The sequence below is a fragment of the Bacteroides sp. 1001302B_160321_D4 genome, from assembly GCF_015667765.1.
Taxonomy (GTDB): Bacteria; Bacteroidota; Bacteroidia; order Bacteroidales; family Bacteroidaceae; genus Bacteroides; species Bacteroides xylanisolvens.
On record NZ_JADPLO010000059.1, the window covers coordinates 1 to 45,136 of the forward strand.

General features: G+C 42.4%; 33 protein-coding genes and 1 pseudogene. 11 read left to right on the plus strand and 23 right to left on the minus strand.

Features of this window, described 5'->3' with window-relative positions; translation table 11 throughout:
* Positions 1-183 precede the first annotated feature (183 nt).
* Entirely contained in the window at positions 184-1,476 is a 1,293-nt protein-coding gene (gene metK, locus KFO40_RS19690) for a methionine adenosyltransferase (protein ID WP_022198915.1), read from the minus strand.
* Between the two features lie 230 nt (positions 1,477-1,706).
* On the opposite strand from metK, the gene KFO40_RS19695 reads away from it, so the two are divergent.
* Positions 1,707-1,895, plus strand: a complete 189-nt coding sequence (locus KFO40_RS19695; protein ID WP_008023736.1) for a hypothetical protein — start codon at positions 1,707-1,709, stop codon at positions 1,893-1,895.
* Here the strand turns inward: KFO40_RS19695 and folK are convergent.
* The 17 genes from folK to KFO40_RS19780 form a co-directional block, all read right to left on the minus strand.
* Positions 1,870-2,355, minus strand: coding sequence for a 2-amino-4-hydroxy-6-hydroxymethyldihydropteridine diphosphokinase (gene folK / locus KFO40_RS19700; protein ID WP_134985714.1), 486 nt, complete (start codon positions 2,353-2,355; stop codon positions 1,870-1,872). The two genes, KFO40_RS19695 and folK, sit on opposite strands and share 26 nt — an antisense overlap.
* Positions 2,355-3,413, minus strand: a complete 1,059-nt coding sequence (queA, locus tag KFO40_RS19705) for a tRNA preQ1(34) S-adenosylmethionine ribosyltransferase-isomerase QueA (RefSeq protein WP_004298889.1) — start codon at positions 3,411-3,413, stop codon at positions 2,355-2,357. The genes folK and queA overlap by 1 nt, the downstream gene beginning before the upstream one ends.
* Before the next feature lie 17 nt (positions 3,414-3,430).
* Positions 3,431-4,153 carry a tRNA pseudouridine(55) synthase TruB gene (gene truB / locus KFO40_RS19710; RefSeq protein WP_004307793.1) on the minus strand — a complete coding sequence of 241 codons (723 nt, stop codon included), beginning with the start codon at positions 4,151-4,153 and terminating at the stop codon, positions 3,431-3,433.
* Positions 4,153-5,007 carry an undecaprenyl-diphosphate phosphatase gene (locus tag KFO40_RS19715; protein WP_004322592.1) on the minus strand — a complete coding sequence of 285 codons (855 nt, stop codon included), beginning with the start codon at positions 5,005-5,007 and terminating at the stop codon, positions 4,153-4,155. The genes truB and KFO40_RS19715 overlap by 1 nt, the downstream gene beginning before the upstream one ends.
* A gap of 2 nt (positions 5,008-5,009) precedes the next feature.
* Positions 5,010-5,252, minus strand: coding sequence for a DUF3098 domain-containing protein (locus KFO40_RS19720; RefSeq protein ID WP_009001366.1), 243 nt, complete (start codon positions 5,250-5,252; stop codon positions 5,010-5,012).
* Positions 5,253-5,365: 113 nt separating this feature from the next.
* Complete coding sequence (locus KFO40_RS19725) at positions 5,366-6,247, minus strand: cell division protein FtsX (protein WP_022198918.1); 882 nt, start codon at positions 6,245-6,247, stop codon at positions 5,366-5,368.
* Positions 6,248-6,250: 3 nt separating this feature from the next.
* A complete protein-coding gene (locus KFO40_RS19730) occupies positions 6,251-7,150 on the minus strand; it encodes a methyltransferase domain-containing protein (protein ID WP_049701497.1) in 900 nt (299 codons plus the stop codon).
* Between the two features lie 194 nt (positions 7,151-7,344).
* The gene (locus KFO40_RS19735) at positions 7,345-10,164 is read right to left on the minus strand and encodes a TonB-dependent receptor plug domain-containing protein (RefSeq protein ID WP_198154744.1); all 2,820 of its coding nucleotides are present in this window, start codon (positions 10,162-10,164) and stop codon (positions 7,345-7,347) included.
* A gap of 454 nt (positions 10,165-10,618) precedes the next feature.
* A complete protein-coding gene (locus KFO40_RS19740) occupies positions 10,619-11,068 on the minus strand; it encodes a hypothetical protein (RefSeq protein WP_049701495.1) in 450 nt (149 codons plus the stop codon).
* 2 nt (positions 11,069-11,070) lie between these two features.
* Positions 11,071-16,203, minus strand: a complete 5,133-nt coding sequence (locus KFO40_RS19745; RefSeq protein WP_211146716.1) for an FG-GAP-like repeat-containing protein — start codon at positions 16,201-16,203, stop codon at positions 11,071-11,073.
* An 11-nt stretch (positions 16,204-16,214) separates the two neighbouring features.
* Positions 16,215-17,237, minus strand: a complete 1,023-nt coding sequence (locus tag KFO40_RS19750) for a hypothetical protein (RefSeq protein WP_211146717.1) — start codon at positions 17,235-17,237, stop codon at positions 16,215-16,217.
* An 8-nt stretch (positions 17,238-17,245) separates the two neighbouring features.
* A complete protein-coding gene (locus tag KFO40_RS19755) occupies positions 17,246-17,935 on the minus strand; it encodes a hypothetical protein (RefSeq protein WP_049701493.1) in 690 nt (229 codons plus the stop codon).
* 104 nt (positions 17,936-18,039) lie between these two features.
* Positions 18,040-18,135 carry a smalltalk protein gene (locus tag KFO40_RS19760; RefSeq protein WP_005681936.1) on the minus strand — a complete coding sequence of 32 codons (96 nt, stop codon included), beginning with the start codon at positions 18,133-18,135 and terminating at the stop codon, positions 18,040-18,042.
* Positions 18,136-18,140: 5 nt separating this feature from the next.
* A complete protein-coding gene (locus KFO40_RS19765; RefSeq protein ID WP_134985718.1) occupies positions 18,141-18,677 on the minus strand; it encodes an N-acetylmuramoyl-L-alanine amidase in 537 nt (178 codons plus the stop codon).
* A 101-nt stretch (positions 18,678-18,778) separates the two neighbouring features.
* Complete coding sequence (locus KFO40_RS19770; RefSeq protein ID WP_120079432.1) at positions 18,779-19,297, minus strand: HU family DNA-binding protein; 519 nt, start codon at positions 19,295-19,297, stop codon at positions 18,779-18,781.
* Positions 19,298-19,501: 204 nt separating this feature from the next.
* Positions 19,502-20,371 carry a DUF4373 domain-containing protein gene (locus KFO40_RS19775; protein ID WP_120079430.1) on the minus strand — a complete coding sequence of 290 codons (870 nt, stop codon included), beginning with the start codon at positions 20,369-20,371 and terminating at the stop codon, positions 19,502-19,504.
* A 21-nt stretch (positions 20,372-20,392) separates the two neighbouring features.
* A complete protein-coding gene (locus KFO40_RS19780; RefSeq protein WP_022198925.1) occupies positions 20,393-20,794 on the minus strand; it encodes a hypothetical protein in 402 nt (133 codons plus the stop codon).
* Between the two features lie 482 nt (positions 20,795-21,276).
* Here KFO40_RS19780 and KFO40_RS19785 point away from each other — a divergent pair, with 482 nt between their 5' ends.
* Complete coding sequence (locus KFO40_RS19785) at positions 21,277-21,990, plus strand: S24 family peptidase (RefSeq protein WP_008775392.1); 714 nt, start codon at positions 21,277-21,279, stop codon at positions 21,988-21,990.
* Positions 21,991-22,064: 74 nt separating this feature from the next.
* On the opposite strand, the gene miaB is transcribed toward KFO40_RS19785, so the two are convergent.
* Positions 22,065-23,438, minus strand: a complete 1,374-nt coding sequence (miaB, locus tag KFO40_RS19790) for a tRNA (N6-isopentenyl adenosine(37)-C2)-methylthiotransferase MiaB (protein ID WP_004302861.1) — start codon at positions 23,436-23,438, stop codon at positions 22,065-22,067.
* 336 nt (positions 23,439-23,774) lie between these two features.
* Between miaB and KFO40_RS19795 the strand changes: the two genes are divergently transcribed.
* Complete coding sequence (locus KFO40_RS19795; RefSeq protein ID WP_004302860.1) at positions 23,775-24,245, plus strand: hypothetical protein; 471 nt, start codon at positions 23,775-23,777, stop codon at positions 24,243-24,245.
* 134 nt (positions 24,246-24,379) lie between these two features.
* The gene (locus KFO40_RS19800) at positions 24,380-25,879 is read left to right on the plus strand and encodes an acetyl-CoA hydrolase/transferase family protein (protein ID WP_022198929.1); all 1,500 of its coding nucleotides are present in this window, start codon (positions 24,380-24,382) and stop codon (positions 25,877-25,879) included.
* A 232-nt stretch (positions 25,880-26,111) separates the two neighbouring features.
* Here KFO40_RS19800 and dacB read toward each other — a convergent pair whose 3' ends face one another.
* The 3 genes from dacB to KFO40_RS19815 all read right to left on the minus strand — a co-directional run bounded on the left by dacB (position 26,112) and on the right by KFO40_RS19815 (position 29,442).
* Complete coding sequence (gene dacB, locus KFO40_RS19805) at positions 26,112-27,518, minus strand: D-alanyl-D-alanine carboxypeptidase/D-alanyl-D-alanine-endopeptidase (RefSeq protein ID WP_211146718.1); 1,407 nt, start codon at positions 27,516-27,518, stop codon at positions 26,112-26,114.
* A gap of 156 nt (positions 27,519-27,674) precedes the next feature.
* Entirely contained in the window at positions 27,675-29,018 is a 1,344-nt protein-coding gene (gene lpdA, locus KFO40_RS19810) for a dihydrolipoyl dehydrogenase (protein WP_211146719.1), read from the minus strand.
* Positions 29,019-29,031: 13 nt separating this feature from the next.
* Positions 29,032-29,442 carry a PH domain-containing protein gene (locus tag KFO40_RS19815; RefSeq protein WP_211146720.1) on the minus strand — a complete coding sequence of 137 codons (411 nt, stop codon included), beginning with the start codon at positions 29,440-29,442 and terminating at the stop codon, positions 29,032-29,034.
* A 106-nt stretch (positions 29,443-29,548) separates the two neighbouring features.
* Between KFO40_RS19815 and nadB the strand changes: the two genes are divergently transcribed.
* The 7 genes from nadB to KFO40_RS19850 all read left to right on the plus strand — a co-directional run bounded on the left by nadB (position 29,549) and on the right by KFO40_RS19850 (position 44,376).
* On the plus strand, positions 29,549-31,120 hold the full coding sequence (gene nadB, locus KFO40_RS19820) for an L-aspartate oxidase (RefSeq protein ID WP_004298834.1): 1,572 nt from the start codon (positions 29,549-29,551) through the stop codon (positions 31,118-31,120).
* A 365-nt stretch (positions 31,121-31,485) separates the two neighbouring features.
* A complete protein-coding gene (locus tag KFO40_RS19825) occupies positions 31,486-32,544 on the plus strand; it encodes a glycoside hydrolase family 130 protein (protein WP_211146721.1) in 1,059 nt (352 codons plus the stop codon).
* Positions 32,544-33,806, plus strand: a complete 1,263-nt coding sequence (locus tag KFO40_RS19830; protein ID WP_211146722.1) for an MFS transporter — start codon at positions 32,544-32,546, stop codon at positions 33,804-33,806. The genes KFO40_RS19825 and KFO40_RS19830 overlap by 1 nt, the downstream gene beginning before the upstream one ends.
* A complete protein-coding gene (locus KFO40_RS19835; RefSeq protein ID WP_211146723.1) occupies positions 33,790-35,523 on the plus strand; it encodes a hypothetical protein in 1,734 nt (577 codons plus the stop codon). The genes KFO40_RS19830 and KFO40_RS19835 overlap by 17 nt, the downstream gene beginning before the upstream one ends.
* Before the next feature lie 17 nt (positions 35,524-35,540).
* The gene (locus KFO40_RS19840) at positions 35,541-38,606 is read left to right on the plus strand and encodes a SusC/RagA family TonB-linked outer membrane protein (RefSeq protein WP_004298825.1); all 3,066 of its coding nucleotides are present in this window, start codon (positions 35,541-35,543) and stop codon (positions 38,604-38,606) included.
* A 24-nt stretch (positions 38,607-38,630) separates the two neighbouring features.
* Entirely contained in the window at positions 38,631-40,184 is a 1,554-nt protein-coding gene (locus KFO40_RS19845) for a RagB/SusD family nutrient uptake outer membrane protein (protein ID WP_211146724.1), read from the plus strand.
* A 238-nt stretch (positions 40,185-40,422) separates the two neighbouring features.
* A complete protein-coding gene (locus KFO40_RS19850; protein WP_211146725.1) occupies positions 40,423-44,376 on the plus strand; it encodes a hybrid sensor histidine kinase/response regulator transcription factor in 3,954 nt (1,317 codons plus the stop codon).
* Between the two features lie 200 nt (positions 44,377-44,576).
* On the opposite strand, the pseudogene KFO40_RS19855 reads toward KFO40_RS19850, so the two are convergent.
* A pseudogene (locus tag KFO40_RS19855) lies at positions 44,577-45,059 on the minus strand (DNA-methyltransferase); the annotation flags it as partial.
* Positions 45,060-45,136: the final 77 nt, after the last annotated feature.

A 45,136-nucleotide genomic window follows, 5' to 3' on the forward strand; every position in this document is an offset into this window, starting at 1 on the left:
GCTTAAAGATACAAAAAAGGCAACTAACTCGCAATGAATTAGTTGCCTTAAATTTTATTATTTTAGGAATATCCCTATTTAAATATAACTTATTAAAAATCAAGAGCTACAACTTCAATTTCCATTAAAGGAAGTTGAAATTGCAGCTCTTTCTTAACAAGTTAAGCCCTGTTTCAGACTGTTTTACAGACCAAAAGCAGCTTTAATTTTATCTACGTAGTCGAGTTTCTCCCATGTAAAGAGTTCCACTTCCACAGTTTTGTCTCCTTCGTAACGAGAGAAGAATTTCTTCGTTATCACTTGCGGTTCACGTCCCATGTGACCGTAAGCGGCTGTTTCCTGATAAATAGGATTACGAAGTTTCAGACGTTCCTCGATAGCTTTCGGACGAAGATCGAACAATTGGTCGATAACACGCGCAATCTCGCCATCAGTCATGTTGACGTGAGAACGGCCGTAAGTATCTACAAAAATATTGATCGGACGAGCCACACCGATAGCATAGCTCACCTGTACAAGCATTTCATCTGCTACACCTGCCGCAACCATATTCTTTGCGATATGGCGTGCTGCATAAGCTGCACTACGGTCTACCTTGCTAGGATCTTTTCCGGAGAAAGCACCACCACCGTGAGCACCTTTACCACCATAAGTATCAACGATAATCTTACGACCTGTCAAACCGGTATCTCCGTGAGGACCACCAATTACGAACTTGCCCGTAGGATTCACATGATAAATGATTTTATCATTAAACAGTGCCAACACTTTATCGTGATGGATAGAAGCAATGACACGAGGCATCAGAATTTCAATCACATCACGGCGGATGATAGACAGCATTTCTTCGTCAGCTTTCAGCTGGGCAGCTTGAGAATCATCTTCCGGTTGGATAAAGTCATCATGTTGCGTAGAAACAACGATTGTATCGATGCGAACAGGAGCTCCGTTGTCATCATATTCGATAGTAACCTGGCTTTTGGCATCGGGGCGGAGATAAGTCATCACCTTTCCTTCACGACGAATGTCCGCCAGCACTTGCAGAATGCGGTGTGCCAGATCAAGAGAAAGCGGCATGTAATTTTCCGTTTCATTGGTAGCATAACCAAACATCATACCCTGGTCGCCTGCGCCCTGTTCCATCGGGTCCTGACGCTCTACACCACGGTTGATATCGGGGCTTTGCTCATGAATAGCAGAAAGCACACCACAAGAGTTACTTTCGAACATGTACTCTCCTTTGGTATAACCGATTTTCTTAATCACTTCACGTGCGATGAGTTGGAGATCAACGTACGCTTTTGTTTTCACTTCACCCGCTAGCACCACTTGTCCGGTAGTCACTAGTGTTTCGCAAGCTACTTTCGAACTGGGGTCGTAAGCCAACAGTTTGTCAAGCACAGCATCCGATATTTGATCGGCTACCTTGTCGGGGTGTCCTTCTGACACCGATTCGGATGTAAATAAGTATCCCATCTTTTTAAATTAAGAATTAAAAATTGAAAATTAAAAAATGAGAGAGAGTAGGAGAGGCGAGTGCTGCAAAGGATAAACCGAAAGGCGTCAATCAGACGTGTTTTAGCATTTTTTTCCGTGGTTGCAAGCTACTCAAATCTGTCCACACTTTCATTTCGGTTGCAAAGATAAAGAGATTTCGGAGATAATGAGTATCTTTGCCACGTATTTAACACATAAATAGATTTATAATGATTCTAAATAAGAAATTAAAAACGCTTTTGGTCTTGGCGCTCTATGTCGGATTCACGATTGCTATTTACGCCATTGTCTGCCATTTCATTGACAAGCCGTTTCAGGAGATCCATTTGCTGTATGCAGTACTAATAGGATGTATCGCCTATTTGCCGGTGTTTATTGCGGAGAAAAAGAAGAAGTAAGCTCTTTCATCGTTTTTCCGAGTACCGGATGAACTAATCCGGGAGCAATTTCCGCTAGTGGTTTCATAACGAAGTCGCGTTCTGTCATCAACGGATGGGGGAGGGTTAACTCTACTCCGGAAGCAGAAATCACAGAAAGCACTAAATCCTCATAAAGTAACAGGTCAATATCAATCAGACGGTCGCTATACATTCTGTTAACGGACTTTTGGGTACGCCCCAATTCTTTTTCAATCATTTGCGTCTCTTGCAATACCTCCAATGGAGATAATTTTGTCTCCACACAAACCGCCGCATTCAGGAAACTGTTATCGGAAGAAAATCCCCAAGGAGCAGTAACGTAAAAAGCAGACAGGGAAACTATTTTCCCTACCTGCTCTTCTATTTTTTGCACGGCATCCCGAAGATTTTGTTCTTTATCCCCAAGATTAGTGCCGAGTCCCAGATAAACTTTTGCCATTATTTGTCCAAAATCAGCATTGCATCTCCATACGTGCCGAAACGGTAACCTTCTTTCAATGCTACATGATAAGCATCCATCACCTGGTCATAACCACCAAAAGCAGCTACAATCATCAGTAAGGTAGAAAGCGGCATGTGGAAATTGGAAATCATTGAATTGGCTACGGTAAATTCATACGGAGGGAAGATAAACTTGTTCGTCCATCCTTCAAATTCCTTGAGATGTCCGTCAGTGCTGACTGCGCTTTCAATAGCACGCATCACTGTCGTACCTACCGCACATACATTTCTACCGTTATCTTTGGCACGATTCACGGTTTTCACCGCCATTTCGTTTACAAACATCTGTTCCGAATCCATCTTATGCTTCGTCAAGTCCTCTACGTCGATGTCGCGGAAGTTACCCAGACCAGCGTGCAAAGTGATATATGCGAAGTCTACACCTTTGATTTCCAGACGTTTCATCAACTCACGGCTGAAGTGTAAGCTAGCAGTCGGAGCAGTCACCGCACCTTCGTTCTTTGCAAAAATAGACTGGAAGCGTTCAGCATCTTCCGGTTCTACGGGACGGTTGATAATGGAGTGGGGGAGTGGAGTTTCACCCAGAGAATACAGTGCCTTTTTGAACTCGTCATGAGGTCCGTCGTAAAGGAAACGGAGCGTACGTCCGCGAGAAGTGGTATTATCAATCACTTCAGCCACCATTGAATCGTCCGGACCGAAATATAGCTTGTTACCGATACGTATCTTACGTGCCGGATCAACCAATACGTCCCACAAACGAAGTTCTTCATTCAACTCACGCAACAAGAATACCTCGATACGAGCACCTGTCTTCTCCTTGTTACCATACAAGCGGGCAGGAAACACTTTCGTATCATTGAATATAAACACATCTTTATCATCAAAGTAGTCCAACACATCTTTGAACATCTTGTGCTCAATCTTACCTGTATTACGATGCAATACCATCAAACGCGACTCATCTCTATATTTCATAGGATGTAGAGCGATCTTATCCTCGGGTAACTTAAATTTGAATTGTGATAATTTCATATCTATTCCTTATTACGTTAATTATTCTCTTCCTCATTTTCTATCTCCTGTCCGTCGATCCACTCTTTAAAGTGTTCGGGGTTCAGGCAGTCTTCCAACCGGACATCACCTACACGGGTGCGGATCAATCCTGTCAGGTGAGCTCCGCTATGGAGTGCTTCGCCGATGTCGCGGGCCAGGGCACGGATATAGGTTCCTTTGCTGCATACGACACGGATTTGAATCATCGGTTCCGGATCATCCAGTCGACATTCCAGCAATTCAATCTCGTCGATAACAAGCTGTTTTGCTTTTAGTTCGACTTCCTCTCCTTTCCGGGCCAGTTCGTAAGCACGCTTACCGTCTACCATACAGGCAGAGAAGGCAGGAGGTACCTGATCGATGGCACCGATAAAGTGCGTCAGTACTTCTTCCACCAGTTCCCTCGTGATATGTTCGGTAGGGTAGGTGGCATCTATTTCATGTTCCAAATCGTATGACGGAGTAGTAGCACCCAAACGCAACGTTGCGACGTACTCCTTCGTATGATATTGAAACTCTTCTATTCGTTTGGTTGCCTTGCCTGTGCATACAATCATCACCCCCGTTGCAAGAGGATCCAACGTTCCGGCATGACCGACTTTTAGTTTTTTCACTCCAATCCGACGGCAAATATGATAGCGGGCGTGCCCTACTACCTTAAATGAAGTCCAGCCAAGAGGTTTATTGAAAAACAGTACTTCTCCTTTTTTAAAATTCATCAGCCAATTTCTAAGTTGTATCCAAGCAACAGCATTACCAAAATGGTTCCGCCAACAATAATTCTGTACCAGCCAAATGCCTTAAAGCCATATTTCGTAACAAAGCTAATAAAGAACTTGATAGCCAGCAAAGCAACGACAAAAGCCACCACATTACCGATAATAAGTGCCGGCATGTTGTTGACAAGAATCTCGGTTCCACCATCCAGGAAGAGTTTCAACACCTTGTAACCGGTTGCCGCAAACATAGTTGGCACGGCAAGAAAGAATGAAAATTCGGCAGCATCCTTACGAGTCAACTTCTGGGCCATACCTCCGACAATGGTAGCCATCGAACGGGATACCCCCGGTATCATAGCAATACACTGAAACAAACCGATATTGAATGCCTTTTTTTCTGTCAGTACGGTATCTTCGCTTCCTTTCGAGAAAATCTTATCGCAGAACAGCATAAATATACCACCGATTACCAGCATCACTGCCACTATCGCTACACTTTCCAGCATCTCGTCTATCTTATCGCTAAACAGGAAACCCAAAATTGCAGCAGGAATAAAAGCCACCAGCAGTTTCCAGTAAAAATCGAATTTATGCAGAAAACACTTCAAAGCGGAAGCGCCTGCAGGAGCCGGTGTATGGTTCAACCGGAAAAAGCGTTTCCAGTAAAGGCAGACAACTGAAAGAATTGCGCCAAACTGAATAATTACAGTAAATGCTTTTACAAATTCTGTACTTTCTACTCCTAATATGTTTTGTGTAATAATCATGTGTCCTGTAGAAGAAACCGGTAGAAACTCTGTCAACCCTTCTACAATAGCAATAATAATCGTCTCAAATGTTGTTAAATCCCCCATCTTTATTCTTCTGTTTTTTGTGTTTTAGGTTTGCGCAATACTGCATAAATCATAGATATAAAGCCAAACAGGCAAACGACCGGCGCTACCTTGATTCTGCGTACACTGAAAATATCGGGTTCAAAAAGCGTTTCGGACGATGTAGGTCCCGTCATCAATAGAAAGCCGATAATAACAATCGCCATCCCTATTGCGAGCAAGATAAAGTTCACTTTATCAAAGGCAAATTTCTGCTTGTCAGACATAGTTTATTTAATTACAAATTACTAAATTCAATCATTCCCTTACTCTATCAGTCGGTTGTTACGGATGCTAATCACACGCAAACACAGGTTTGCCGTCAGTCATTCGCCATCCGCTAAATATAGTACAGGCTGTTTGCTTTCATTCTCAAGTATTTATTCATGGAGAAATAGGCGCATAGCCACGTTATTACAATTCCAAACGCCAATACGCTTGCACAGACTATCAACATGACTTCAGGCGTGATGACCTGAAGCAATTCCTGTTCGTACGTCACGGCCCAATAAGCGGTCCCCATCAATATGGAATCGGCAACGATGGCTGCCAATATCCCGCTCCATACATTCTTTCGAAGGAATGGCCCCCGGATGAATCCCCAACTCGCTCCTACCAACTTCATGGTGTGAATGAGGAAGCGTTTGGAGTAAATAGCCAGTCTTATGGTATTGTTTATCAGGGCAAAAGAGATAAAAGTAAGCACTACCGCCAAGGCAAGCAGTACCAGACTGATATTTCGTATGTTATCATTCACGGCGTCAATTAACTCCTTTCGATAGAGCACATCTTGTATGTTGATGTTCTTTTTAATCATTTTCTCTATCTTCGCAATGCTGTCGGAGTTTGCATAGTCGGAATGGAGTTTGATTTCAATGGAAGCGGTAAAAGGGTTATAGCCCAAGAATTCTTCCGGATCGGTTCCCATTGCTTCCGTCTGTTCTTTCAGTGCTTGTTTTTTAGAGATATATTCGGATTGTTTCACGAAAGGTTCCTGATTCAGCTTCTTCTGAAGTTTCAGTATATCCGCTTCTTTCATGTCGTCACTGATAAGAACGGAGAAACTGATATTCTCGCGGACATATACGGAAAGATTGTGTGCTGTCAATACGAAGAAGACAACCAGTCCCAGCAACAGCAACACTAATGTCGTACTGATACTCGACGTGATGAACTGCATGTCGAAAATCGAACCTGACTTATATTTGTTTTGATTTCCCATGCGTTATCTCTTTTTTCGGAATACATAAATCATTGAACTGCTGCGTTCTTTCCTTCCCAAAGCATTGAACCAGGCCAACGTCCCGGCAAACATCCCTTTCAGGAAACTGCATGAACTGCCACGATGTTTCTCGCTCAACATAGATACGTAAAACGCATCGAACGGCATCGGATGACGTGCCGCCATAATAAAGCCATGACGGGAAGCCAGCTGCTGTATAGTGCCCGGAGTGAAATGCCAGAGATGACGGGGAACGTCATAAGCCGCCCAATATTCACCGTAGCGCTTGGCATCATAAGAAGAGCAGTTGGGTACTGCCACAATCAATACTCCTTTTTCTGTCAGCAATTCGCGAAGCGTTTCCCAGGTCTCATTCAAAGATTCGAGATGCTCCATCACATGCCAGAGAGTGATGACATCAAAGCTAGCAGGAGCAAACTCTTTCAGAGCCGATTCGGGCTTTACCTCCAGTTCGAAATGTGTTTTTGCAAACTCACGTGCCTGCGGGCTTTTCTCCACTGCCTCTACCTTCCATCCCCGGCGAACCATTGTATCGGAAAAGTAACCGGTTCCCGTACCTATATCGAGCAAACGCCCCGTTTTACGATGCGCCTCTTTAGCTACCAAGCGCGCTTTGCGGCCCAGCATATAAGAACGTACGTAATGGTAGATATTATTCATCGCGCCCTTGCGCGTATCAGTGTGAGAAATATAGTCGGGAGTCTCATAATACTTGCCTATCTCTGCTTCCACGGGAACTCCTTGTGTGAATGTAAATCCACAGTCCTCACACGAATACAGTTCAAACTGTTCGCCCGAAGCATAAAAATCCGTACAAGTCATGACGCGTTTCAAGTGCATACCGCCACACACCGGACAAGCATTTATACTGAGTTTCTCCATTAACTATCTAAGCAAAATTAAGTGCTGCCTCGAATGACAAGACAACACTATACCCGAATTTGGTGCAAAGAAACAAATAAAAAGTGATGGATTGGGGTTTCGTTAAGGACTTTTAATAGAAGAGTTGTTCCCGATAGGAGGCAGAAGTAGTTTTGACAGCTCCTATCGGGACAAGTTCTCTTTTTTCAAGAAGATCAAAAAGTCAGATTAACGGAAAAGCCCATGTTTCTGTAGCTAGGCTGACGGAAATTGTCTATGCCCTGCCCCCAGGTTCCCGTGCTTGCCGTAGATTCCGGATCAAACGGAGCTTTATTGTACAACATAAGCAAATTACGTCCCACTAATGCCACCCGAACATCTTGTATCCATTTTACCCACCGGTTAACGGGGATATGATAGGCTATCGACATTTCAGCAAGACGAATATTAGTGGCATCATAGGTATACACTGTTCCCGTACATGCCTGTCCTACCTGCCGAAAGTAGTTCTCTGCCGGAATCTTTTCATCACTAACCCAGACACCGCCATTATCACGGGCTATTGCCGTAGCCTGCGAGACACCAAATCGATCCATAGCAGCTTGCGTCATCGACACACCTACACCACCAAAACGGGCATGAATCACAAAATCGAGTTCAAAGCCTTTCCATAAAAAACTGTTAGCCAAGCCCATCGTATATTTAGGATCAGTATTACCTGCATACACATAGTCGTATGCAGGATTGACAGTCTGTGAGGATTTATCAACAATAACATTCCCCTGTGCATCTCTCTGAAAATCTGTAATATATATATCACCTATAGAGCCACCTTCCTTCAATGGAGTATACCAACCGATACCTTTACCCATTTGGATTTCTTTTAAATTAAAATCGGTACCCGTTATAGGATTTTTCTGAGGTTCTAAAAGCTGCTTTACTTCATTCTTATTGATAGAATAAGTGAAACGTCCATCCCACTTTACCTGCCCGATATTCATATTTGTACTCAAGATAAGCTCGAAACCTTTATTATCAACCTTGGCCCCATTATACATGAAATAAATATCCCCCTGAAAGGGAATAGAAAGATATCCTCCAAACGGTAAATCGGAAGTAGATGTCTTGTACATTGTAAACGCCAAACTGATTTTATCATTAAGAAAACCTGCATTGAGTCCTATTTCGTGAGACTTAGTATGCTCGGGATCCAGCATATTATCCTCCAATCTGGGCTTCAAACCCACCCTTTTTTTATTCAAAAAGATATAATCAGTAAAACTATTACCGGTTTCACTATAGGTATAATTGAGTTTTAGAAACGAAAGGAATCGGTTGGGATTATCAGACAACCATCCTGTTGGGACTACAGATACCCCTACCGAAGGATAGATAACATCTGTTGAATAACTTGAATCATCATCCCAGAATTTCAGCCATTCCATTCGTCCGCCCAAATCAAGAAATAACAGGTTTTTATATCCCAATTGCGCAAGCATAAACAATGATGTAGCCCGGTCGTGATAATTGAAGTCTTGATCTCTATAGTAAGAGCCCCCATGTTTATCCAGCCCTGATAAATTAAACTGATTCACTACTCCCAATGCACCGTCAATGTAAGAGTTATCAAACTTCGTATCACAAATAGAAGAACCTAAAGTGGCATTAATCGAAAAGTCCCCTAGCTTTTTATTGACATTGAACAGGAGATCGGAATAAAACTGGGTATTCTTATCTTCAGACTCATAATACGAGCCCAAAGGATTGGCTTGAAGAGAAGACGCATAAAGTTTTTCGGTGGCAGTTTCTTTATCACGATCGTAATGAATACGCCCCGCCACATTGAGCCAGGAGGTCAAATCATATTTTGCTCCTATCCCACCTAGTAAACGTCTCTTTTTCTGATTGTACAGATTCCGGTTGATTATCCAATAAGGATTTTGCATACCCATCCCCATGTTTCCTAAAGGCCAATATTGCGCATTAGCCCCAAGTTTCGGATCGTAAACTTCAAAATGATTCTTGTAGTTATAATCGGGATTGACGCTAATACGCTCTTGCAACACATCAGGTACCAAATAGACAGGAACCAATGGATTACCATACATACCTTGCGATAACATATTCTGTTCTGCGGTATGAATATATCTCAAAGTAAAGTCGAGTTTCAGTCTATGATTTAATAAAGAAGATGTATTCCGGAATGAGAAATTGTAACGATCTACATCGTTGTTGGGAATGATGCCAGTGCCATTCATTGTGACAGCCGATACTCGGGTTTGATTATATTCATTTCCTATAGAAAGGCTAAGGGAATTATTGATAGTATGTCCGGTACGGAAAAAGTCTGCTGGATTCCATGACTGAGGATGATTCGTCTTTTCTCCCCACCCCGCCACGTAGGTCTGCTGGAATTCAGGCATGACAAGTGGCGAACTGAAAGTGGTACTATTCCCCAACTCTACTCTTAGTTTTCCGGAATGTGCTTTCTTTGTATTAATCATCACCACACCGCTAGCGGAACGACTACCATACAAAGTAGAAGCTGCTGCGGTACTCAAAACAGAAATGCTCTTTATATCATCAGGAGAGAAAGCTGCTATACCATCACCAGTCTGCCAGTTAGAGGTATTTACATTAAAAGATTGCTCTGGCTCCAATCGTGGCAAAGGTACACCATCCAAAGTAAAAAGCACATTGTTGGATTTTAATATGGAACGGTAACCACGCAACACCATCCTTACTGAACCACCCACACCGGAAGCACTGGGATTAATAGCAGCTCCCGCCACTCTTCCTATCAGGGAGTTTACGAAATTGGCGTCTTTCACCTTCATCAGATCGGCCCCATCAATCTGTTGTGGACTGTATGCCAACTTCACCGTATCCTTTGGAGAAGTTTCATGATCCGCATAAATCATAGAAACAGGTAACAAGGCCAATAAAAGAATCGCACCTCCTTTTTTCATCAAAGAAATGTACAAAGATTGTGAGAAGCCACAACTAAGCAAAGTTTTGAGAGTAAATGCTTTCATAGGCATCAAATATTTAGATTTTGGTTACTACAAACTATTCATGTATCAAAGTTTATAGAAAAACTATATACATAATATAAATACAACTATAAGGAGCTTTCTACTAAAAGAGAAATGAGACTTTTTAAGAAAAATCTTAAATTATATTTTAGATAGTTTCTATTTCCCTTTACTAACAAAATTCAAATTACATACTTTCGAATGCATAATTTCGAAGAATATTATACAGCCCTAAAAAACATTCAATTTAGAGAATATAAAATACCCTGATATAAATTGGCTGTTTTTAGTCGACTTATATTAGGGTAAGATACATATCGGACGACAATCCATCAGCGATGTAACTGTACATTCTCTGTAGCCAAGTGTCGTCCGGGGCTTTTTGAATATAAACCATAAAAGAAAGTAGGAAGAAAACAAACCCAGTTCCCTTCCTACTTGATGAATAAAAGTTCTATTTGCTCTTTCTCAGTTTTCTGACGACCTCGTTTATGGGTACTAATCTTTTACTTTGATAAACAATCGCAGCATCATACCCTGTTTTTGCCACTTGATCTTCGTTAAAAATGACCAATTGATCGGTACATAAGGGCAAGTAACCTTTTTGGTTTACAAAATACTTTATCCTATCAAAATATTCTTTTTTTGTGCTTTTGATCGTCCCTGCATTGCCTTTAAAAAATGCAACTCTCTTTCCGTGAAAATCAAATGTGCTTTTTATCGTTTGATAATTAAAATTCAGATATTTACTTTCACAAATATTCAGGGTAACCATAGTATCTTCCCCCATTTTGACAAGACAGTCTAAAATATCTTTTTGCCTGTCTTGTTCGGATTTATCTTGCCCCATTAATGAAATGTTAAAAATCATAGGCAGGAATAGAATTAAAAGTAAATGTTTCATTTTTATTTATTAAAAAAATAACTATAAGTCCACGGTCTAATACCATTTCCCCACAAATACATTTGTGCATTTAAGAGATATGGATGTATTCCTATATTGAACAATCCCGATAAATTCAATGCAACAGAAGTATGTGTAACACAACTGCTCAATTCCAAGCTATAGATAAATTTGCCAGAATTCTCCATCTTATTAAGCCATTGTCCATATTTCATTATTGTACCCTTATTGACATTAAGAGTTTGTCGCCAAAACACTTCTCCTGCACCTGTATGAGTATCCCAATGGTTTGTTCCTTTCATCCAATGCCAACTGCCATTCCCGTCGACATACCTATTGGGACCGACTGAAATAATACCATTAGGGTCAGCATTAGCAGGATTTCCATTGCCCAAACCAGTTCCTGTCATAGTTCCTTCATTTACTAATGCAGAATGCCCTACAGCATCCGAATTTTCAGTAACCAAATCAACCTTTTGAGGATTAAATCCTATCAACGCATCACTCAAATTTGCCAGTGCTCCAAGCCCATATCCGATATTCTCCAGTACAGAATTCCCTTTTTCGCCGAGATATCCAAAATCTCCATTCGTAAAGTCGTAAGAGACTGCACCAAGACTGATTGATATCGGCGTTTGTCCACCGGTATAAGCCCAAGTACCTACCGAGTTGACAAGCGAAGAACCAGCTATAGCCACAGTGTTCGCCATTGGAATTCCTGAAGTCGCTATCGCTCCACCTACATAACCTGACACACCGCCTACAACAGCACCACCAAGCATATAACCCCAAGTTTTACCGGAGCTCCAATCCCATTTTACAGGATTATATTGTCCTTTATTAGCTATAACACCACCCGAATACATACCAATTGCAGCACCAATAATTACAGGAACAAACCAAAGAAACTCTCCATTCCGATCCACATAGCACAGTGGATTATTCATCGCATACATATACCGATTATACGACTGCGTAAAGTCCAACACCTGCACATATGGGTCAGGACTCAAGAATCTTCCCAGCACTGGATCATACAGACGGGCATTCATGTTAATCAATCCAAAGAACGAAAGATGCTCGTGTCCTGTAAAGCCTCGATCCAGCATCAGCTCAGGCTCCGTACCTGGTGCATAAACGGTTTGGGTAGCGGGATTGCGCAATCTTCCCCAAGCATCAAAGCTATTCTCTTCCACTACGTTTCCTTGTGCATCGGCTATTTGTAAAATGCTGCCTAAGTAATCCCGATGAATAAAGAAAACAGATAAGCGATTACCTTCTTTTATTAATACCGCAGGAGCATCATAATATCCGCCGCCAAGATAAAGCTTTTCTTTGACACTGCCAAGAGATTCGTCTATTTCGTAGTTACCACCCAGATAGTAACGAGTCAACTCATTCTGATTGTTCACAGAATACTGCATACGTATGCGCTCATGATTGGCGTTGTACGTCAACATGACTTTCTTCGTATCCAGCATGATAACAGAAGGACGCTGGGCAGCGGTATAAGTGATGTCAATACCTGACTTTACCGGGTCTCCCCCGTTGTAATCCAAACCAGTCACTGCATAGGGGCGATTAGGATTAGTATAATTCAGGCCCAAGTTATTTTCATTACTCTTCCTGCGAATATTGCCCAAATCGTCATAGATGATACTGTTATGTCCTTCAATTCGTAAGCGGTTCAATTCATCATAACCGAAGTTTTCCGACAACCCTCTCGTCTCATCCGTACGATTCTCTAGACTGTTGGTTTCCGTATTGAAGCTGTAGCTATGGTCGAACATGACTGTTTCGTCTGCCCTCATAATGCTGCGTCTTGTAAGTAATCCACAATCATTAAAGGTATAGCTGCGTTGCATACCACCGGCGGTAAGCTTCGTCAATTGGCCCAACTCGTTCTCTTCATCGTGACGATACACCAAGGTCCCGTCCTGCAAGCGGACTTCGGACAAGAAACCGTTCCGGTAAATCAGATGCTCGGTAGCCAATGTTCCGTTTTGAGAAGTATAAACCACATCGGATGGCAGTCCAGTGGTAGTGTAGCCATACGTTTTCTGTAACCACTTGCCGTCTGGCGCTTTTTCACGCTGCATTTCCAGCCTGCCATATCCGTCGTAAACGTTGTACATACCACTGCCATTGCTCGACACTGCCGAGAGCAGCAGGTTCTCTGTATTGTCATAGGTGTAGACCGTTGTCATGTCAGGGGTAGTCTGCCTGGTTATTCTCCCGTAGCAATCGTACTCTTTCACAATCTCACGACTATCAGCATCCGTTTCCTTACATATGTTTCCGGCAGCGTCGTATGCTGTACGCCTGATTCCGGCACTCGGGTCTTTGATAGCAATGCGCCGACCGTACTTATCGTAGTAGAAACGGGTCTGTATTTCTTTCTGATTCGCCTTTACTACTGCTACTATCGGTTGTCCGTCAGGGCGGTAGTAATAGTCAATAATTCCCCCGTTATCCGCAACCTGCGTCATCAGTCCCGCAGCGTCATACTTGCGAATGCGGCGAATACCATTCTCTAGAACAGTGTCCGTCAAAATTCCATAGGCGCAGGAATCTATTTTCCCCGAGGCGTGGCGGGTAGAGGTAAGACGGTTGAACTTGTCGTATACAAAGTGGGTCCAGTGTGAAGGCACGCTATCCTTAGTCGGTAGTGATTCTTTTTCCAACAAGCCAGTCTTGGGGTTATACACCTTATCTATTTTCATTTCCCGTTCATCAAAGCGAATCTGCGATGTACGCACTTCACGCTTGAGAAAGTCATAATACATTTTCGTCACGGGTTTTCCGGTCTCAGTAGCGGTTACAACATACAGTCCGGGGTCCTTTCCCTGGCTCCATGCAATTGATAGCTGTTTCGCACTCCCGTCAGGATAGCTGGTTTCCATAAGACGTCCCCATGCATCATAGATGTAGCGGGTGATGCGTCCTTTAGCGTCAGAACTGCTTTGCAAAAGTCCGGTTGCAGGGTCATACGTATAGTCAATAGATAGTCCCATGGCATTAGTCTTTTTAAGCAGGCGTCCGTTAGGGTAGTACATAAATGTGTATCCTAATGTATCTGTTGACTCATAAGAGCATTGCTTCTGCTTGATTAGCTGCAAACGGTCGTTATACTCGTAACGTTCTTGGGAAGTGATACTTCCATTGATAAAGTTTGTTCTACAAACAGGCCAATAACGGTCGTCGTAATCTACTCTTACTTCCTGGATAACAGTTGAATCATTACGGAAGTTCTTTGTCACGGAATAAAGCGGAAGTCCCAATAGATACAAATCACTATTTTCCACATTCTCATAACCATGCGATTTCGTTTCCTTAAGGACGCCACAGGAAGTGGATACAGCAACCACCTGCCCATACCCATTATGTTCATACCTAGTCACTTTTTCCGTTTCATTGAGAGCATTCTTCACCGTTTCTTTCTGTAATTTCAGAAGGATCGTTTTATCCTGTGCCCTCTCCAACACATATTTACGTACAACTGTATCAGTGGGAGTTTCCTTTTTTATCTCCGCACCTAACAATTCCGGATCAAATACGGAAGTCATCAGACGTTTATTTATAACGTCTTCCGTCTCAATTTTCCGGAAACCACGGAATCCGAGCCCCGTACAGTGGAAAACGGCATGAGTATAGTTGTAGTATTCCCACGAAAGCTGCTCGCCTCCCTTTGTTTTTTTCAGCCATGACGGAACATACAGATGAGGAGTCATTACCGCATGTGGGTAACTAATATACCCAAATGATGGACTCAAAGTACCCTTATAGCGACTTTCGGGAACTTTCATTATATCCATATAATAGTGGTTCGAAGTCACTCCATAACTATCGGTTAGGTCATGTAACATACGCTGTTCTGACTCGTTATGAGAATAATCATATACATGGAGATTCTCATTGTCCACGCAGATAAGCCCGCCCGACCAGTAGTAAGATTGCGCTACATTAGCCATAGCAAACTGCGCCGAAAGATTATCCATTTGCAAAACAGAACGGATATTATAGTTCTGACTTATTTTTCCATTCTCGTTCAAGTGAAGATAGATTTTCCCACGCACGTTACGCAGCAAATCCGGCAAGCCGTCACTATCCACATCCACCAACATGAAGTTCTGCCCAACCGTCTCGTGAAAACAGTAGAACAATTCCTCTGTATGCACTTTAAATCCAGGATTAGCGGAACTGTAGGAAGAGTTGCCGGTTGATAACAGAAACTTCCACTGCTTGCCGTTCTCCACATTCCAGTCAAAGACCACCAAGTCACGCTGGGGTACACTCGGATCAACCATACACTCCTGGCCGGAGTAGGGATGTACATAATGTTTATATCCACTCGCACTAACGCTTTTCAGATTACTCTCACTATCACATGCACCATGGCAAATTCCATCTCCGAAGTGTTTAAACCCATCCTTACAATGCACACGACGTGGCCCCAGAATAATATCCATATTCCCGTCACCGTTCATATCAGCCACCATCAGTTCCCTGTCCTTTATAGTACCGCTTTCAAAATTGAAGTGCATGATATTAATAGCACTAGAGTATGCCAGTTGCCTGAACCCATCACCGGTAAACTCGTAAACATAAAGACCGTTTATGTTGATCAGACAGATATCCGTTTTTCCATCACCATTATAATCCATAGGAATCAGTCGATCGGCATGCAATGCCCGACTATCTGCTTGGTACAGTGCAAAGTCAAAACAGGTTCCATTATAAATCGCTTTACGGCTATTCAAGTCTACCAGCAAGGCACGTGACGGATATTTCTTTCTATTCGAATCATAGCAAGTGGATATAGCCAGCAGCTCTGCCTTTCCATCCCCATTAAAGTCACCGGTAAGTACCTGCCGTTCATGAACATATCCATCCCATTCCGAGTATACATAATCCGAATGACGATTAGGATCGACATTATTTGTATATACAGACACCATCAACCGATCTTCATCATAATTCACTTTTACCGGTTCCTCCAATCCATCCCCATTCACATCTACCGCTTCCAATTGCTTAAAGCCTTTTCCTGCTGTAAATATGACGGGAGAAACGGGAGAAGTCGACAAATCTTTATATACCAGTAAATGCTGGTCTTCTTTATACTCACCTAACACCGGATACGAAATTAAACCGTCACTTTTCGACGCCCGGCTAAACTTTCCACGTGACAAGGCAAGTGACCTGTGAGAATTGGCTCCCTGAACAGAATTCGGAAAATACTTCTGTAAATAAATAGTTGCCCACTAAGAAACTCAATGCTCCTTCCATCTCCGTACTTGAAACGCAGAGGAGTTAATTTGCCGCTTTCTGTCTCGCAATCCAATTGTACCGGCAGATCCACGCCTCTATTTTGATAAGAAAGCAGATAACGCCGCCACAGTGTACTTTTATAAAAAGATTCCACTTTTTCCAGTAAACGACTATATTTAAATGCTTTTCCATCAACATAGCGTGTGATGTCATCAGTCACATTGCGATAGGTAAATACTATGGAATCATTATATACGCTTCCAGCTTCTCCATACAGAATCTTACGAATATAAGGTAAATTATCAACCTGAGTATAGTCATATTTAATAGTTCTACCTTTACGGTTCGTATATGAAGTCATCACGTAGCTGAAAGGAGCTTGCGCAAAGGCTTCAAACAAAGCGATGTTTCCATCTGGATAACGAGCTTGCAATGAACCGTTCGCCAATTTTTTCACTTTCACGAATCCCTGTTCGCTTTGCCAACTATTCGTACCAGTTTTTAACAAGCGGATACCATCCAACATCAACTTATCTTCGTTCAAAGAGAGAGGAGATGATTTTCCATCATAATAGATTGTTCCAGCCACGTGGGTGATACCGGAGAGCCCACTGATATTCCACCCATACCCCAATGCGCTTTCACGTTGTTGGCTATTGTAACAGAACGACAAACGGGGGTGAAAGTCTTCCGGATCAGGATGAATATCGATTGCCACCTGATAGGTAACAGCTCCCGTGGGAGTAAGGGCGTATTGAATAGGTATTTCACCTACTTCGTACCCCGTATTAGCGTAGTCATTACCACCTTCTAATGTTGTTGCGCCCTGCGCTTTTGCAGAAAGGGCCGTCAGTGAGGCGATTATTAAAATAATGAATCTTTGTATCATATTTTTCATATATATTGCTATTTCTTATTAGTTTTAATTCGATTACCCGACTGATCGTATTGGTACCATACCGGGCTATTATCCGGTTCCTCCGGCAGAATTTCCGGTTCATCAGGAATGCCAGGTGATAAATCGGCTATAATAGTTATTCCCAGTTCTCCATTGGGAACAGAACCATTCATGTATTTATATCCTGCAGTAATAATAAAATAGGTGCCGGCAGGTAAATTTTTCAAATGGATATAAGCAAGTCCATGAGAAGCACCTTCAGGGATACCAAGCTTCTCCGGATCAAAATCCGGGGACATAAAGTCTCCCTCTTCAAAAATTTCGACCTCTTCTATGTTTACATCACTGTCTGGCTGAAGTTCAGAAAGGAGTCGATATACAAACAAGGAACTAAATCCCATGCGTGAGTTCCAGTTATGGACAATTACATTTCCCGAAGCCGGAATCTCCATCCGATAAAAAACGGCATTCCCTTGAGTCTTCTGATAATGGCTGCTCCCTTTAGGCATGTAAATGAAGCTATTATACCAAGGTGGCACTTTCCGTGTATCGCGTACATCCGTAAATATCATTTTTCCAATGTCGAATGTCACTGGTATTGCGTCATAATAATAGGTACCATCTTTTTCTACGGTTTGCGCCTGCAGTCCCAATCCCCAAAATACTGCTAATAATATGAATATAATTCGTTTAGTCATTGTGTTTATTGTTATAATTCACTATTGGATAATTCTACAAAGCCCCGCCATGCCAAACTGGCGCGCACAATTTTGCATAGTGGGGATTATTCAGCATTTCTCTTTTACAAATTCATCGCATTAGCGCCTAAAACGCCTGCCAAAGCCGAAGCCACTGCGATAACCACCTTCAGGATCATATCCCATACTGATTTCTTCATTGCCATCATTTACCTCCTTTCTGTTCTTTAATGTGTTGTGTTACTCTGTGTTTCTCCGTACTTCCAGTCTCATCAGTTCTATCGGCAAATTCTCCGAACTCCTTGAATTCCTTTGCCACATCGAAGCACGGGCACTGTTTAATCCACTCTTCCGGTTCTATCTCACCGTTTCCGTTCAAGTCCGGCGAAAGATCCCGGTGTCCGCAGACCCGGCAGCCGGAAAATTTCTCCTGTAGTTGCCCGACGAGTTGCCGGAGCGTAGCCCGCTGTGCCGGGGTCCGGGTATCTGCCGGGCGTCCCCGGCAGTCCAGACCACCTTCATAGCAGATACCTATCGAGTGAGCGTTGAAACCTTTGGCGTGTGCTCCGATGCGTTCCACGGGCCGGGTAAGGTGCACTGTTCCATCCTTGCGGATGTAGTAGTGATAGCCTGTTCCGTTAAATCCGCGACGCCGGTGCAACCGGTCCAAATCTTCCGGAGAAAGTATACAATCCTCCCTCGTAGCGCTGCAATGCACCACAATCAAGTTGATAATCCTCATGTTAGTGGATGATTTCTAGTTTAGTTAAAAGCCAAATGTTTAGTTAAGCCTACGACGTTTGTCGTTTACATTTTGTGTACTCTTCACTGCTGTGACGCCATTTATGCAGCCGGATCGGGCGCTTCTCCGCCTCCTTCATTACCGCCTCCACCGGGCTTGTCGCTTCCACCGGAGTTGCCGCCTTCCGCACTACCCGCATCGGAAACAAGTTTATCATAACGGGCACACTTCGCACCGGTCACCATCGAACGGGTAGCGGTAGTGCGGTCAAGGTTCCTGGTAGTCGCCGGTTGGAAACGGACGGTAAGCGTAGCCTGTGCAGCCGACACTTCGTCAGAGGTTTCCACACCTTTGCCACGAGCCACCATCACCATACGGAAGGTACCAAGACCGTCCACGCTTACGCTTTCCGAAGATTGCAAGTGTTGACCCATCACCGTCACCAGGTTGTCGAGTGTGTTTTTTACGTCACCCGGAGAGAGGGAAGAGTAGGCTGCTATCTCTTTCGAAAGTTGTGCGGAATCTACGTTTCCCGAACGTACAACTCGGGGGTAGAAGAGTTTTTTACCGCTTTTTTTGTCTTCCAGAGTTGACTGGAAGGGTTTGTACAATACTGGCATAATTGTAATAGTTTTTAGTCGTTAATAATTCTAGTCTGTCTGTGTCTTTAAGCTTATCGACAATGCAAATATAAGACCTTATTTCTGTCTGTGCAAGAGATTTTAAAAGTGTGCGTTAATAAATTCGTTAATATGGAAATTTGCGACTATACTACTAATTTACAATATATTACACAATATAACAGCATCATAATCCTCATTAATTCAGTTATTCAGGACACTCAACAAATAATGACCGGGCAGTTTGATCTTTCCGGCACTTGCCCGAATGACACCGAAACCCTTCCAAACCTTACCACCGATTTCTCCGTAATTACTTTTCAGTACGATTGCATACTGTTCGGAGGGAGGAATATGATAAAGGCGAAGGTTATCCAACAGTCCGGAAAGGTTGCGCGGGTGTCCGTCAGCAGGAGCTTGCATCCGGTCAATATCCGACTGTGTCAGTTCGTGTTTCTTCTTCGCCGGTTTTCTGTTAGAAAAATCTCCTCCTTCTTCTCCCTCATCCCCTCCTTTGGGCAAAGGAGGGTTAGGGAGGATGTTTTCTTTCCTTTCTTTTTCTTTTCTTTTTATGAAGGTGCTTTTTGTTGCAGTACCCGGGGATTCTGTTACAGTATCGAGGGTTTGCGTTACAATATCCGGGGTTTCTGCAACAGCATCCGGAAGGGTGGAGTGTACGGTTTCCTCATCCGGCAGCAGACAGTAGTCCGGAGAAATATGACGGCGGCTGCGGCGTTTAGTAATAAAAAGGAACTGCCGCTGAATGTCGGCGGAAGTCAGGATGCCGTAACGTTCGTAGAGAGAGGAATCGAAGAAACCGTACTCCACAAACAGACGAAGCACCCGGCGGACACTATCGTTATCCGTGCTGAAGAGCTGGTCGGAGAGTTCGTCATAGAAGTCATCATCGACATGAATATAATAACCCTCGCCCGAATATAGATAAGACAGGGTATAGAGCAGGATCGTGAAGGCGGAATCGCCTTCACGCTTCATCACACGGCGTACGACACGGTCGTGCATAAAATCGGTATTCAAAGGGAAATAGTCAAGCCCTTGTTTTATTCGTCCCATGATATAAATTGTTTTTATAAATCAGTCTGCCAATTCTAATTTTGATCCTGATTTTGATTCTAATTCCAATTCAAAGACTGATTCGGATTGGAATTCAGAACCTGATTCGGATTCAAATTCCGATTCACGGACTTTCCGCCTTTTCCGTTCAATGCTGGCAGCTACGGTTTCAAGGGCATGCAGAATAAGTTCCCGTCGCAACGTGGGATTTTCCGTAGAGGTTATTACCGGATAATTGCTTTCCCTGTCGCATGCCAGGGAGCGTTTCTCGTTTTTCCGGTGGTTCCGGCTGACAGTTTTACGACATTCCTTACAGTAGTTGCCGGGAAGGCCGGTTTTCTTATTGATATAAAAGGCACTTGCCGGAAGAGAGCGTTTGCAACATCCGCAAACGCACAGTGTTTGTACTTTTGAGCTTTTCATTTTGTTATCCAATTATAAATTATAAATGCTAGTTTTTATCAGTCAGGTCTGTAATCATTCAAATACGGAGTATTCGTATACAATATGTTATCCTTTTGTTATCCTATTGCCAGGTATTAACATCTGGCGTTTCAGATATTAATGGTTAGAGAAATAGCTATTAATACTTGAGAGAATAACTGTTAACAGGCATCAGTAAGCTTTCCGCAGGTGGCGGATGAGAAAATTTCAAGTTTTTTGTGTTTTTCTTGAAGTATTGCATGGCATATCCGTTTTTAATTTATATTTTTGAAACGTTTTCTATTAATCAATGGGACAAAGATAGAATATTTTTCATAAATAAAATAGCAATTTTCAATATTAAATCTCAACTATTTCACAAATCATTGATTATAAACATATAGTAAACATATTTTTGAGGCAGCCATTTTTATAGCTGTCATTTGTAAATCCGAGATTAGTCTTTTAAATAAAAAAACAGAATGGATACAAATTTGGATGTATTAGGTATCATCAAGCGTGCCAAACAGGCATTGAACTTAAAGAGAGACAGCGAACTAGCTGAATACCTGGAAGTTTCGAGAGCAACAGTTACCAATTGGGGAGCACGAAACAGTATTGATTTCCGTCTGCTGCTTGACAAATTCGGAGACAAGGTGGACTATAACTGGCTATTATTGGGAAAAGGAAATCCGAAACATCAGCCGAGATTTTGCCAAAGCGAGCTGGTACAGGGAGAAGTCGAAATTATACACAATCCGAAAACGCCCGAACCAATAGACGACCGTAGCGTGACATTATACGATATTACGGCGGCGGCGAACCTGAAAACATTATTCACCAACAAACAGCAATATGCACTGGGGAAGATATGGATTCCCAATATTTCCGTCTGCGACGGGGCGGTCTACGTCAACGGAGACAGCATGTATCCCATACTGAAATCGGGAGATATTATCGGATACAAGGAAATTAGCAGTTTCGACAACGTGATTTACGGGGAAATATACCTGGTGTCGTTTATGATTGACGGAGACGAGTATCTGGCGGTGAAGTACGTGAATCGTTCGGAAAAAGAAGGGTATCTCAAGCTCGTGAGCTATAATACTCATCATGAGCCGATGGATATTCCATTCGCGTCCATCAATGCGATGGCGATTGTGAAGTTCTCCATCAGGAGACACATGATGATGTAAGTTTTACCACAAAGAATGCAGAAGACACAGAGTTTCAAGGAAGAAAAAAGACCTCCGTGTCCTCTGTGGTGAAATCAGATTTCTTCCCCCTTCAGCGTAGCCGAGCTGGCCTCCGTGACACGCACATTAACGAAATCACCGACACGGTGCGTACCTCTGTCGAACACCACCACACGGTTCTGCTCCGTACGGCCGAACAGCTGGTCGCGCGAACGCTTGGAGACTCCTTCCACAAGCACTTCATACGTTTTACCGATGCAACGCTGGTTGGATTCGGCAGACAGACGGTTCTGCAAAGCGATAATCTCGTTCAGGCGACGGACTTTCACCTCTTCGGGCACATTATCTTCGAGATGCTTGGACGCATACGTTCCCGGACGTTCGGAGTATTTAAACATGAAAGCGGCATCATATCCACATTCTTCCATCAGCGAAAGTGACAAGGCATGATCCTCTTCCGTTTCAGAATGAAAACCGGAGAAAATATCGGTAGTCAGTCCGCAATCGGGGATGATACGTTTGATAGCTGCCACCCGGTCCAGATACCACTCACGGGTATACTTACGGTTCATCAGTTTCAGAATACGCGAACTGCCGCTCTGCACAGGCAGATGGATATGTTTACACACATTCGGAACTTGCGCAATCACTTCCAGCGTTTCATCGCTCATATCTTTCGGATGGGAAGTCGTGAAACGAATACGCACTCCCGGAGCAGCCTCGGCCACTGTTCGGAGCAACATCGGGAAAGTAACCACTTCGCCTGTCGGTCTTTCAAAACGGTAAGAGTTGACGTTCTGCCCCAACAGGGTGACTTCCTTATAGCCTTTCGCCACGAGGTCTGCCACTTCATTCAGGATGCTTTCTACGTCACGGCTGCGCTCGCGTCCACGAGTATAGGGCACGATACAATAGGTGCAGAAGTTATTGCAGCCACGCATGATGGATACAAAACCCGAAATATGATTGCCGCAGATACGCGACGGAATCACATCCCGATAAGTCTCGGTAGTAGAAAGTTCCACATTGATTGCTTTTTCACCGGTTTCTACGGCCGCAATCAGGTCGGGCAACGTCAGGTAAGCATCCGGCCCCACAACGAGGTCTACATGATGATTCGTTATCAGATCATCCTTTACCCGTTCGGCCATACAGCCCAATACACCTACAATCAGATGCTTTTTCTTTTTCTTCAGCGAGTGGAAAAACTCCAGGCGATTCAGAATCTTCTGCTCCGCATTGTCGCGGATGGAACAGGTATTCATAAACACGGCATCGGCTTCCTCCAGCGTTTCGGCTACGGAATAACCCGCCATTTGCATCACCGAGGCAATCACCTCACTGTCGGCTACATTCATCTGGCAGCCATAGGTTTCGATAAACAACTTTTTGTTGTCATCCTTCATTTCAGTTGCGGATTTAAAGTCCGCTCCCGTTAATTCGTTCATACTCAAATCTTAGTTTAAAAATTCGGATGCAAAGATACGGCTTCGCTTTCAATAAGTAGTGAATTGATATCAAAATAACGCAAAAACTTATGATTTGGCAAGCAAATTTGTAATTTATGTTAAGAGAATAAACATTTTTAGGCGATATGCTTGGCATATTTAAATTTATTTTTCACATTTGTGCAATGAAAGAAACATTAGATTTTTTCATAGTTAAGGTTTAGGTTAAAAAAATTAAGGGGAGCTGTGAAGCTGCCCTTTTTTCATAATAAAATGTTAGCCTGAACCAGATAAAATACGTAACTTTGGCAGATAACTAATTAGCAGTGAAACACAATGGAAGATTTTTTGAAATTTCTCTTGATAGCAGGTGTCATTCTTGTGGGAATATTCAAAGAGGTGAATAAGAATAGTAAATCGAAAAAAGCTAAGAATAAACGCCCCGTTTCCCCGATGCCATCCCCCGTTGAAGTAGCTCCGGATGCAGTTCCTATGCCCGAGGCATGGGGTGGCCCCAAGTCGCTGGAAGAATTATTCCAGCCTAAACCCCTGAAACAGACGCCACCGCAACAGTCTCCCAAACAGACGGCGAAACCAGCGGCGCAGCAGAAAAGAAAAAAAGAAGAAATATCCGTTTCCGCATCCCTGGCAAACAGTGCCGCGCAAGATAAACGAAATTCCCAACAAGGTTCTCATTATAACTCTCACACCGAATCAACTGATAACGAACATGATTTCACGATTCACTCCGCAGAAGAAGCCCGCCGCGCTATTATCTGGGGAGAGATACTTCAACGGAAGTATTGAGAGAACCCGTAAACTCATTGAGTTTCGAATCATTATGTGACGAGTCATTGCCAAGCATTGGTACAAGGCCGTACAAACAGAGAATTAATTATCAATAAAAATATCAACTGTATTTAACACGAAATTTACTATTTATGTCACTCAATCGTATTTCGGCAGCGGAAGCTGCAAGCCTAATCAAACATGGCTACAACATCGGCCTAAGCGGATTTACTCCCGCCGGAACGGCCAAGGCTGTAACAGCCGAACTCGCAAAAATTGCTGAAGCAGAACATGCGAAAGGAAACCCGTTTCAAGTAGGAATTTTCACAGGCGCATCGACAGGGGAATCCTGTGACGGCGTACTGTCACGTGCCAAAGCCATCCGCTACCGCGCTCCTTATACTACCAACGCCGACTTCCGCAAAGCTGTGAACAACGGAGAGATTGCCTACAACGACATACACCTCTCACAAATGGCACAGGAAGTGCGCTACGGGTTCATGGGCAAAGTGAACGTAGCCATCATCGAAGCCTGCGAAGTAACTCCGGACGGAAAAATTTATCTGACTGCCGCCGGCGGCATCGCCCCGACCATCTGCCGTCTTGCCGACCAGATCATCGTGGAGTTGAACAGCGCACACAGCAAATCCGGTATGGGTATGCACGACGTATACGAACCGCTCGACCCGCCTTACCGCCGCGAAATACCGATCTATAAACCGAGTGACCGTATCGGACTGCCTTACGTTCAGGTAGACCCGAAAAAGATTATAGGCGTAGTGGAAACCAACTGGCCGGACGAAGCGCGTTCTTTCGCTGCCGCTGATCCGTTGACCGACAAAATCGGCCAGAATGTTGCCGACTTCCTTGCAGCCGACATGAAACGCGGTATTATCCCGTCCAGTTTCTTGCCTTTGCAATCGGGTGTAGGAAATATCGCCAACGCCGTACTCGGTGCATTGGGACGTGATAAAACGATTCCTGCATTCGAAATGTACACAGAGGTAATACAGAACTCCGTAATCGGATTGATTCGCGAAGGACGTATCAAATTCGGTAGCGCCTGTTCACTGACTGTTACAAATGACTGTCTGGAAGGCATCTACAACGATATGGATTTCTTCCGCGACAAACTGGTTCTCCGTCCGTCGGAAATCTCAAACAGCCCGGAAATAGTACGCCGCCTCGGTATCATTTCTATCAATACAGCCATCGAAGTTGACCTGTACGGCAACGTAAACTCTACCCATATCGGCGGAACAAAAATGATGAACGGTATCGGTGGTTCGGGAGACTTTACCCGCAACGCTTACATCTCTATCTTCACTTGTCCGTCTGTGGCCAAAGAAGGGAAGATCAGCGCGATCGTACCGATGGTATCCCACCACGACCACACGGAGCACGATGTCAACATCGTTATCACCGAGCAAGGTGTTGCCGATCTTCGTGGCAAGAGCCCGAAAGAACGCGCACAAGCCATCATCGAAAACTGTGCACATCCTGACTACAAAGAGCTTCTTTGGGATTACCTCAAACTGGCCGGTAACCGGGCACAGACTCCACACGCTATTCAGGCTGCACTTGGTATGCACGCAGAGTTGGCTAAGAGTGGCGATATGAAGAATACTAATTGGGCTGAATACTCAAAGTAAATATAATATAGAGTATAGAATTTACAGTATTCGATTCAAAACAAGTATAATTGTATTCTCTGGTAAACAAAATCCTACGATTTTTGCTTATTAGAGAATACAATTGTCCTTTTGTAGAAGAATCAATAAAGAGCCCTCCATGGAAAATAGTACCTGCCTCTTGACAACATAGAAATCGGATTCAACAACGGAATTCCACTTTGGTTGTACGGGCTAATGTATTCATATCAGCCTATTTCCCAATAATCACCTCACACACCTTATCCTGAAATGCTCTCGCTTTAGCCGCCGAAAGTACATTCTGGTTCATAATGACAAATGCCACTTCATGTCCGTTCTTCATCTTCAGATAGCCTGCAAGCGCATTTATTGCCGTAAACGAGCCTGTTTTGGCATGAACATTCCGAAAAGCAGGAGTACCTTTCATCCGGAATTTCAATGTTCCGTCCACCCCGCCAACGGGAAGAGATTTATATAACATCTGAAACACCTCTGTTTGCGAGTACGCATATTTCAGAAAGTCCACCAGCAGGGCAGGAGAGAGGTAATTATAATTGGACAGTCCGCAACCGTCGGCAATCTTATAGTCTTTCGGGTCATGCCCCAGGCGACGGATCAATTTCATAATCTCGACAATACCATCTTCGGCAGCTACCTGCTTCTTTCCCGTAGCCTGCGCCCCCAAGCGACAAAGAAATGCTTCCGCATTGAGATTATCACTCTCTTTCATCAACTGGTTCAGCACTTTCTGCACGGAAGTATTCCAGCAAGCCATCCGTTCTACAGTCACACTATCGCGAGGCAATTCGGCAAAACCATACGACTGGGGAGTCGTGATTCCTTTCCCACGAAGACGCTCCAGGAAAGTATGCATAAAAAAACGGGGAGAGTCGTAGATGTTTACATCGTCCTTTCTGATCGAAGTGACATTGCCCGAAACGAGGAGATTATTGCCATTCGTCAGCCAGTCTCTCGTGAAAGAGAATCTTCCGGCAGAAGAGGTACGTGTTTTCGTCTGATTCGTCACTGTATAATAGGAGGATACAGGTTGGCAGGAAACACTCGCGGTATCTCCCTGCACCGTAGAAGGAACGACAGAAACCTGTACAGTCCCCTTGCAAAACATCAGTGGAGACAAATAGGGCTGATAGCCCGCAGGGGTATCGTCCCATGCCCATCCACTACCCCAATAAAGAGAGTCTTTCATCGAAACATCGCCGTACACCTGTCCGTTAATCACCGAAAAAGGGAAAGTGATTACCTCTTCTATCAATGAATCCATCGACTGGCTGTTAAATTCAGGATCGAATCCGCCTACCACATACAGGTTGCCTTGCAAAGTATCATGTTCTATCACGCCATCGTGCCATACTTCCGTGCGGAAAGGTTCGGCAGCTTCGGGGCGGGAGAGTGCGGTAATAGCCGTCAGCAGCTTCATGGTAGAGGCAGGACGGGAAAGTTTCTCCGCACGATAGTTATAAAGTGATTTCTTAGCCGTCAGATCGTAGACGGATATGCCGACCTCGGATGCTTCGGGGAGCATCTTCTTGATAAGCGAATCTATCCGGGAGAAATTTTGTTGTCCCCAAAGTGGCAACAAACAAACTGAAAGGGTGACCAACAAAAGACTTTTTTTCATACAATACAGTTTATGACATCAACAAATGTACAATGACACATCACCATACAAACTATTGCCAATAAGGCCGGAGTGATTATATATTTTCTCATCATATATTTGATTTTATCAGTAAGATACCCGCATCAATGAACGATCGCAGATATCAGAATCCGTTTATAACACTTCCCGGAAAATCTCTCCTACCGTAGGATGCGGGAAAACAATCTTTTTCCATTGCGCTGCCGTCAATCCGAGTTCAATGGCAGTGCCCGCAAGAGTGATAATCTCCGAAGCCGGATTGCCCAACACATGGGCTCCAATCACCCGTTGCTGTTCATCCAACAATACTTTGCAGACTCCGTTGACGCCCTCATTCTCCGCCACAAAACGGCCGGAGTAAGCCATCGGAAGTTTGATAACCTGATAATTGATTCCTTTCGTTGAGGCCGACTCCTCCGTTTCACCCACTCCAGCAATCTCCGGATTGGTATAGACTACGCCCGGAATAGCCCGATAACTCATGGCATCTTCCTTTCCCAAGATGGAATGTACGGCAACTTCCGCTTCACGAACAGCCGTATGGGCGAGCAAAGAGAATCCTGTCAGGTCACCACAAACATACACGTCCGGCACAGAAGTCTGCATCTTTTCATTAACTCTGATAGCACCACGCTCCGTCTGCTCCAAATTCAGGTTTTCGAGCCCGAAACCTTTCGTCACCGGGCGACGGCCGACACTCATCAACAGCTTCTCTGCAATGACACTGCCGTTTCCCTCCGCGTTCTCATAAGAAACAACAGCCCCTTCTTCCGTTTGCGACAAGCCGACCACTTTCGTACTAAGCAGGAATTTAATACCTCGTTTTGCATATTCCGCACGGAGCAAAGCGGAAAGCTCCTTATCCATTCCACCCAGGATTTCGTCCATCATCTCAACCACCGTCACCTGTACTCCCAAACTATTGAAGAACGACGCAAACTCCATACCGATTACCCCGCCACCAACAATAGCCAAAGAAGCCGGCAATTCTTTACTGTCCAAAGCATCCCTGTGCGTCCAGTAGTTCACCGCGTCCACTCCCGGAATAGGAGGAATAAAGGTTTCCGAACCCGTACATAATATCAGATTCTCTCCTTCGTAAGTCTCTTCCCCGCAGCGAACCGTATTTTTATCAATGATCTGCGCTTCTCCTGATACAATTGTAACATTGCTGGCAGTCAGCTTCGCTTTCACTCCCAGCACCAGTTTACGCACTACCTTACTTTTACGCGCTATTATCTTAGGCAAATCGAAAGAGACTTCCGGGATATTGACTGCATACTTTGATGCATGTTTTGCACTGTCATAAGTCTTTGCCGAATACAACAATGTTTTCGTAGGAATACAGCCTTCGTTCAGACAGACGCCACCCAGACTATTCTTTTCGATAAGCAATACGCTCAAACCACCTTTACCGGCAGCTTCGGCAGCCGTATATCCCGCAGGACCGCCACCGATGATAATCACTTGATATTTCATAGTATATAATCAGTTACTCTTTTATCTTCTTTTCAAACATTCTCTTTTCGAGTAGTTCTGCAAATTCCTGTTCCTTGACAGGCATCACCGAAACAAACTTCCTTTTTCCGTATTCTATCAAGATATAATCCGTCACCGAGAAACTACCGAACTTCATGGAATGGTATTTCCTGACTGTGGTGATTTCGGAAAGCGGAATAACCTTCTTACGAATAAAACGGCCGCGTGAAACCTCCAGGTTACCGTCTGTAGTCAACGTATAAGTAGTATGTATAATCTGTTCGATCACTACAATCAGCATCAGCATAAACAGTACCGCTACCAAGATATATTTGCACCACAATGCGCCAACAGCATTTACAGTAAGCACCACCAACAGGAAATATTGGTACCAGGCGATGCGAGCATGAAAAATTCGATTCATTTTGTCAGATTTTTGCCTGCAAGGTAGCAATTTTATGAATTAGTGACAACGAAAAGTACAACGAAGTAACTTATTTTGTAGCTTTGCGGTGAGAAATAACAAGATTATGGTAAGAAAATTCGATTTCCTCGTTATCGGTTCCGGAATTGCCGGTATGAGTTTTGCGCTGAAAGTGGCGCACAAAGGTAAAGTTGCTCTTATCTGTAAAAGTGGGCTGGAAGAAGCCAATACGTACTTCGCCCAGGGAGGTGTAGCCTCCGTCACCAACCTTCTGGTGGATAATTTCGACAAGCACATTGAAGACACAATGATTGCCGGCGATTGGATCAGTAACCGTGCCGCAGTAGAAAAGGTAGTGCGCGAAGCTCCCGCACAAATTGAAGAACTGATTAAGTGGGGAGTGGATTTTGACAAAAACGAGAAAGGCGAATTTGACTTGCACCGCGAAGGCGGACACTCGGAGTTCCGTATTCTTCACCATAAAGATAATACGGGAGCGGAAATTCAGGACAGCCTGATTAAAGCCGTACAACGCCATCCGAATATCACGGTCATCGAAAACCAGTTTGCCATTGAAATCCTGACACAGCATCACCTGGGAGTGACTGTAACCCGCCAGACACCGGACATCAAATGTTATGGTGCTTATATCCTCGATCCGAAAACGGGAAAAGTAGATACCTATCTTGCTAAAGTGACGCTGATGGCTACCGGTGGAGTAGGGGCTGTTTATAAAACAACCACTAACCCGCTAGTCGCTACCGGAGACGGTATCGCCATGGTGTATCGTGCCAAAGGTACGGTGAAGGATATGGAGTTTGTACAATTTCACCCTACCGCCCTGTATCATCCGGGAGACCGCCCTTCTTTCCTGATAACGGAAGCAATGCGTGGTTACGGAGGCGTACTACGTACAATGGACGGCAAAGAGTTCATGCAGAAATATGATCCCCGTCTTTCACTCGCTCCCCGTGACATCGTGGCACGCGCCATCGACAACGAGATGAAGAACCGTGGAGACGACCATGTATATCTGGACGTCACCCACAAAGATCCCGAAGAAACAAAGAAACACTTCCCCAATATCTACGAAAAATGTCTTAGCCTGGGCATCGACATCACGAAAGATTATATCCCGGTAGCCCCGGCCGCCCATTATCTCTGCGGAGGTATCCTTGTCGACTTGGACGGACAATCTTCTATCGAACGTCTTTATGCCGTAGGAGAATGTTCCTGCACAGGATTGCATGGTGGGAACCGCCTGGCTTCCAACTCACTGATAGAAGCAGTCGTATATGCCGACGCTGCTGCCAAACACAGTCTGCAAGTGGTCGATCAATATTCTTATAATGAAGATATTCCCGAATGGAACGATGAAGGAACCCGTTCGCCGGAAGAAATGGTGCTCATTACGCAAAGTATGAAGGAAGTGAACCAGATTATGAGTACGTATGTAGGTATTGTCCGCAGCGACCTCCGTCTGAAACGTGCCTGGGACAGACTCGATATTATCTACGAAGAGACTGAAAGCCTGTTCAAACGTAGCGTAGCGTCCAGAGAAATCTGCGAATTGCGTAATATGGTGAATGTGGGTTATCTGATTATGCGCCAAGCAATGGAGCGTAAGGAAAGCCGCGGATTACATTATACGATAGATTATCCTCACGTGAAGAAATAGGATTTACAGTATTATTCTTATTAAAAAGAAAAAACAAGAGGCTTCCTCAAATTATATTTTTGAGTTTGGCCTCTTATTTTTTTATCTTTATATGTTTCTTTTGCACTCCTCAAAGAAACTATACTATACACTTATGAGAATATAATACACTTCAACACACTGTCTATTCAACTATAAACCAATCATTTAAACTGTAACAGCATATAAATACGAATATCTCTGCCTCTTCTAAAATCATTCCCCAATATCATCCTCTTAAAAACATGTTCTTGAGCATGTGTACACCTCTTTGAGAATATAGTAAACGCTTTCCTGTCTCTCATCTCATACTTTTGTTCACAGAAATAATCACTAATCGAAATATTATGGATATAGCTAAAAGATGTGAGCAGAACCCCCTACTGGCTCCAAAAGATTTAAAAGCGGGAATCAACGGAATGGAAATTACATGTTTGTTAAATCCCGGAGTTTTCAAATATCAAGGCAAAATTTGGTTACTTTTGCGCGTCGCAGAGAGACCTATACAGAAAGAAGGAATTATCAGTTTTCCTATATATAATGAAAAAGGAAAAATAGAAGTGGTTTCGTTTTTAAAGAATGATCCCGATTTGGATGCTTCAGACCCACGCGTTATCGGTTACAAAGGAAAGAATTATCTGACTACGATGTCTTACTTACGATTGGTTTCAAGTACCGACGGTATTCACTTCAAAGATGAACCGGAATTTCCACCTATTTTCGGAAAAGGAGAGCTGGAAGCATTCGGCATTGAGGATTGTCGTGTTGCAACAACCGAAAATGGCTTTTACCTTACTTTCACAGAAGTATCATCGGTAGCTGTAGGGGTTGGACTGATTCACACCAATGATTGGAAAAACTATACACGGCATGGGATGATATTCCCACCGCATAATAAAGATTGTGCATTGTTTGAACAGAAGATAGGTGACAAGTATTTTGCTCTTCATCGCCCCAGTAGTCCTGAACTTGGTGGCAATTACATATGGTTGGCAGAATCGCCCGACCGCTTGCACTGGGGAAACCACAAATGTGTAGCAACCACTCGTGACGGAATGTGGGATTGCGCACGTATAGGGGCAGGAGCTGCTCCAATAAAGACAGAAGAAGGCTGGCTGGAGATTTATCATGGAGCCGATTTTAATCACCGTTATTGCTTGGGGGCTTTATTACTCGATTTAAATGACCCGTCGAAAGTCATTGCAAGAAGCGAAGAACCGATCATGGAACCTATCGCCGCTTATGAGCAAACAGGTTTCTTCGGAAATGTAGTTTTCACTAATGGGCATTTGGTGGACGGCGATACGATAAACATGTATTATGGAGCAAGCGATGAAGTGATTTGTAAGGCAGAGCTTTCCATTTCAGAGATATTAAACGTATTAAAACAGACACAAAAGAAGTAATGAATAAACTGAAAAAAGAATATCTGTTCTTTAAGCAACAGGAACCTAACATGAGAACACTGTTGGTTACCAATATGCTTTATGCATTGGTACTACCGATAGTAGAAATCTTTGTGGGAGCCTATATCATGAGGAACACGAGCGATCCGGTGATGGTTGCTTTTTATCAGCTGGCAATGTATATAGGCATCATTACTACCTCTCTTGTTAACGGTTATCTGCTAAAGAAATACAGTGTGAAGACGCTTTATTCGATAGGAATCCTGGTAAGTGGCATTTCCATGTTCGGTATGATGACCATCAAGTCACTTGGCTTCATCGAACTTGGTCTGGCCGGCTTTTTAATGGGAGCAGCTTCTGGTTTCTTCTGGACCAACCGATACCTGCTGGCTCTCTATAATACCAACGACAACAGCCGTAACTATTTCTTCGGACTAGAGTCTTTCTTCTTTTCTATTACTTCCATCGGTGTTCCTTTAATTATAGGCGCATTTATCAGCCAGATAGATGGAAAAGAAGTTTTCGGATTCCTCTTCAATATCAATACCTCTTACTGTGTAGTTACGATGGCAGCAGTAGTCATTACCGTTATCGCCTGCATGACACTGTGGAAAGGTAAATTCGAGAACCCTAAAGAAACGAACTTCCTCTATTTCCGCTTCAACATACTTTGGAAAAAGATGCTGTGGCTAGCCGCATTGAAAGGAATGGTTCAAGGTTTTTTAGTAACGGCACCGGCTATATTGGTATTGAAGCTGGTAGGAGATGAAGGAGCGTTAGGACTGATTCAGGGAGTTAGCGGGGCACTGACCGCTGTCCTGGTGTATGTATTAGGACGTATGGCCCGCCCGCAAGACCGTTTGAAAATCTTTGTAGGAGGACTAATCGTATTCTTTGTCGGTACACTATTCAACGGTATTCTCTTCTCTGCTACAGGAGTGATCCTTTTCGTCCTTTGCAAAGTGATATTCCAGCCTTTGTTCGACCTGGCTTACTTCCCCATTATGATGAGAACAATTGATGCAGTTGCAAAGATTGAGAATAGAAACGAATATGCATATATCCTAAGTCATGAGTTCGGCCTTTTCCTTGGAAGAGCTTTCGGCTTACTACTGTTTATCTTCCTTGCTTATTGTGTATCGCAGGATTTTGCATTGAAATATGCGCTGGTGATTGTTGCCGGATTACAATTAGCGGCATATCCTTTAGCTAAGAATATTACTAATCAAACTGATACTATTGAACATGAAAATGACAAGTAAAGGTGTTTTTGTACTTATGACCGTTTGTCTCCTGGCATCTTGCTCGGGCAACGGAAATAACTTTGGTGAAAAGGTAAAGCAGGTTTCCATCCATAGGATAGACTCTATGCCTGATATGCCTGAAACTTATAAAATGCTGGACTGGAAGCAAAAAGCCCAAAAGTATGACCAGTTTATCTTTGACTGGAATAATAAAAGCGAAGTCGGACCATTAATCTGGTTAGATGATGCCCGCAGAAATATAGACCAGACTACATTTGGCTTATATACTGCCATTAAAGATATTCGTCAGGGAAAGAATGCCAATAACGGAGAGTTCCATGAAAGTCTGAACTCATTGGCAGCTATTCTTGGTGCCGGCCTTGTAGGGATTGACAAGACGAATCAAGACGGATATAACTATGTAAAAATGGTGCAGAATTATTTCAATTCTGATAACGGCTGGAATATAGTCATGAACAATACGACTCCGTCAGTAGCCCTTTTAGGAGGAGGCTATGGCCGCGACTGGTGGTATGATGTATTACCCAATGCCTTATATTATGCTATTTGCGATGTTTTCCCCAATGTAGACGGGGCAGAGAAGATACAAAAAAGTATTGCGGAGCAGTTTGTTAAAGCAGATTCTGTATTGAATGGAAATTACGACTATTCTTATTTTGACTATGCACAAATGAAAGGAATGGTTAATAATATTCCATTGCAACAAGACGCCGCCGGTGGGCATGCTTATGTATTGTTGTGTGCTTATCATAAGTTTGGTGATCCACGTTATCTGCAACATAGTAAAAGTGCCATCGAAGCCCTGCTTGCCCAGAAAGAAAGCCGTTTTTACGAGGCTCTTTTACCACTCGGAGTGTATACGGCAGCCTATTTGAATGCAGTAGAGGGGGCTAACTATGATGTAGCCAAACTTCTTGATTGGGTATTTGACGGATGTAAAAGCCCTGCAGGAAGAACCGGTTGGGGAATTATTGTAGGAAAATGGGGTGACTATGATGTAAGCGGTCTGCAAGGAAGTATCACAGACGGCGGAGGATATGCATTCCTCATGAACAGTATCAAACCTGCCTGGCCTTTCATTCCGATGGTGAAATATCAGCCTCAATATGCAAAAGCTATCGGCAAGTGGATGTTGAACAATGCAAGTGCGTGTCGTTTGTTCTATCCGGGGGAAATAGATGAAACACATCAATGGGCTCCTGAATTGAAGGACATTACTTATGATAATGTTTCTTATGAAGGTTTACGAAAAACGGATGACTATGGAAAAGCATCATTAAAAGGGGTTAGTCCGGTTGCAATCGGCGATGGTCCCAAATGGATAAAAGGTAATCCGACGGAGAGCATGTTCAGCGTTTACAGTTCTTCTCCTGTTGGTATTTTAGGGGCCATTGTTTGTCAAACGAATGTGGAGGGTATCCTCCGGCTGGATTGTAATGTCACAGACTTCTATACAGAGAAACCTTATCCGGTCTATCTCTATTATAACCCTCATAAAGAGACCAAAACCATTACTTATCAAGCTACCCAACCATGCGATTTGTTTGATATTGTTGCCAAAGAATATATAGCAAAAAATATAAAGACAAATGGTTCCGTTGAGATCCCGGCCAATGACGCAAGAGTAATTGTGGAACTTCCCGCCGGAACAGAATTAGAACTGAAAGATGGTAAGATTATTGCGAATAAACAAAATATCATTTCATATAATTAAATCTAAGTGTATAAACTATGAGTAAGCATTTATTATTCATTCTTATTCTTGCTGTTTGCACAAATGTCTTTGCACAGCAAACCAAGAGTATTTCGGGTGTGGTATACGACAGTAATACCGGAGAGGCTTTAATTGGAGTTTCTGTTCTTGAAGTGGGAACGACCAATGGTACTATCACTGATTTTGACGGTAAATATACATTAAAAGTATCGTCAAATAAAGTTTCATTCTCGTATGTCGGTTTTAAAACTGAAATTGTAAACGTAACAAATAGCGGAACGTACAATGTAAATCTAGTGTCCGATAATGAATTGGATGAGGTTGTGGTTATTGGTTACGGTACTCAAAGAAAGAGTGACCTTACCGGTGCTTTGGCTTCTATAAGTAGTAAGGATATTAAGAACTATGCAGTATCTAATGCATCCGAACTACTAACAGGTAAGGCAGCCGGCGTATTTGTTGCCGCCAGTTCCGGCCAGCCGGGATCGGATGCAGTGATCCGCGTGAGAGGTTTAGGAACCGTCAATGACAACAATCCATTGTACGTAGTTGATGGACAGTTCATGGATAACATCAGCAGCCTGAATCCATCTGATATTGAACGTATGGAAGTATTAAAAGATGCTTCAGCCTGCGCTATCTATGGTTCGAGAGGTTCTAATGGAGTAATCCTCATTACTACCAAGGGAGGGGTGAAAGGTGAAACGACCGTAACATTGGATGCTTATGTAGGTGTAAAAAACAGTTATAAAGCATTGAACATGATGAACAGCGACCAATATTACAACTTCATCATGAAAGCGTATGAAAACGATGCAAGCTTTCAAAACTCAATGAAGGATAAGTTTACCAATCAGTATCAGAAAGGCTATAATACCAACTGGTGGAATGAAGTAACCCGTACAGCTTTCAACCAGAACTATAATCTAAGCATCCGTAAGGGGACAGATAATTCGAGATCTTCTTTAAGTTTAGGATATGTAGACGATCAGGGTGCGATTATCACTACTGAATTCAAGAGACTTTCACTTAAGGCGAATCTTGAATATGATATCAACAAATTTATCACTGTTGGCGCCAATGTCAATCTGGCAAAGATAAGAAAACGTGACGCAGGAGCAATTCCTTCATTCGACTTTATTCAAAAAGCTGATCCTTTTACCCCTGTTATCAGCCCGTTGGTAGATCCTTCTTCTGAAAATTACGAATATAACAAATATGCGCCTACCGAATGGTCTTACGACCCTAATCCGGTAGCCATGCTCGAACTTCCTAATAGATACAATGACATATTCAATGTATTTGGTAATGTGTTTGCCCAAATCAAATTGTATAAAGGATTGAGCTATCGGGTACAGTATAGCTTCGAAAGATACCATGATACTTTCAAAGACTTCCGTCCTGTCTATTCGTCTACTTTTTCGGAAGATAACTTAGCGAATCAGGAAAGTAAATATAATAAAGAAACTCAATTGAATAATAATAGTGCTGTTACTTCTAATTATCAGGTGGAACAACGCCTTAACTACAACACGACAATAGGCAGACATAAACTGGATGCAATGGTTGCCATGACTTATGAGAAGAACAGCAGCGAAGGCATTAATGCATTTAAGAGAAAGGCTTTAGGTAACGATGAAATCTATCAGATACTTGATGCACAAACAGCCGGAGATAACACCTCGGGAGGTAAAGAAACATCTTCTATGTTGTCATACCTGGGACGTATCAACTATGTATATGATGACAGATACCTTGCTACAGTCAATTTCCGTGCCGACGGTTCTTCAAGATTTGCCAAACGTAACCGTTGGGGCTATTTCCCATCAGTTTCATTAGGTTGGAGGGTGAGCAATGAAGAATTCTTTAAGAACCTGAACATTGAAAATACAATTTCCAATTTAAAACTGCGTGTAGGCTGGGGACAGAATGGTAACCAACGAATTGATAGAGACGCGCCTCTTACGCTGATTGGCACCAATAATGAGAATCAGTGGTACTTTGGAAACGGATACTCACAAGGTTACGTTCCGACTTATGTGGGAAATGCAGATATTAAATGGGAAACCAGCCAGCAAACCAATGTCGGTTTAGATATGTCTTTCTTTAAAAACAGCCTTGATGTTAGCATGGACTTTTATGTAAAGAAAACAAGTGACATGTTGCTCAATATGCCTATTCCTTCTTTTGGCGCCTTCCCTAACAGCCCCTTCTTCAATGCAGGAGACTTGAAGAATACCGGTTTTGAAATAGTAGTCAACTACCGTAACCAGATAGGAAAAGACTTTAATTACAATGTAGGGCTGAACATGTCTACTTATAAGACAGAGGTAACCAAACTTACATCGGAATATTTGAGTGGAAATACTAGCCGTACGTATGTAGGAGGTCCTATCGGACGTTTCTGGGGATACAAACAAATAGGAATATTCCAGAATCAGGAAGAGATAGACAATTATGTGGATAAGAATGGTACCAAGATTCAACCTAATGCACAACCGGGTGATTTCAAGTTTGCCAAATTAGGAGAATCAGGCGAATTGAACGATGATGATGACCGTACTTTTATCGGTGATCCTAATCCGGACCTCATTTATGGTTTCAACTTAGGATTCAGTTATAAGAACTTTGATGTAAGTATGGCATTCCAGGGAACTATTGGAAATGACATCTGGAACGTTGCTAAAGGAAGCCTTGCTTCAGCAGGACGCCAGAATGCATTGGCGGATGCTTACACAAAAGCATGGACAAAAGACGGGGATTTGGATGCTGTATATCCACGCATAACCAACTCTGATTCTAACAATAATATGAGAGGTTCTTCTTTCTATGTGGAGAATGGTTCTTACCTGCGTTTACAGAATATGCAAATAGGCTATACACTGCCTAGTCACATTTGCCAGAAGAGCAAACTGTTTTCAAGTTGTAGATTCTATGTGAGCGGTCAGAATATATTTACTTTAACCGGCTATTCCGGACTTGATCCGGAACTGGGTATCAATAACCCATTGGATATGGGAGTGGATACTACACGTTATCCGTCTTCACGTACATTCACTTTTGGAGTTAATTTGCAATTTTAAATCTAGCTAAAAAGACATTACATTATGAGAAAAATATTATTTATAATATGCTGGGCTCTTGCCGGAGTGGGGTTGTATAGCTGCTCTCTCGACGAACCAAGTTATGGTAAAACCACAAGCGATAATTATTATCAGAAGGAAAGCGATATTGAACAAGCCTTGACTGGAGCTTATCTTCAATTACGTACAACTTGGAATGAATATGCATTAAATCATTATTTTGTAGGTGATTGCAGTACGGATGATGCTCTAAAAGGAGGAGGAAATGACGGTGACCGTGCCGAAGTACGCGACTTGTCCGACTTTACAATCTACACAACCAATGGTGAAGTAGGACGTCGTTGGGAGATTCTGTACAGATTAATCAATCGCTGTAACGATGTGATTTATTATGCTCCTGATGCAATAGGAAACGAAAAACTATTGAAACGTTATGCAAACGAGGCAAAAGCATTGAGAGCATTCGGATATTATTGTCTGGTCACTACATTCGGAGAAGTGCCTCTAATCACTACGCCGATGCAACCCGCTGAAATACTGCAAATACCCCGCTCCCCATTGGAGAAGGTATATGAATGTATTGTGAATGATTTAACTGATGCCTCCGCACTTCCTGCAAAAGGAGATTACTCTGAAGATGATGCTTATCGTGCAACACGCGGCTTTGCAAAAACAATGCTTGCTAAAACATACATGTTCAAAGGTGATTTTATCTCTGCCGAAACGGTACTTCATGATATTATTGAAGTGGACAAAGACTATACATTGTTGAGTGATTACGGCATGAACTGGCGCACTGAATATGAAAACAGTTCGGAATCAGTATTTGAGATTGCCAACAAAGTATATGATAAAAACATTGCCACAGGTACCAATGTTCCCCACTTCTTCACAAGCAGACGCATCTCCGGTTATCAGGGATATGGATTTCATGTACCGACCCAAGACCTCTATGATGCCTTTGATGCAGATGACCCGCGTATTACTTATGTATTCACACAAACTGGTGACAGATATAAAGGTGATACTGAAGCGCAAGACAACGCTGAATCTCCAAGCGGTTATCATGATTACAAGATGACTGTGCCAGCAGTAGAAAAAACTGGTTTCGACGTCTGGATGATTAGTTACAACATTCGTTTGATCCGTTATTCCGATGTTCTCTTGATGTATGCCGAAGTATTAAACGAAAACGGAAAACCAGGGCTTGCACTTCCTTACCTGAATGATGTAAGAGAAAGAGCCCGCAAAACTAATCCGATAGATCCGAGAAGAGATCAACAGGCGTATATCCCTGCTACAACAACTAATACACTGCCCGACATAACAGAAACCGACCAAGAGCGTCTGAAAGAAATCATCTGGAAGGAACGTCGTTGTGAATTGGCAATGGAAGGATGGAGACGGGATGACCTGATGAGACAAAAACGTTTCGGAACCGTTATGCGTGCTTATGCAACCAAATATAATACATCGAAAGGTGCCAATTTTAGAGACGACAGAGATTATCTGTTTCCGATACCGCAAGGTGAAAGGGATAAGAGCAACAATATTCTTTCCCAAAATCCGGGTTTTTAATATGAATAAAATGAGGGGGCGGATTTTATAATCCGCCCTTTTTTAACAACCAACTGACCATGAAAAAGACATTATTATTTCTCATGAATGAATACTGAATCTAGCAAACGCCTATTGATTATTGATTGGTTGTTGACGGTGAAATCATACACCCTTGTTACCGATGAAAATATGCGCGGAATAAAATAAATTCCTTATATTTGCTATTATCCTAACCGTATAAATAACATTCATTTACATGAGAAACATCTTATACGCACAATTATTTTTTATTCTGATTATTGCATTTGTCACTTCCACAAAGTCTTATGCTTTTAATGTGGCAAAACACATATCAAATGTTAACGGGCTGACGAATAATTCAGTAAACTGTATTTTGGAAGATGCAGAACATACGATCTGGATTGGGACATGGGATGGACTGAATGCATATAATGGAAGAGAAATTACGACATTCAGATATAGCAAAAACAATCCGAATTCTATAAGTAATAACGTTATCCGCCAGATTATCGAATGTAAGGGCAGTTTATGGATAGCAACAGATAATGGAATCAATCGGTTAGATAAACGAACCCGTCAGATAACAAGGTATTATTTAAGAACAGATAATAAAGTACCCAATCAGGAAAAGTCTTTTATTTTAGGAAAGAGTGCGGCAGGAGATATTATCTGCCTCATAAAGGGGCTGGGGTTCTTTGTCTACAATGATTCTGAAGATGAGTTTAATCCGATTAACACAGACTTTGCAAGTCATATAAAGGATTATTCCGTGAGTGATTCCGATCGTATGCTTTTCCTTTTAAATAATGGAAATACTGTGCATCTGACTTACAATCTTCTCGTTAACGGAGGAAAACAGAGTGATTTACGCACAGTCGACATACAGACTCCTATAGATAAGATATTTCTGTCGAAAGACAGATTTATCTTAAACAAAGACAACAAACTTTTCCTTTTAAATCCCGACTTTACAGTTTCCCAATGCATTGAGCTGGATAGTAGCAAACCTGTATCGCAGGTTATTTTAGCAGAGAACAAGATGTACGTCAGCTTTATAGAAGGGGGATGTATTCATTATGATTTAAAAAAGAATACTTTTACCTACCTGAACGAACTATCCAGTCAGTTATCAGTCTTCACTCTTTATTCCGGTAGTCAGAACATATTGTGGATAGGAACGGACGGACAAGGATTAATTCAACTTTATCATTACGACTCTTTATTTGAAACCGTTCACACCAGTCACCCTGTGAGATGTTTTTGTGAAGATGAAGATGGTAATATTCTGATAGGCACAAAAGGAAGCGGAATAAAACTGTTAAATCCTGCTACGAAGGAATTGACAGATTATCTGAATGAGAGTAAAGGATTGATTTCCAATTCTGTCTATGCCTTGAGAAGAAATAAAGCGAATGACATTTTTATCGGAACGAAAGGAACCGGAATCAATATATTGAATGCTGCTACGGGGCGACTGGAAAAGCTTGAGATACCTGATAAATATCCGCCTTTCAAGGCTGTGTACAACATTTATTTTACGAACAATGATTCTCTTTTATGGGTGGGAACATCAGGATATGGTTTAATCAAAATAAATATTTCCAGGGAGCAAGGTCGTTATCACGTTAAAGGATTCAGGCAATATAATTCGTCGGATAAAAATATCTCATTGAATAACGATGTTGTTTATGCCATTACATCCGATCCGGAAGACAATATGTTATGGTTTGGCACACGTGGCGGAGGCTTGAACTGTATCAATATGAAAGATAATAGCATAAAATCATTGGAGGATATGGACAGTCGGATTTTACTCACCAATAATGATGTATTGTGCTTACTGCGTGATGATACCAATATATGGATAGGAACAAGTTATGGACTGAACGAATTGAAAAAGGAGGAGAATGATTTTCACCTGATACAATATGCCGACGAGAAATTGAATAATAAAACGATTCATGGAATATTAAGAGACCACGAAGGAAAGATATGGATTGGCACCAATCAGGGATTGTCTAGCCTGAATGTAAAAAACAATAAAATAGATAATTATACTTTGAATGACGGATTGCAGAATGATGAATTCTCGGATGGAGCTTTCTTCAAGGATCATCGTGATTTCTTGTACTTTGGAGGAGTAAGCGGGTTTAGTTATTTCAATCCTCGAAATATACATTTGCGCGAGTTTAATCCTCCACTTATATTAAGTAGTTTGAAGATATATAATACGGTACAGGACATTAATGAACGAATCAGAAAAGGAGTATTGAAACTTAGCTATGAAGAAAGATTCATGACTTTCAATTTCATAGCCAAAGACTTTATTAACAATGAAAACTGTGAATATGCTTATCGCTTGAAGAACCATTCGGATGATTGGGTGGAGATAGGTAATAATCCGAATATTATCTTTACCCAACTTCCTCCGGGTGAGTACCAGCTTGAAGTGAAGAGCACGAATGGCGACAAAGTATGGGGAGACAACGTTTATCGCTTAACTATAAAGGTAGGTTATCCGTGGTGGCTTAGTGTTCCTGCATTGATTATCTATGCCATATTGTGCATTATTATCTTCTACATCACAAAGTCTGTTATCAAAAATCGCATACGGTTAAGCCGCCAAGTTCTTATAGCCCAGGTAGAGAAACGGCATGAACAGAAGATTTATGAATCCCGGCTCAATTTCTTCACCAATGTGGCACATGAATTCTTTACCCCCCTAACTTTGATTTATACACCAGCACAGCACTTGTTGGAACAGGACGGGTTAGATGGTAGTACAAAGAAATATCTCCAAATAATAAAGAATAATGCCGAAAGGATGCAGAAGCTGATTAGTGAGTTGATGGAGTTTCGTAAAACTAAATCGAGCAATATGGATTTGCATCCTGAAAATGTGGACGTAAAATCATTGATGGAATATGCTTCCAACAATTATGTGGATATCCTGAAAGAGAATAAAATAGACTTCAAGGTAGAGACCCATGATACGTCAGAGATCTATTCCGACCGCAATGCTTTGGAAAAAATTATATTCAATTTACTGTCGAATGCGTTCAAATATACTCCTCGTTATGGATATATTCATGTTGAGATATCACAAAATGAACCTGATAAAACCTTATACTTGCTCGTAAAAAATTCCGGCAAGGGGTTAACCGAGCAACAGATGGCAGAGATATTTGATAAGTATAAGATATTTGATACTCCGAAATTGGGTAACTCTGTAAGCAATGGCATAGGTTTAAATCTAACAAAGAGTCTGGTTGAATTATTAGGCGGGCAGATAAGTGTAAATAGTGAACTGGGAAAAAGTGTTGAATTTTCAGTCGTGATTCCTTCTCTGCCATCCGATCATTCACTTGTTGTAACGGATGAAAAAGATTCGTTGCAGAAAGAAAAGAACGGGCAGGATCACTTATCCCCTCGCAAAGATACTGTCATACTGATAGTGGAAGATGAAAAGAATATCAGAGACCTGCTGAAAGATGTCCTCTTTGATTATGTGATACACGAAGCAAAAGACGGCGTGGAGGCTTTGAAAGAGATAGAACATAATCATCCTGATATTATTATAAGTGATATTGTCATGCCCAATATGGACGGCTTGAGCTTGATTAATAAATTGAAATCCGATTTGAAAACAAGTTATATTCCGATCATAGGAATATCGGCAAAGGCTTCTGTAGAAGACCAGATCAATGCCTTTAACCATGGTGCGGATGCTTATATCGTCAAACCATTTCACCCGAGGCAGGTGATATCCACCATAGAGAATCTGCTGTCGAGACAAATGCTTTTAAAGGACTATTTCAATTCCAGCATGTCTTCTGTGAAAGTAAAAGACGGGATTGTTCTTCATCCGGAAGACGAAGAGTTAATACAGAATGTAACAGACTTCATAAAGAATAATATAGATGATGAGTTATTAAGCCCTTCTTCTATTGCCGAATTTGTAGGAGTGAGCAAAGCTACCTTGTATCGGAAGTTCAAAGAAATAATAGACAAGACTCCGAGTGAATTTGTACGAGGTATTAGACTGGAATATGCAGCCAAGTTGTTAAGGACAACCAAGTTGACCGTATCCGAGATTATGTTCAAATGTGGATTCTCTAATAAATCTTATTTCTATCGGGAATTTTTAAAGCAATACGGTGTATCTCCCAAAGATTACCGGAATCAATAGATAATACAAAAAAGGCTATCCGAAAAATAGGTAGGGATATTCCTAAAATAAGAAAATTTAAGGCAACTAACTCATTGCAAGTCAGTTGCCTTTTTTGTATCTTTAAGCAGGGATATTCAGTAAATGTACCTTTTCCATATAAGAACTATCCATCCTATTTATTTTTCTAATATTGTAAATTCAAGTATTTTACTTCAATTTTATTTATCTTCTAAAGAGATAGCATGAACATTAATGCTGTAAATCCTAGAAAGAAAATCTGCACGAACCTTAGGAAAATCCAAGTCTTTTCTCCGTAGAATACTAAGTTCAAGGTACTTTTGTTCAATATCAATACCAAGAAATCGACGTTTCAAAAGATTAGCCGTGACACCAGTAGTACTACTACCAGCAAAAGGATCTAATATCCATGCCCCAGGCCTAGTACTAGCTGCAATAACCCTAGCTAATAAATTTATCGGTTTTTGAGTAGGATGTTTACCGTGTATCTTTTCCCATCCCTCAATAGCAGACAAATTCCAAACATCTGTCATCTGATGATTAGCATTACTCATTTTCATAAAATCATAATTATAATAATGAGAAACATTATTATTTTTACGAGCCCAAATAATGTATTCTGCCGAGTATGTAAAATAACGACACGAAATATTAGGAGGAGGGTTAGTTTTCACCCACGTAATGTAACCATACTATTTTCCGCCACGCCAATTTTATCGGCTGTCTTTCAGCCGATAAAATAAAAATGCCCGTAAGAAAA

Excerpts from the sequence above, each read along its gene's own strand:
- KFO40_RS19780 (WP_022198925.1), bottom strand. The coding sequence starts at position 20,794 with ATGAAAAGCTCAAAAGTACAAACACTGTGCGTTTGCGGATGTTGCAAA.
- KFO40_RS19775 (WP_120079430.1), bottom strand. The coding sequence starts at position 20,371 with ATGGGACGAATAAAACAAGGGCTTGACTATTTCCCTTTGAATACCGAT.
- KFO40_RS19740 (WP_049701495.1), bottom strand. The coding sequence starts at position 11,068 with ATGAAACATTTACTTTTAATTCTATTCCTGCCTATGATTTTTAACATT.
- KFO40_RS19720 (WP_009001366.1), bottom strand. The coding sequence starts at position 5,252 with ATGTCTGACAAGCAGAAATTTGCCTTTGATAAAGTGAACTTTATCTTG.
- KFO40_RS19795 (WP_004302860.1), top strand. The coding sequence starts at position 23,775 with ATGGAAGATTTTTTGAAATTTCTCTTGATAGCAGGTGTCATTCTTGTG.
- KFO40_RS19770 (WP_120079432.1), bottom strand. The coding sequence starts at position 19,297 with ATGCCAGTATTGTACAAACCCTTCCAGTCAACTCTGGAAGACAAAAAA.
- KFO40_RS19850 (WP_211146725.1), top strand. The coding sequence starts at position 40,423 with ATGAGAAACATCTTATACGCACAATTATTTTTTATTCTGATTATTGCA.
- queA (WP_004298889.1), bottom strand. The coding sequence starts at position 3,413 with ATGAAATTATCACAATTCAAATTTAAGTTACCCGAGGATAAGATCGCT.
- lpdA (WP_211146719.1), bottom strand. The coding sequence starts at position 29,018 with ATGAAATATCAAGTGATTATCATCGGTGGCGGTCCTGCGGGATATACG.
- KFO40_RS19760 (WP_005681936.1), bottom strand. The coding sequence starts at position 18,135 with ATGAAGAAATCAGTATGGGATATGATCCTGAAGGTGGTTATCGCAGTG.
- KFO40_RS19785 (WP_008775392.1), top strand. The coding sequence starts at position 21,277 with ATGGATACAAATTTGGATGTATTAGGTATCATCAAGCGTGCCAAACAG.
- KFO40_RS19835 (WP_211146723.1), top strand. The coding sequence starts at position 33,790 with ATGAAAATGACAAGTAAAGGTGTTTTTGTACTTATGACCGTTTGTCTC.
- KFO40_RS19735 (WP_198154744.1), bottom strand. The coding sequence starts at position 10,164 with ATGAAAGCATTTACTCTCAAAACTTTGCTTAGTTGTGGCTTCTCACAA.
- nadB (WP_004298834.1), top strand. The coding sequence starts at position 29,549 with ATGGTAAGAAAATTCGATTTCCTCGTTATCGGTTCCGGAATTGCCGGT.
- KFO40_RS19840 (WP_004298825.1), top strand. The coding sequence starts at position 35,541 with ATGAGTAAGCATTTATTATTCATTCTTATTCTTGCTGTTTGCACAAAT.
- KFO40_RS19695 (WP_008023736.1), top strand. The coding sequence starts at position 1,707 with ATGATTCTAAATAAGAAATTAAAAACGCTTTTGGTCTTGGCGCTCTAT.
- KFO40_RS19715 (WP_004322592.1), bottom strand. The coding sequence starts at position 5,007 with ATGGGGGATTTAACAACATTTGAGACGATTATTATTGCTATTGTAGAA.
- folK (WP_134985714.1), bottom strand. The coding sequence starts at position 2,355 with ATGGCAAAAGTTTATCTGGGACTCGGCACTAATCTTGGGGATAAAGAA.
- KFO40_RS19825 (WP_211146721.1), top strand. The coding sequence starts at position 31,486 with ATGGATATAGCTAAAAGATGTGAGCAGAACCCCCTACTGGCTCCAAAA.
- KFO40_RS19730 (WP_049701497.1), bottom strand. The coding sequence starts at position 7,150 with ATGGAGAAACTCAGTATAAATGCTTGTCCGGTGTGTGGCGGTATGCAC.
- metK (WP_022198915.1), bottom strand. The coding sequence starts at position 1,476 with ATGGGATACTTATTTACATCCGAATCGGTGTCAGAAGGACACCCCGAC.
- truB (WP_004307793.1), bottom strand. The coding sequence starts at position 4,153 with ATGAATTTTAAAAAAGGAGAAGTACTGTTTTTCAATAAACCTCTTGGC.
- KFO40_RS19750 (WP_211146717.1), bottom strand. The coding sequence starts at position 17,237 with ATGAAAAATATGATACAAAGATTCATTATTTTAATAATCGCCTCACTG.
- KFO40_RS19845 (WP_211146724.1), top strand. The coding sequence starts at position 38,631 with ATGAGAAAAATATTATTTATAATATGCTGGGCTCTTGCCGGAGTGGGG.
- dacB (WP_211146718.1), bottom strand. The coding sequence starts at position 27,518 with ATGAAAAAAAGTCTTTTGTTGGTCACCCTTTCAGTTTGTTTGTTGCCA.
- KFO40_RS19755 (WP_049701493.1), bottom strand. The coding sequence starts at position 17,935 with ATGACTAAACGAATTATATTCATATTATTAGCAGTATTTTGGGGATTG.
- KFO40_RS19765 (WP_134985718.1), bottom strand. The coding sequence starts at position 18,677 with ATGAGGATTATCAACTTGATTGTGGTGCATTGCAGCGCTACGAGGGAG.
- miaB (WP_004302861.1), bottom strand. The coding sequence starts at position 23,438 with ATGAACGAATTAACGGGAGCGGACTTTAAATCCGCAACTGAAATGAAG.
- KFO40_RS19800 (WP_022198929.1), top strand. The coding sequence starts at position 24,380 with ATGTCACTCAATCGTATTTCGGCAGCGGAAGCTGCAAGCCTAATCAAA.
- KFO40_RS19830 (WP_211146722.1), top strand. The coding sequence starts at position 32,544 with ATGAATAAACTGAAAAAAGAATATCTGTTCTTTAAGCAACAGGAACCT.
- KFO40_RS19725 (WP_022198918.1), bottom strand. The coding sequence starts at position 6,247 with ATGGGAAATCAAAACAAATATAAGTCAGGTTCGATTTTCGACATGCAG.
- KFO40_RS19815 (WP_211146720.1), bottom strand. The coding sequence starts at position 29,442 with ATGAATCGAATTTTTCATGCTCGCATCGCCTGGTACCAATATTTCCTG.